This is a genomic window from Mesorhizobium sp. WSM1343, assembly GCF_055901535.1.
Map to the genome: position 1 here is coordinate 4,953,801 of NZ_CM148370.1, position 55,901 is coordinate 5,009,701.

55 protein-coding genes and 1 tRNA gene (2 of these 56 cut by a window edge) are annotated in these 55,901 nt (G+C 61.6%); 26 read left to right on the forward strand and 30 right to left on the reverse strand.

Annotation, left to right across the window (positions count from 1 at the left end):
- Nucleotides 1–907: the 5' portion of a dihydroorotase gene (locus AC0NIL_RS24375; RefSeq protein ID WP_063167701.1), read on the reverse strand. 425 nt of this gene lie to the left of the window's left edge; the window shows 907 of its 1,332 coding nt (coding positions 1–907); the start codon lies at nt 905–907; its stop codon lies beyond the left edge, outside the window.
- A 75-nt stretch (nt 908–982) separates the two neighbouring features.
- Between AC0NIL_RS24375 and ygfZ the strand changes: the two genes are divergently transcribed.
- From ygfZ to AC0NIL_RS24390, 3 genes are all read left to right on the forward strand, one after another.
- A complete protein-coding gene (ygfZ, locus tag AC0NIL_RS24380) occupies nt 983–1,843 on the forward strand; it encodes a CAF17-like 4Fe-4S cluster assembly/insertion protein YgfZ (RefSeq protein WP_473574122.1) in 861 nt (286 codons plus the stop codon).
- Complete coding sequence (locus AC0NIL_RS24385) at nt 1,843–2,478, forward strand: HD domain-containing protein (protein ID WP_013532569.1); 636 nt, start codon at nt 1,843–1,845, stop codon at nt 2,476–2,478. The genes ygfZ and AC0NIL_RS24385 overlap by 1 nt, the downstream gene beginning before the upstream one ends.
- Before the next feature lie 165 nt (nt 2,479–2,643).
- Nucleotides 2,644–4,785 carry a putative bifunctional diguanylate cyclase/phosphodiesterase gene (locus tag AC0NIL_RS24390; protein ID WP_473574121.1) on the forward strand — a complete coding sequence of 714 codons (2,142 nt, stop codon included), beginning with the start codon at nt 2,644–2,646 and terminating at the stop codon, nt 4,783–4,785.
- 11 nt (nt 4,786–4,796) lie between these two features.
- Here AC0NIL_RS24390 and AC0NIL_RS24395 read toward each other — a convergent pair whose 3' ends face one another.
- On the reverse strand, nt 4,797–5,687 hold the full coding sequence (locus tag AC0NIL_RS24395; protein WP_473574120.1) for a fatty acid desaturase family protein: 891 nt from the start codon (nt 5,685–5,687) through the stop codon (nt 4,797–4,799).
- Between the two features lie 112 nt (nt 5,688–5,799).
- On the opposite strand from AC0NIL_RS24395, the gene AC0NIL_RS24400 reads away from it, so the two are divergent.
- On the forward strand, nt 5,800–6,711 hold the full coding sequence (locus AC0NIL_RS24400) for a LysR substrate-binding domain-containing protein (RefSeq protein ID WP_473574119.1): 912 nt from the start codon (nt 5,800–5,802) through the stop codon (nt 6,709–6,711).
- A gap of 18 nt (nt 6,712–6,729) precedes the next feature.
- Here the strand turns inward: AC0NIL_RS24400 and AC0NIL_RS24405 are convergent, their stop codons facing one another.
- The 19 genes from AC0NIL_RS24405 to rpoZ form a co-directional block, all read right to left on the reverse strand.
- On the reverse strand, nt 6,730–6,990 hold the full coding sequence (locus AC0NIL_RS24405; RefSeq protein ID WP_473574118.1) for a DUF3303 domain-containing protein: 261 nt from the start codon (nt 6,988–6,990) through the stop codon (nt 6,730–6,732).
- 30 nt (nt 6,991–7,020) lie between these two features.
- Nucleotides 7,021–8,484 carry a RimK family protein gene (locus AC0NIL_RS24410; protein ID WP_473574117.1) on the reverse strand — a complete coding sequence of 488 codons (1,464 nt, stop codon included), beginning with the start codon at nt 8,482–8,484 and terminating at the stop codon, nt 7,021–7,023.
- Nucleotides 8,484–9,587 carry a peptidase C39 family protein gene (locus AC0NIL_RS24415; protein WP_127257394.1) on the reverse strand — a complete coding sequence of 368 codons (1,104 nt, stop codon included), beginning with the start codon at nt 9,585–9,587 and terminating at the stop codon, nt 8,484–8,486. Before AC0NIL_RS24415 ends, AC0NIL_RS24410 begins: the two co-directional genes overlap by 1 nt.
- A gap of 310 nt (nt 9,588–9,897) precedes the next feature.
- Nucleotides 9,898–10,689 (reverse strand): anti-sigma factor family protein, encoded by a 792-nt coding sequence (locus AC0NIL_RS24420; protein WP_473574116.1) that lies wholly within the window; start codon nt 10,687–10,689, stop codon nt 9,898–9,900.
- Nucleotides 10,686–11,204, reverse strand: a complete 519-nt coding sequence (locus AC0NIL_RS24425) for an RNA polymerase sigma factor (protein WP_013532577.1) — start codon at nt 11,202–11,204, stop codon at nt 10,686–10,688. The genes AC0NIL_RS24420 and AC0NIL_RS24425 overlap by 4 nt, the downstream gene beginning before the upstream one ends.
- A gap of 174 nt (nt 11,205–11,378) precedes the next feature.
- Nucleotides 11,379–14,129 carry a DUF2339 domain-containing protein gene (locus AC0NIL_RS24430; protein ID WP_473574115.1) on the reverse strand — a complete coding sequence of 917 codons (2,751 nt, stop codon included), beginning with the start codon at nt 14,127–14,129 and terminating at the stop codon, nt 11,379–11,381.
- An 82-nt stretch (nt 14,130–14,211) separates the two neighbouring features.
- Entirely contained in the window at nt 14,212–14,730 is a 519-nt protein-coding gene (locus AC0NIL_RS24435; protein ID WP_013532579.1) for a PaaI family thioesterase, read from the reverse strand.
- Nucleotides 14,727–15,503 carry a DNA repair protein RecO gene (gene recO / locus AC0NIL_RS24440; protein ID WP_473574114.1) on the reverse strand — a complete coding sequence of 259 codons (777 nt, stop codon included), beginning with the start codon at nt 15,501–15,503 and terminating at the stop codon, nt 14,727–14,729. The genes AC0NIL_RS24435 and recO overlap by 4 nt, the downstream gene beginning before the upstream one ends.
- Nucleotides 15,504–15,635: 132 nt before the next feature.
- Complete coding sequence (locus tag AC0NIL_RS24445; protein ID WP_473574113.1) at nt 15,636–16,781, reverse strand: porin; 1,146 nt, start codon at nt 16,779–16,781, stop codon at nt 15,636–15,638.
- 696 nt (nt 16,782–17,477) lie between these two features.
- Nucleotides 17,478–18,395, reverse strand: a complete 918-nt coding sequence (locus AC0NIL_RS24450) for an aminoglycoside phosphotransferase family protein (RefSeq protein WP_473574112.1) — start codon at nt 18,393–18,395, stop codon at nt 17,478–17,480.
- Between the two features lie 5 nt (nt 18,396–18,400).
- Nucleotides 18,401–19,327: a GTPase Era gene (gene era / locus AC0NIL_RS24455; protein ID WP_024503067.1), complete on the reverse strand. Its 927-nt coding sequence runs from the start codon at nt 19,325–19,327 to the stop codon at nt 18,401–18,403.
- Nucleotides 19,324–20,079, reverse strand: a complete 756-nt coding sequence (gene rnc, locus AC0NIL_RS24460) for a ribonuclease III (protein ID WP_013532584.1) — start codon at nt 20,077–20,079, stop codon at nt 19,324–19,326. Before rnc ends, era begins: the two co-directional genes overlap by 4 nt.
- Nucleotides 20,079–20,828, reverse strand: coding sequence for a signal peptidase I (lepB, locus tag AC0NIL_RS24465; protein ID WP_013532585.1), 750 nt, complete (start codon nt 20,826–20,828; stop codon nt 20,079–20,081). The genes rnc and lepB overlap by 1 nt, the downstream gene beginning before the upstream one ends.
- A gap of 78 nt (nt 20,829–20,906) precedes the next feature.
- Nucleotides 20,907–21,320, reverse strand: a complete 414-nt coding sequence (gene acpS / locus AC0NIL_RS24470) for a holo-ACP synthase (protein WP_473574111.1) — start codon at nt 21,318–21,320, stop codon at nt 20,907–20,909.
- Nucleotides 21,317–21,916: a DUF2062 domain-containing protein gene (locus AC0NIL_RS24475; protein ID WP_013532587.1), complete on the reverse strand. Its 600-nt coding sequence runs from the start codon at nt 21,914–21,916 to the stop codon at nt 21,317–21,319. The genes acpS and AC0NIL_RS24475 overlap by 4 nt, the downstream gene beginning before the upstream one ends.
- A gap of 252 nt (nt 21,917–22,168) precedes the next feature.
- Entirely contained in the window at nt 22,169–22,549 is a 381-nt protein-coding gene (locus tag AC0NIL_RS24480; protein WP_164753848.1) for a VOC family protein, read from the reverse strand.
- A 35-nt stretch (nt 22,550–22,584) separates the two neighbouring features.
- Nucleotides 22,585–23,163, reverse strand: coding sequence for an orotate phosphoribosyltransferase (gene pyrE / locus AC0NIL_RS24485; RefSeq protein ID WP_024503071.1), 579 nt, complete (start codon nt 23,161–23,163; stop codon nt 22,585–22,587).
- A 50-nt stretch (nt 23,164–23,213) separates the two neighbouring features.
- The gene (locus AC0NIL_RS24490; RefSeq protein ID WP_013532590.1) at nt 23,214–25,442 is read right to left on the reverse strand and encodes a RelA/SpoT family protein; all 2,229 of its coding nucleotides are present in this window, start codon (nt 25,440–25,442) and stop codon (nt 23,214–23,216) included.
- Between the two features lie 128 nt (nt 25,443–25,570).
- Nucleotides 25,571–25,972, reverse strand: a complete 402-nt coding sequence (rpoZ, locus tag AC0NIL_RS24495; protein ID WP_027162662.1) for a DNA-directed RNA polymerase subunit omega — start codon at nt 25,970–25,972, stop codon at nt 25,571–25,573.
- 323 nt (nt 25,973–26,295) lie between these two features.
- Here rpoZ and AC0NIL_RS24500 point away from each other — a divergent pair, with 323 nt between their 5' ends.
- Together AC0NIL_RS24500 and AC0NIL_RS24505 are read left to right on the forward strand one after the other, a co-directional pair.
- Entirely contained in the window at nt 26,296–26,877 is a 582-nt protein-coding gene (locus AC0NIL_RS24500) for a LabA-like NYN domain-containing protein (RefSeq protein WP_010915096.1), read from the forward strand.
- A gap of 11 nt (nt 26,878–26,888) precedes the next feature.
- Nucleotides 26,889–27,545, forward strand: a complete 657-nt coding sequence (locus tag AC0NIL_RS24505) for a uracil-DNA glycosylase (protein ID WP_473574110.1) — start codon at nt 26,889–26,891, stop codon at nt 27,543–27,545.
- 17 nt (nt 27,546–27,562) lie between these two features.
- Here the strand turns inward: AC0NIL_RS24505 and AC0NIL_RS24510 are convergent, their stop codons facing one another.
- Genes AC0NIL_RS24510 through dapA form a run of 3 tightly spaced genes read right to left on the reverse strand, consistent with a single transcriptional unit; the run spans nt 27,563 to nt 29,675 of the window.
- Entirely contained in the window at nt 27,563–28,273 is a 711-nt protein-coding gene (locus AC0NIL_RS24510; RefSeq protein ID WP_473574109.1) for a glycoside hydrolase family 25 protein, read from the reverse strand.
- 15 nt (nt 28,274–28,288) lie between these two features.
- A complete protein-coding gene (gene smpB / locus AC0NIL_RS24515) occupies nt 28,289–28,768 on the reverse strand; it encodes an SsrA-binding protein SmpB (RefSeq protein ID WP_013532594.1) in 480 nt (159 codons plus the stop codon).
- A gap of 25 nt (nt 28,769–28,793) precedes the next feature.
- Entirely contained in the window at nt 28,794–29,675 is an 882-nt protein-coding gene (dapA, locus tag AC0NIL_RS24520) for a 4-hydroxy-tetrahydrodipicolinate synthase (protein WP_013532595.1), read from the reverse strand.
- 247 nt (nt 29,676–29,922) lie between these two features.
- On the opposite strand from dapA, the gene AC0NIL_RS24525 reads away from it, so the two are divergent.
- On the forward strand, nt 29,923–31,974 hold the full coding sequence (locus AC0NIL_RS24525; protein WP_473574108.1) for a lytic transglycosylase domain-containing protein: 2,052 nt from the start codon (nt 29,923–29,925) through the stop codon (nt 31,972–31,974).
- Nucleotides 31,975–32,083: 109 nt separating this feature from the next.
- Nucleotides 32,084–32,983: an alpha/beta fold hydrolase gene (locus AC0NIL_RS24530; protein ID WP_275953630.1), complete on the forward strand. Its 900-nt coding sequence runs from the start codon at nt 32,084–32,086 to the stop codon at nt 32,981–32,983.
- A 59-nt stretch (nt 32,984–33,042) separates the two neighbouring features.
- Here AC0NIL_RS24530 and AC0NIL_RS24535 read toward each other — a convergent pair whose 3' ends face one another.
- Both AC0NIL_RS24535 and AC0NIL_RS24540 read right to left on the reverse strand, forming a co-directional pair.
- Nucleotides 33,043–34,137: a tyrosine-type recombinase/integrase gene (locus AC0NIL_RS24535; RefSeq protein ID WP_013532598.1), complete on the reverse strand. Its 1,095-nt coding sequence runs from the start codon at nt 34,135–34,137 to the stop codon at nt 33,043–33,045.
- A gap of 238 nt (nt 34,138–34,375) precedes the next feature.
- The gene (locus AC0NIL_RS24540) at nt 34,376–35,512 is read right to left on the reverse strand and encodes a porin (protein ID WP_013532599.1); all 1,137 of its coding nucleotides are present in this window, start codon (nt 35,510–35,512) and stop codon (nt 34,376–34,378) included.
- Between the two features lie 449 nt (nt 35,513–35,961).
- On the opposite strand from AC0NIL_RS24540, the gene AC0NIL_RS24545 reads away from it, so the two are divergent.
- From AC0NIL_RS24545 to AC0NIL_RS24555, 3 genes are all read left to right on the forward strand, one after another.
- A tRNA-Ser gene (locus AC0NIL_RS24545) sits at nt 35,962–36,052 on the forward strand.
- Nucleotides 36,053–36,144: 92 nt separating this feature from the next.
- A complete protein-coding gene (locus tag AC0NIL_RS24550; RefSeq protein ID WP_013532600.1) occupies nt 36,145–36,396 on the forward strand; it encodes a GIY-YIG nuclease family protein in 252 nt (83 codons plus the stop codon).
- Nucleotides 36,397–36,493: 97 nt separating this feature from the next.
- On the forward strand, nt 36,494–37,639 hold the full coding sequence (locus AC0NIL_RS24555) for a porin (RefSeq protein WP_013532601.1): 1,146 nt from the start codon (nt 36,494–36,496) through the stop codon (nt 37,637–37,639).
- Between the two features lie 377 nt (nt 37,640–38,016).
- Here the strand turns inward: AC0NIL_RS24555 and AC0NIL_RS24560 are convergent, their stop codons facing one another.
- On the reverse strand, nt 38,017–39,684 hold the full coding sequence (locus tag AC0NIL_RS24560) for a tetratricopeptide repeat-containing sulfotransferase family protein (protein ID WP_063171757.1): 1,668 nt from the start codon (nt 39,682–39,684) through the stop codon (nt 38,017–38,019).
- A gap of 117 nt (nt 39,685–39,801) precedes the next feature.
- Between AC0NIL_RS24560 and AC0NIL_RS24565 the strand changes: the two genes are divergently transcribed.
- On the forward strand, nt 39,802–40,914 hold the full coding sequence (locus AC0NIL_RS24565; protein WP_275953634.1) for a pyridoxal phosphate-dependent aminotransferase: 1,113 nt from the start codon (nt 39,802–39,804) through the stop codon (nt 40,912–40,914).
- A 35-nt stretch (nt 40,915–40,949) separates the two neighbouring features.
- On the opposite strand, the gene AC0NIL_RS24570 is transcribed toward AC0NIL_RS24565, so the two are convergent.
- Nucleotides 40,950–41,942, reverse strand: a complete 993-nt coding sequence (locus AC0NIL_RS24570) for a bifunctional helix-turn-helix transcriptional regulator/GNAT family N-acetyltransferase (protein WP_275953636.1) — start codon at nt 41,940–41,942, stop codon at nt 40,950–40,952.
- Nucleotides 41,943–42,117: 175 nt separating this feature from the next.
- Between AC0NIL_RS24570 and AC0NIL_RS24575 the strand changes: the two genes are divergently transcribed.
- From AC0NIL_RS24575 to AC0NIL_RS24615, 9 genes are all read left to right on the forward strand, one after another.
- Complete coding sequence (locus AC0NIL_RS24575) at nt 42,118–42,402, forward strand: acylphosphatase (RefSeq protein ID WP_275953638.1); 285 nt, start codon at nt 42,118–42,120, stop codon at nt 42,400–42,402.
- Nucleotides 42,403–42,473: 71 nt separating this feature from the next.
- Complete coding sequence (locus tag AC0NIL_RS24580) at nt 42,474–43,124, forward strand: TetR/AcrR family transcriptional regulator (RefSeq protein ID WP_473573878.1); 651 nt, start codon at nt 42,474–42,476, stop codon at nt 43,122–43,124.
- A gap of 65 nt (nt 43,125–43,189) precedes the next feature.
- The gene (locus AC0NIL_RS24585) at nt 43,190–44,353 is read left to right on the forward strand and encodes an isovaleryl-CoA dehydrogenase (protein WP_275953642.1); all 1,164 of its coding nucleotides are present in this window, start codon (nt 43,190–43,192) and stop codon (nt 44,351–44,353) included.
- A gap of 5 nt (nt 44,354–44,358) precedes the next feature.
- Nucleotides 44,359–45,012 (forward strand): hypothetical protein, encoded by a 654-nt coding sequence (locus AC0NIL_RS24590; protein WP_473573879.1) that lies wholly within the window; start codon nt 44,359–44,361, stop codon nt 45,010–45,012.
- 1 nt (nt 45,013) lies between these two features.
- Nucleotides 45,014–46,621, forward strand: coding sequence for a carboxyl transferase domain-containing protein (locus AC0NIL_RS24595; protein WP_275953646.1), 1,608 nt, complete (start codon nt 45,014–45,016; stop codon nt 46,619–46,621).
- A gap of 195 nt (nt 46,622–46,816) precedes the next feature.
- On the forward strand, nt 46,817–47,185 hold the full coding sequence (locus AC0NIL_RS24600) for a hypothetical protein (RefSeq protein ID WP_013532609.1): 369 nt from the start codon (nt 46,817–46,819) through the stop codon (nt 47,183–47,185).
- Between the two features lie 39 nt (nt 47,186–47,224).
- Nucleotides 47,225–47,596, forward strand: coding sequence for a hypothetical protein (locus tag AC0NIL_RS24605; protein WP_013532610.1), 372 nt, complete (start codon nt 47,225–47,227; stop codon nt 47,594–47,596).
- A 39-nt stretch (nt 47,597–47,635) separates the two neighbouring features.
- On the forward strand, nt 47,636–48,010 hold the full coding sequence (locus AC0NIL_RS24610) for a hypothetical protein (RefSeq protein WP_275953650.1): 375 nt from the start codon (nt 47,636–47,638) through the stop codon (nt 48,008–48,010).
- A gap of 163 nt (nt 48,011–48,173) precedes the next feature.
- Nucleotides 48,174–50,156, forward strand: coding sequence for an acetyl/propionyl/methylcrotonyl-CoA carboxylase subunit alpha (locus tag AC0NIL_RS24615; protein WP_473573880.1), 1,983 nt, complete (start codon nt 48,174–48,176; stop codon nt 50,154–50,156).
- A 77-nt stretch (nt 50,157–50,233) separates the two neighbouring features.
- Here AC0NIL_RS24615 and AC0NIL_RS24620 read toward each other — a convergent pair whose 3' ends face one another.
- Both AC0NIL_RS24620 and AC0NIL_RS24625 read right to left on the reverse strand, forming a co-directional pair.
- Nucleotides 50,234–51,355, reverse strand: a complete 1,122-nt coding sequence (locus tag AC0NIL_RS24620) for an ABC transporter substrate-binding protein (RefSeq protein ID WP_473573881.1) — start codon at nt 51,353–51,355, stop codon at nt 50,234–50,236.
- A gap of 391 nt (nt 51,356–51,746) precedes the next feature.
- A complete protein-coding gene (locus AC0NIL_RS24625) occupies nt 51,747–52,013 on the reverse strand; it encodes an SEL1-like repeat protein (protein ID WP_013532614.1) in 267 nt (88 codons plus the stop codon).
- 446 nt (nt 52,014–52,459) lie between these two features.
- Here AC0NIL_RS24625 and AC0NIL_RS24630 point away from each other — a divergent pair, with 446 nt between their 5' ends.
- The 5 genes from AC0NIL_RS24630 to AC0NIL_RS24650 form a co-directional block, all read left to right on the forward strand.
- A complete protein-coding gene (locus AC0NIL_RS24630; RefSeq protein ID WP_013532615.1) occupies nt 52,460–52,801 on the forward strand; it encodes a DUF2147 domain-containing protein in 342 nt (113 codons plus the stop codon).
- A 224-nt stretch (nt 52,802–53,025) separates the two neighbouring features.
- Nucleotides 53,026–53,184, forward strand: coding sequence for a hypothetical protein (locus AC0NIL_RS24635; protein ID WP_023812838.1), 159 nt, complete (start codon nt 53,026–53,028; stop codon nt 53,182–53,184).
- Between the two features lie 39 nt (nt 53,185–53,223).
- Complete coding sequence (locus tag AC0NIL_RS24640) at nt 53,224–53,418, forward strand: hypothetical protein (RefSeq protein ID WP_027162961.1); 195 nt, start codon at nt 53,224–53,226, stop codon at nt 53,416–53,418.
- Nucleotides 53,419–53,534: 116 nt separating this feature from the next.
- Nucleotides 53,535–54,998, forward strand: coding sequence for an AMP nucleosidase (locus AC0NIL_RS24645; RefSeq protein WP_473573882.1), 1,464 nt, complete (start codon nt 53,535–53,537; stop codon nt 54,996–54,998).
- Between the two features lie 71 nt (nt 54,999–55,069).
- Nucleotides 55,070–55,901, forward strand: the 5' portion of a protein-coding gene (locus AC0NIL_RS24650) for an endonuclease/exonuclease/phosphatase family protein (protein ID WP_473573883.1). 215 nt of this gene lie beyond the right edge of the window; only the first 832 of its 1,047 coding nucleotides appear in the window; its start codon is at nt 55,070–55,072; its stop codon lies off the right edge, out of view.

Genomic DNA, 55,901 nt, shown 5'->3' on the forward strand with positions numbered 1-55,901 from the left:
AGCCGAGCACATCGACGATGCCTTGCGCAATGCCATGCCAGACGCCATCGCGATGGCGCGCGGCACGCACCGGCGGGTTCATCTGGATCAGCGTGCCAAGCCTGAGATAGTCGTCGGCGCTCAGCGTCAAATGATGTGGCGTCGCCTCGCAGGTCGCGACATCCTTGTGTTGTTCGAGGAACACAATCTCCTCGGCGGTCGAGATGTGTAGAACATGGATGCGGGCACGGGCGTTTCGCGCAATGCGTACCAGCCGTTCGGTACAGCGCAAGGCGGCGATCTCGTCGCGCCAGACAGGGTGCGATGCCGGGTCGCCTTCGATGCGTTCGCCAAGGCGCTCGCGCAGCCGGAATTCGTCTTCCGAATGAAAGGCGGCGCGCCGGCGCGTGTTTCTCAGGATCGACGCCACGCCCTCGTCATCCTCGACCAGCAGGTCGCCAGTGGACGAGCCCATGAAAACCTTGATCCCGGCCGCACCCGGCAGCCGCTCAAGCTCGCCGACATCCCCGGCATTCTCGCGGGTGCCGCCGACCCAGAAGGCGAAATCGCAATGCATGCGCCCCGTGCCGCGCCGGACCTTGTCGGCAAGCGCTGCCTCGCTGGTGGTCAGCGGATTGGTGTTGGGCATCTCGAACACGGCGGTGACGCCGCCAAGCACGGCAGCGCGCGAACCCGTTTCCAAATCTTCCTTGTGCTCCAGTCCCGGCTCGCGAAAATGCACCTGGCTGTCGACGACACCCGGCAGGATATGCAGGCCGCGGCAGTCGATCGTCTCGCCGGCCGAGGCCTGGCGGAGATCGCCGATGGCAGCGATGCGCCCGTCCTTCACGCCGATGTCGCGAGCCCCTTCGCCGTCATGGTTGACCACTGTGCCGCCTGTCAGGATGAGGTCGTAGATCATGGCCATGCTCTCTTGCGGGGGGAGTGCCAGCGGCTTACGTAAAGGCCGACCATTTTGCAAGATCAGGTTGCTTTTCCGCCCATGCCCTGTGCCCAGCTCAAAGACCGCGCCCTCATTTCCGTATCAGGTCCGGATGCCGAGCATTTTTTGCAGAACATCCTGACCACCGATCTCGACATCCTGGCTCCCGGCGAAGCCAAACCCGGTGCGCTGCTGACGCCGCAAGGCAAGATCCTGTTCGATTTCCTGATCTCCCGCACCGGCGAGAATGCATTCCGGCTCGAATGCCGTGCCGACATATCGGACGATTTCGTACGCCGGCTGACGCTCTACAAACTGCGCGCCAAGGTCGAGATTGCCAAATCCGATCAGGCGTTTGTCACCGTCGCGTGGGGACATGAATCAACACCCTCACAATCTGATTCAACGGCGGCCGCCGACACACGCTTTCCGAAGGGTGCCGTCACGCGTTCCTATGGCGAAACGGATGAGCCCGGCGATCTTGCCGCGTGGCAAGCCTTCCGCATTGTCGGCGGCATTGCCGAAAGCGGCAGCGACTACCAACTCGGAGACGCCTTCCCCCACGATGTGCTGCTGGACGAAACCGGCGGCATCGGCTTCAAGAAGGGCTGCTATGTCGGCCAGGAGGTCGTCTCGCGCATGCAGCATCGCGGCACGGCCAGGCGGCGCGTGCTGATTGCATCGGCCGACAGGCCCCTGCCCGCGCCCGGCACCGAACTGACCGCCGCAGGCAGGCCGGTTGGCACGCTCGGCTCGACCGTAGACACGACCGGTCTGGCCATTGCGCGCATCGACCGGGTCAAGGCGGCGCTCGATGCCGGCCAGCCGATCATGGCCGGGGACGTTCCGTTAACGCTGGCCATTCCCGGTTGGGCAAAATTCGCCTTCCCGCAGGAAGCCGTCAGCGCGGAGGAGGCCTGATGGCGGCCGACCGCGTCGGCGCGCCGGCACGCGCCTGGCAGCGCATGCTGTCGGGCCGCCGGCTCGATTTGCTCGACCCCTCGCCGCTCGACATCGAGATTTCGGACATTGCGCACGGGCTCGCCCGCGTTGCCCGCTGGAACGGCCAGACCAGCGGCGAGCATGCGTTTTCGGTCGCCCAGCACTCGCTGCTGGTCGAAGCGCTGTTCTGCGACCTGGTGCCCGAGGCTTCGGCCGACGCCCGGCTGGCGGCCCTGCTGCACGACGCCCCCGAATATGTCATCGGCGACATGATCTCGCCGTTCAAATCGGTGATGGGCGGCAGCTACAAGGATTGTGAGTTACGGCTGCAGCGCGCCATCCATCTGCGCTTCTCGCTGCCTCCGGAACCAAGTGCTGCGCTGCGCAAGGAGATCAAGCGCGCCGACCAGATCGCCGCCTATTTCGAGGCAACGCTGCTCGCCGGCTTTTCGACCGCCGAGGCGACCGAGTTCTTCGGCCGTCCGCGCGGCTTCAATGCCGACCGCTTCGATTTCACGCCACGTTCGGTGACCTGGGCGCAGAACGCGTTTCTGAAACGGTTTTCGGCGATCGAGACGTCGCGGCATCAGGTTTCGGCGACCGCAATCGGCTAAAGCGCGTCGCGCTGAAACGGATTCACGCGACGCGCTTTAGGTCTTTGTCTTTATGCATGTCATTCCCCCAAAACCGAGGTCACTTTTGGGCGACATGCATTAAAACGCTAAATTAACCAGCGGCGACCACAGTAGCTTGTTCGATCACGGTCCGCAGGCGCGCTCATGCCCGTCGCTGATGCCAAGGATGGTTCGGCCGTCCCGAAACGGGAGGCCGAAGGCATGGACCGCTCCCGCCACATGGAAGACGAACTGCGGGAGCAGAACCAACGCTTTTCGGCTGCGGTCGAGAACATGTCGCACGGCCTGTGCATGTTCGACGCCGACGAGCGGATGATCATCTGCAACGGCAACTACCTACACATCTTTTGCCTCGACGCCAGGGTGATAAGGCCCGGCATCCGGTTCCTCGACATTCTGCGCCACAGCGTCGATATCGGCGTCGCCTCGCAAACCGCCGACGAACTCTACGCCATCCGCAAGCCCTATATCGATCAGGCAAAGCCCTCGACCTACGAAGAAACACTGTCGGACGGCCGCATCGTCAGCATCTCGCACCGCCCTCTGGCTCTGGGCGGCTGGGTTTCGATCTATGAAGACATCACCGAGCAGCGCCGCGCGCAAGAGGATCTCAAGGAGCAGCACCGCCGCTTCGACGCAGCGCTCGCCAACATGTCGCAAGGCTTGCTGATGTATGACGCCGACGGCAAGATGATCGTGCGCAACCGGCGTTTTCTGGAGCTCTACAAGGTCACCCCGGCGGACTTTCCGCTTGGAACGACGCACCGCGACGCGCTCGAACGGTTGCTGGAACTCGGCATCTATACGAAGATCGATGTCGACAGCGAAGTCGCCAAGACCGAAGCCTGTCTGGCGGCGGCAAAAATGCATTCGGCCTATCGGCATCTTACCGACGGCAGGACGGTTTTGGTCACACGTCGGCCGATGGATGGCGGCGGCTGGGTGGTGACCTTCGACGACGTCACCGAACGTCGCCGCACCGAAGAGCGCATGACCCATCTTGCGCATCACGACACGCTGACGGGATTGCCCAACCGCTCGATGTTTCGCGAACGGCTCGACCTTGCGCTGGAGGACACGGCGGCCACGCCGCTGGCGATCTTCTCGCTCGATCTCGATCGCTTCAAGGCAGTCAACGACACCTGGGGACATCCGGCCGGCGACTGGCTGCTGAAGAGCGTGGCCGAGCGGCTGCAGCGCTGCCTGCATAATGAAAACGACGTCGTTGCCCGCTTCGGTGGCGACGAGTTCGTCATCATCCAGGTCAATTTCAAGGGCATTGCCAGTGCTGAAAAACTCGCGAAGCGCATCGTCGAGACAATCGGAAAACCGTTCCGTGACAAGAGCCGCGAGATGCATATCGGCATCAGCCTGGGCATCGCGGTTTTCCCCGACGACGGCGGAGATGCCGACACGCTGCTGAGGAACGCCGATACAGCGCTTTACCGGGCGAAGAGCGAAGGCCGCAATCTGTATCGGTTCTTCGAACCCGGAATGGACGCAATGGTACAGGCACGGCGTGCGTTGGAGGTCGACCTCGGGACCGCACTGTCGCGCCAGGAATTCGACCTCGATTTCCAACCCATCATGAACATCGCCTCCGGCGAGATCGTCGGCGCGGAAGCCTTGATGCGCTGGCATTCCCCAGAACGTGGCATGGTGGCGCCGGACAGCTTCATTCCGGTCGCCGAAGAAACCGGATTGATCGTGCCGCTTGGAGAATGGGCGCTGAGGAAAGCCTGCACGGCGGCGGCACGGTGGCCCGCCGGCCTGCGCGTCGCGGTCAATGTCTCGGCCGTGCAACTTAAAAGCGGCAGCTTCGCCCGCAGCGTCATCTCGGCGCTGGCTTTCTCCGGCGTGCCAGCCGGTCGGTTGGAACTGGAGATCACCGAAACCGTGCTGATGGATGAAAGCGAGGTGGTGCTAAGGACGCTGCGGCAGTTGCGTGAACTCGGCATCCGCATCGCGCTGGACGATTTCGGCACCGGCTATTCGTCGCTCGGCTACCTCAGGCGTTTTCCTGTCGACAAGATCAAGATCGACCGTTCGTTCATCCACGATTTGGGCAATCGCGACACCGCGGCGATCGTTCGCACCGTCATCGGGCTGGGTGCCGAGCTTGGCATCACTGTCACCGCCGAGGGGGTCGAGACCGAGGTGCAACTCGACATCCTGCGCAGCAATGGCTGCACCGAGGCGCAGGGCTTTCTGATCGGCGCGCCGTCACAGGCGGCCGAGATCCACCGCCTGTTGAGATCCCGGGCGCCGCACAGCCAGACCGGCTAGGCCGGCCATCGTCAATGCAGCGTCTCGATGTACTTTTCGTGGAAGCTGACATAGCCGGGCTCGACCACCTTGAGATGCCGCTCGATCAGCGCATGAAACCGCGGCAGTTGATGAAACGGCACGCCGGGATAGGCATGATGCTCGGCATGGAACGGCATGTTCCACGCCAGCTTGCGGACCAGCCAGTTGGTCAATGTGGTCCTGGTGTTCTCCAGCATGTTGGCGACCAACGGACAACGACCGTGCTCGGCCAAGAGATAGAGGCGCAGAAACGGCTGCCCCAACAGAGCGGGCAAAATCCAGACATAGACAAGCACCGAGAGCCGGAAATAGACGGCCAGCAGAAGGAGCACGGCATAAAAGGCAATCATGGCGCGTGCCTCGATGCGCACCTTGTCATAGCCCTTTGGCGGAACGTAGCTTTCGCGACCACGATCCGCGGCGTTGGCATAAAGCGTCTTGATGTGGCCCCACCATAACGGGATGCCGGATATGTGGACGAGGTATTGCCGCCATGTCTCCGGCTTGGGGAACGCCAGTTCCGGGTCATTGTCGGGATCTTGCGTGTATCGATGGTGGGCAAAGTGGAAGTAGCGGAACCAGTCCGCCGGCAGCGCGATCGCCAGGCTGCACACCCGCGCCACGAGATCGTTCAGCCGTTGCGCCTCAAAGGCCGTGCGATGAACCGTCTCGTGCAGCAGCGTGAACAGGAACACGATGAGGAGACCTTGCGGCAGCATCAGCAGCGGCCAGAACGGCACTTTGGCGGCGATCAGCGATCCGAGGATCACGATCGCACCCCAATGAGCGGCAAGCTGAACGAGGCCCGCGGCATCAGACTTGGCGGTCAGCCGGTTGCGCTCCTCCTGCGTCAACGATGAAATTACGTCGCGATGATCCACGGGCTTTGATCCAGGCTGGGATTTGATAGAATCCACTGTAGCGCATGAAAAACCTTTCCAAAAATGACGATTTCTGCGATTTAGATAAGCTGAACTTATCTATTCGGTGATCATGGCCGTACTTCCCTCTCTCAAAGGACTTCAGGCTTTCGAGGCTGCGGCCCGTACAGGCAGCTTTGCGGGGGCGGCGGAAGAACTTTCTGTATCGGCCGCCGCCGTGAGCCAGCTCATCCGCACCGTCGAGGAGCAGATGGGCCGCAAGCTGTTCCATCGCGTCAATCGGCGCGCCGTCCTCACCGAGGCCGGCGTCGAGATGCTGCCCAGGCTGACCATGGCCTTCCAGGAGATCGGCAGCGTCGCGCGCCAGTCGGGCGGCGATGCGTTCCGCCCGCGCCTTGTGGTGTCGGTGCCGCCATCCATGGCCATGGGTTGGCTTTCGCAGCGTCTCGCCGGTTTTGTCTCGAGCCATGGCGCCGTCGACATATCGCTCAGAGGCGACGACGACCCGGTGCCGTTCGACCGTGAGCTGATCGACATCAGGCTCTCCTATGGGCCGCATTATCGCGAGCACCCCACCGAGGATATCGTCCAGGACGCGGTCTATCCCGTGTCTGCACCCGGGCTGGCCGGCACGATCAAACCCGAAGGCCTCGCCAGCCTGCCGCTCATCCACACCGGCTGGGGCCCAACTGGTGCGTCCTTTCCGTCCTGGCACAACTGGTTCCAGGCGGTCGGCATCGAACCCGGCCGGGCAGCGCAGCGCGGCCTCTCGGCCAACTCATCGCGCGCCGCACTCGACCTTGCCATTTCGGGATTGGGCTTGGCGCTGGCGCAAGGAATCTACTGTGCCGAGGCGCTGGAAGACGGCCGGCTTGTCAGGCCCCTCGCCCAGGCACTGGAGCTGCGCCAGCCCTATTGCCTGACGATCCCGGAGCGCAGCGCCAGGCGCGATGTCGTGGCGGCGTTTCGCCAGTGGCTGATCGACGAATGCCGGCGCGCGGTCGGCTCGCCGGCACTGCGTTGACGTGACACGCGGCGATGGTCAGAGGTGTCCGCTCAATGCCTCAGCCATGTCCTTGTTTGTCGCCACGGGAATGATCTCGAATTCCACCAGATCCGCCCATTCGATGACCCAACGCTGCAGCAGCGTGACGTCATCGGCCTCCACCAGCAGGAAGCAGCGGCTCATGTCCGCCGCGATCCAGCTGTGGCGCACGAGAAGCTCGTCCGGCTTCAGGCGGCCGCGGTCGCGAAAGCGGCGGTAGATCTCCTTGCGATCACAGCCTGTGAAATCCTCGATCACGATAAACTGCATGTTCTACCCCCGATCAAATCACCGCCCCGGCCGGTCCAGCCGCTCCAGAAACCACTGCGTCAGCCGCACCCAGACCTCGTCCTTCTCGCCGGAATCCTCCCAGCCATGGTCGAGGTTGGGATTATCATTCACCTCGATGACGAAGACGCCGTCCTTGGTCTCCTTGAGGTCTACTCCATAGAGCCCGTCGCCGATGCAGCGCGCCGCCTTCACTGCCGTCTCGACGACATGCGCCGGCGTTTCCTTCAGCGTGAAGGTCTTGATGCCGCCTTGGTCGGGCTTGCCGTTGGCCTTGTGGTTGACGATCTGCCAGTGCTTCTTGGCCATCAGATAATGCACGGCAAAAAGCGGCTGTCCGCCGAGCACGCCGACACGCCAGTCATATTCGGTCGGAATGAATTTCTGCGCGATCAGAAGGTCGGAATCCTCCAGCCATTCGGTGGCGAGCGTCTTCAGTTCCTCGAAATTGGCGCATTTTTTGACGCCGCGCGAGAACGACGAATCCGGGATCTTCAGCACCAGCGGAAAGCCCAACGTCTGCGCCGCCAGTTCGAGATCCGAGGTGCCCGCGATCATCACCGTCGGCGGCACCGGGATCTTGTTGTAGGCCATCAGCTCGTTGAGATAGACCTTGTTGGTGCAGCGGATCATCGACAGCGGATCGTCGATGACCGGCATGCCTTCCTGCTGGGCGCGGCGGGCGAAACGATAGGTGTGGTTGGAGATCGAGGTGGTCTCGCGGATGAACAGCGCGTCGTAATTGGCGAGCTTGGCCAGGTCCCGCTTGGTGATCGGCTCGATTTCGACGCCCATCTTCTCGGCGATCTTGGCCCAATGGCGCAGCGACGAGATCTGCGAAGGCGGCAGTTCCTCATGCGGGTCGACCAGCGTGGCGAAGGTGTAGCGCGCCGGCGTGCGGCCCTTGGTGTCGCGCCATTCCCGGTTGGTGTAGGTCTCCATGCACTGGATGAAGCTTTTTTCCTCGTCCTCGGTCATGCGCGCCAGCGGATGGAAACCGATCTTGCGGATCGAGGCCCATTCGGCGCTGTCCTTGATATGGACTTCGAGCGCCGGTGCGCGGAACCAGTCGAACAACAGCTTGGCGAAACGGTCCCAGATTTTCGACGGCCCGATGCCGAAGAAGATGCAGACCTTTTGCGGAAAGGCGCCGCCAAGATCCTTGCGGCATTTGTTGAGCGCCAGTTCCAGTTCCGGCAGCGCGTGCTCATAGAGCTTGCGTTCCGACAGGTCGATCATCGTCTCGACGGTCGGTATCACCTTGTGACCGCGCGAGCTTGCCAGCAGCGAGGCATAGTAGCCGCGGCTCTGGTAGGCGTAATTGTTCGACAGGTTGATGACCTTCGGCCGCTGGCCGCGAAACAATGAGGGATGCGCGAGATAGTCGCGATTGGTGATGATCTTGTGCGGTGTCGCCACCTGGTCGAGATCGCTCTGCCTGCCGGTAAGGATGACCCAGGTCATTATCTGTCACGCTTTCCCAGAGTGATGGCGGCACGCAGTCCATCGCGACCGAACTGCGCCATGTTCATGAAGATGCCGTAAGGCACGGGAATGTTGGCTGCATCAAGGATGGTCTCCTGCCTTTCATCCTCGACCCAAGGGTCGTGGATCAGGATATGGTCGCCGTCATCGCCGATCGCCAGCACCCAGTGCGGCACCTTCTTGCCGAACATCAGGAAGCCGCTGATCAGCACCAGCACCAGCTTTCCTCCAGCGATCGCAGCGCGGATATCGTCGATTGTGAATGCACGGTAATTCACCGGGATGCCGTAAAGTTCCGCGCGTCGGCGAAAGTCGACCTGGGCCAGTTCCATCACCCTGCGCTTGTCCTCACTGCGCACCGATTGCAGGAACAGCGCGCCATAGAAGGAAACGTAGATCTCCACCGCGAGCCCGCTTTCGTAGCCCGAGACAGCGAGGCCGAACGGTTCGCATCCACCGGGACCCGACATCATGAAGACGGTCGTCGCTTCACGCCACAGGCGGATTTCCATGACCGGATCCGGCACGAAGCCGCGATCGAAATTGGCCATCGCCATCATCAGGCAGCACGGGCCGCAGGTGAATTCGCAGGTCTGCGGGTAGAACGGCACCTTGGTGGCGATCGGAATGTCGCCACGCAAGGTCTTTTCGTAGCGAAGTGCCGTTTCGCCATCCTCATAGTAGCCGGGCTCGCGGCCGATCTTGCGATAACCGGCCCGTTCGTAGATGCGGATCGCGCGGCTGTTGTCCTCGCGAACTTCGAGACGCAGCATCATGCGGTCGTGCTCGAAGGCGGCATCTTCGGCGGATCCGAGTAGCATGCGGCCGACACCCAGCCCGCCGAAAAACGGACTGGTCGCAATCGAGTAGAGGCGCGCCACGCCGCTGCCCTTGCGAAACAGCACGATCGCATAGCCGGCCACGCGGCCGTCGACTTCGGCGACCAGCGTCTCGGCGGTTTCACGCTCGATGAACAGTCGGAAGGAGCGGCGGGAAATACGGTCGCTTGAGAAAACAGCCTTCTCGATGGCGGCGAGATCATCGACGTCAGACGCGCGGGCCGTGCGGATCTCGGCAGGCATGCGGCTTCAGAAGACCTCGATTGGTGGTGGAAATGGCCCTACTCGAACACGTCCTTGACGCCAACCAGGGCGTTGGGAAAACCGGCGTCCACCTGGGCGCACGAAGTCCGCTCCACCACCTTGAATCTTCGCCTCGTGTTTCCAAAAACCGTTTCCGATTTCCGGGGCGATGCGACGGCATTCATCAAGCGCTATCGCACCTCGATTAGGGCCGAATTGTGACAAATCCGACGCCGGGCCGGCGGGTGTGAAAGGTCCTTCGGCCGGATCGGCATTCGCGGATCGATGGCACCGGCAAAAGCGATGCCGTTCAGCTTGCCAGCCCGTTTACAAGTTGCGTGTAGGCGCTCCTCGCGACCTCGGCCAACCGCTCGCGCGGCAAGGAGCCGACCACCGCACAGCCATAGCCCTTGTCCAGCCAGTAGACGGCCTCGGGTCCGTCTTGCGCGGCGGCGTAGGTGCCCTTGGCATTCTCCGTCGATTCCGTGGTGACGAACAGCGAGATACGCTGCCCATTGCCGTCCTCGTAAAGCAGCATGGCGGCCTTGCTCTCGCCTGCCGGCAACAGCCGGCCGCCGACCAGCTGGAATCCGTCGGCGGTCAGGTCCGGCGCCACCAGCTTCAGCCCTACCCGGTTGGACAGCCAGGTCTGCAGATGGTCCTTGTCGCTGGCCGGCACCTCGACGGCATGCCGCTTTTCGGCGGCATAGATGACATGGGCCGCGATCGCCTGCTCGGCCAGCCGATCTTCCGCCGGGTCCTCCTGGCCGATGCCGTCGATGCCGGCAAAGTAGCCACCAAGTCCGCCGGTGACCAGAAGCACGGCGGCAGCAGCGGCAAGCCACCAGCGTGAGCGTGGCACAGATGCCTTGACCGGCACCTCGCCAAGCACGACCTTGCGCAACCGCGCAGGCACGGCTTCGTCCAGCACGCCGGCGAAGGCGACCTGCAGCGCCGCCCGGTCGGCGGTGAAGCGGGCGCTCTTGGCCTTCATCTCGGGATTGGAGTCGAGCCAGGCATCGTAGGCCGAGCGCTCATCGCTGGGCAGCTCGCCATCGAGCGCCATGTGGATGTCACGTTCGGAAAAGTCGCGGCGGATCATTTCTCGACGATCCTTATCGCGCGGCGGCGCGCCGTGTCGTCCAGCAACCCGCGCAATTCCTCACGCCCGCGCGCAATGCGCGACATCAGCGTGCCGGCAGGCACGCCCAGAATGTTGGCGGCTTCGGCATAGGAAAAACCTTCGATGGCAACCATGACAAGGGCCGCGCGACGGTCGGGGCTGATCGCCTGCAATGCGTCGATGATCTCGCGCGAGGCAATGCTCTCCACCTGCTCAGCCGGCTGGGCAACGGCCTCGCCCGCCTCCAGCGGCAGCATCGCCGCCTCGCCGCGACGGTTCACCTTGCGCATCTGATCGATGAACAAATGATGCATGATCGTAAACAGCCACCTCCGGGGGCTTTCTCCTGTCTGCCAATTGTCGAGCCGCACAAGCGCCCGCTCGAGGCAATCCTGGACAAGGTCGTCGGCAGCGTCGCGGTCGCGCAAAAGCGAGCGTGCGTAACGGCGCAGGCGCGGTATTTCGCCAAGGATTGCTGCCTTCTTCTCGTCCATGACCGCTGGTTTCGGGGTCGCCCTTGTTGATACCGATTGAACGCGCCTTCCGGGCGCGGCGCAAGCGGCCAGCGCGAAGCGGTCTCCCACCCCGGTCACCCAAGCAATGAGATAACGAGCCCATTGGCCGATTTATTCCCGGCCGGGGTGAAATCTTATTGTTCTTGCTTGCCTTTATCCGTTTTCCTTCGCCGCCCGTGTCAAAAGCCGCTGATAGAACAGGCCGATACCGATCAGAACCGCGCCGAGGCCGATGAAGGATAGCGCCCGGAGTACGCCTTCCAACTCCGACATGTCGAAGATGAAGACTTTCAGCACGGCGATCGCGATCAGCGCGGCCGAAGCGATGCGCAGCACCTGCGATTTCAGCCAGACGCCGGCTGTGAGCAGCGCAACGCCAATCACCAGCCAAAGCGCCGAATAGGTATAGGTTTCCAGTTGGCCGAGGCCGCTCCACAAGCCGATGAACTCGCCCTTGAACAGGCGCCTTACCGACAGCGTGGCATAGGCGAAGGCAAGTGCGGCAGCCACCACGGCCAGCATCTGCGCATACCATTTTGGCCGCTTGTCCCTGGCGTAGAGCGCCAGTCCCCCGGCGGCGACCGCCGGCAGGAGATAGGCGAGGAACAACAGGTTGAACATCGGGATGCGGCCGGTCGATTCGTCTGTGAAAAGCGGGTTCAGCACCACGAAGTGCCGGATGACGATGAAGCCGACGGAGATTACGCCGACGGCCATCGAACCATAGCGCAGCACCGAGCTTGGCGAGCGCATGTCGATAGCGACCAGGATTGCGCCGGCACCGATGGCGATCAGGGTGTAGATCGACTGTTCGGCGAGCGTCATGGCACCCGTGTCGATGACGCCGCCATGCATGGCGTGGCGCACCAGCATGGCGAGCGTGAGCAGCGCAAACAGTGCCGCTGCCGCCTCCATGGCAAGGCGCGGCCGGCCATTCGTGGTGCGCGCAAGCTGCCAGGCGGCGAAGCCGAAGGCCAGTGCCGGCACGCCGTAGCCCGGTAACAGCCAGTTGAACACCGGGGTCGTCGACAGGAACCCGGCGCCGACAATGGTCGGGTCGAAGGCGACGCGGCCAAGCACCGCGATCACCGCACCGACCGAAATCCAGCCGAGCACCGGATAGGAGCGCCAGCGCGTGGCCAGCGCCGGCACGACGGCCGCCGCACCGAGCAGGATGGTGGTCCAGCCGGAATCGAAAGCCATATGCATGAGCAGGAGCCCGGCGATGGCCGCGCCGCCCAGGGCAAACGACACCGGGACACCCCCCTTGAGCGGCGGCTCCTCGGCCCGCGCGATCCACTCGCCGCCGGCAGCGAAAACGACGACCAGCAGTGCCGCTGCGACAGCGTAGACAAGGTCACGGTCGAGATTGCCGAAAGTGAACCAGAGCGCCAGCAGGACGACCAGCGGAACGATGACGCCCCACGCTGCCCATGAGGCCGCGCGGATTTGCATCCCGGCGGCAAACCTGCGCGCCGCCCAGAAGCCGGCGCCGATGAAGACCAGGCCGAGTGCGATGCCGATGCGCAAGGTCAGCGCATTGGACGTGGCCACAGGCAGTTCATCACCGCCCAGGGCGCCGCCCGAAAAATCGGAAGCGATCGAGGTTGGCGGGATGATGCCGAGATAGATCAGCACCGTGACCAGTCCCGCGGCATAGAGGAGCGGCAGCGCCAGCGGACGATAAAGCGCGACGACCACCATCGCGGCGATCACCACGGCGCCCGGCAAGGCGTAGCCGGCGGCAGCGAAGGCCGGGTCGACCGACAGGCCCAGCGCCGAGAATGCGACGAACAGGCCGGGCACGATGGACGGCCAGTCGAAAGCCCTGGCTGGTCCGGTTTCGTCGTCACGGCGAGCGAGCCAGACAAGGGCGAGCACGGCCAGCGTGACGGCGTCGATGAACAGGATGGCAGAGAGGTTCGCCCCCGGCGCATCGGTCATATAGAGGATGGTCCAGACACCGGTGCCGAAAAAGGCGGCCGCCATCAGTAATTTCCAGTCGCGCATGCGGGCGATGACCCCGGTCGCTGCGAGCACGATCGCGAGATAGCCGAACAGCGCCCAGGGACTGGGTGCCTGCGAGGCGACCAGCACTGGCGTCACCATGGCGCCGACAAGGCCGATGCCGGCCAGCGTCTGGCCATGGACAAGGGCTGCCGCGATCGTCGCCACGCCGATGACGCCGAGCAGCGTGAAGGCGAGTGCCGGGCCGATGAAGCCGTAGATGCCATGCGCGGCATAGACGGTGCCGAACAGGATGAAGGCACCGGCTGCCGTCAGGATCGCTGGAATATAAGCGCCGGCGGCCCCTTGCACCGGCACCTTGAAGCCGGTGCGACGGATGAATTCGCCGCCGGCGACCAGCACAAGGCCGAGCACGCCGGCCATGGCCAACCGCACGCCGGGGCCGAAAATGCCGGCTTCGATGGTGTAGCGGATCAGGAACAGGCCGCCCAGCGCCAGCGCGATGCCGCCAACCCAGACCGCCCAGCGGGTACCGAGCGCGGTTTCGACGTCGGATTGGCGGGCAGCTTTCGCCGCTCCGGGAAGCTCCGCGGGTTCCACCGCCTTCGGTGCCGGTTCTGGAGCGGTCCACGGCCTGGAGACGATCTCGCCGGTCGAGTCTTCCGTTTCCGTGGCTGGCGCCGGTGCGGCGACCGGCTCGCTTGTCGCTGGAGAGGGAATGTCGGCCGCTGCCGCAACGGCTGGAATCACATCGGCGGGTGCGTTGTCGGCCACCGCCTGTTCGGACGGCTTGGCCGCCGGCGGCACGGCTCCCGAAAGCACAAGGCTGCGCAGCGCGCCAAGCTCGCGCTCGACAAGGCCGATGCGGCTCTGCTGGCGCGAAATGATGACGAACAGGGCGATGATGGCGACAAGGCCGATCAGGCTTTCAAACATGGCGGTTCCCCCAAACCAGGCCAGTTTTCACTGACATCCGTCGTACTGACATGCAAATGCGGCGGCCAAACGGCCAGAAAACTCAGCGCGCCGCCAGATTGGCGGCCGGAAAGATCGAGCATGTTTCGGTGCCGAAAGCCAGCAGCTTGCCGCCACCATCCTTCAGCGTCGCTTCCGACACCGCCAACGTGCGGCCCTTGTGAACAACCCTGCCCTCGCACACCACCTCGCCGGTCTTCGGCGTGATGGGCCGCGTCAAATTCACCTTGAACTCCGCCGTGGTATAGGCCTCGCCCTTTTCGAGCAGCGTCTGCACGGCGCAGGCCAGTGCCGAATCGAGCAGCGTCGCCGCCCAGCCGCCATGCACGCTGCCCAGCGGATTGAGATGGCGCTCGCTCGGCATGCCACGAAAGACAGCACGCCCTTCCGAGACTTCGGTGAGCGTGAAATTCAGTTGAAAGGAAATCGGCGGCGCCGGATACTTACCGTCGACGATGCGCTGCAGCAATTCCAAACCGGTGTATTTCAGGATGTCGGCATGCGGAATGGTGCCGAGGCCGAGCGGTGAGACCCGGCCAGGATAAAGTTCGACCTCGCTCATGTGATGATTTCTCTGGCTGGGGCCCCGCCAGCTATGGCCCTGCCGCGCGCGTGATGTTTGCGCAAGGCGGCGAGGAAGCCGGTACGAGCGTCCGGCGGCTCGATGCCGCGCGGCTCATAGACGTGGCGGGTGAAAAAGAAGCCGGTCAGGCGGAAGGCGTCGTCGACATCAGCCGGATCGGCGCGCAGGCCGGAGCCGCGCTGCAGGAAGGCCGGCAGAGCCAGCATCTTGTCGCGCCACGGCAAACCGGCTTCGCGCGATACCGCGCGTCCCGACTTCGGCGAAACATAGGCCAGGTCCTGTCGCGTGCCGGTGGCGGCGCATTGGCTGAGATCGAGGCCGAAGCCGAGTTCGTCCAGCACCAGAAGCTCGAAGCGCGCCACCAGTTCGCCGGCAACATCGGCATCGTCGAGATGGACGATCATTACGGCAAGCGTTTCGTAGAGACCTTCATGCGCATCGCGCTCGGGCAGCAGGCGCAGATGCGCGGCCATGGTCTGCAAGCCGTAGACGGCGACGGGGCTGTCCATCAACCGGGCCGCGTTCATCTCGATCGCCTCGGCCTGGAACGTGCCGAGATGTTCATCAAGGCGCGCACGCCACAGCAGGTCGACACGGTTGCCGGGCTGGAGCACGGGCTGCTGCTTGCGCGAACGGCCGCCGCGAACAAGGCCAAGATGCCGGCCATGCGCGCGCGTCATCACCTCGAGAATGGCGCTGGTTTCGCCATGCTTGCGGGTGCCGAGAATGATTCCCTCGTCGCGCCATTCCATTTCAGGAGCTTTTCACCGATCGGGTGGCGAAATCAAGGTATGGGCTTGGCTCCTGGGTAACTCTCACACCAATGCATAAAAAACCGCCCGCAGCGATGTGCTGCGGGCGGGCTGGTGAGGTCAGTCGATCTGCTAGAAATTGCGCTGGAAGCGGACGATGCCGCCGACGCTGCTCTTCTTGTCGGCCTTGGTCCAGTTGTTGAAGTCGAAGTCGTCGAATTTTCCTGCATTGAGGTAATCGACTTCAGTCGTGACCGTAAAGCCGGGCACAATGGTATAGGCAACGTTGGCAGCGACGCCGAGGTTCTTCCAGTCGTCATAGGAAATCTGGGCGTTGAACGAGGTCTTCTCGTTGAACTTGTAGGTGCCGCCACCCCAGACTGCCCAGTTACCGCCCCACGGCTTGTATTGGGTACGGCCTGTGCCGAAGTCGTTGATGTTGTCGTTGGTGCCGTAGCCGCCCATGACGAACAGCGTCAGTTCCTTGCTGACGTTGACGTCCAAACGGACCTTGCCGGCCACTTCCTCATAGTTGCTGTCATAGGCCACGACGCCAGTGATCGCACCCCAGTCGCCCTTGTACTTCAAGCCGCCGACGACATGCGGAACATAGCTGTCGATGGTGTTGACGGCGGTGCCTTCCTCAAGCGAGACCACGCCCGTGAAGCCGCTGCCAGCGTCGAAGTAATAGCTGATGAGATTGGTATCCTTGACACCATACGGGATGAGCGTGTCCTGGATGACATTGCCGGCATAACCGATGAACTGGTCGTATACCGTTTCATCCTTACCGACGCGCAGGCCACCGAGCTGGATCCAGGCGAAATTGAGGGTGGTGGTCTTGTTGCCGGCCTGCCAGCCGTTGTTGGCCGGGGTCTGGTCGGTATAGTCGCCGGAGGAGTTGCCGAACTGGAAGCGAGTTTCGGTGAAGGTTTTCAGCGTGCCGAGCTCGGTTTCCTGGCCGGTATAAGTCCTCAGCGTGAAACGCATGTTCTTATACCAGGTGTCGTTCGTTCCGCCGTCCATGTGATCGGGAACGTTGTTGGCGCCATCGAGCGAGCCGGAATCGCCGACGCCCATATCGTAGCGGAGATAACCGCCGATGCGCAGGCAGGTCTCGGTGCCCGGAATATAGAAGTAGCCGGCGCCGTAGACGTCGCAAATCTTGACGTATTCGGCCGGTTCCGGTTCGGCGACGACGACAGCGTCGGCGGCGCGCGCGCCGCTGGCCGCGATCAGGGCCGCGGCTGAGCCGAGAAGGAGGCTCTTGATGTTCATTTTCTGACCTCTCCAGTCATAGTTTTAAATGGCTTCGGATTTGTGGCTGGCGGCAATGTTTTCCCGCCTCACCCCCACAACGAAAAAGGCTCACACCGCTCGCCCTTTTCAGCGGCGAACATACCCATCGATCATCTGCCTTCAATGACCATTTCCGAAATAATGCCAATTCCGTGAACAGATTAATTCTGTGTTGCACAAATAACACTTGTCGTTATGGCGAATGGCACAAGTGGCACAACGTCACATATTGAATATATATACGGGATACTTTCGCGGCTAAATATAATTACAACGTTTTATATTTCTAAGAAGACCGCACAATGTGGAATATCTACCTGGTTTTCGCCGACATCGACCTGAATCTTGCCGGCCCCTCTATCGCCAGGTGACGCCCATTCGCCAATCCCACTCTGATGCCGAGGCGAAAAGCGGGATGACGCTTCCAAGCCTGTCTGCTTCTTCCAAGACGATCGAAACCCTGGAGCGCTGTGGCGTCCCCGATTGTGACAGCAGCCAAACGTTCAAAACGATTCCTCCGTGACGCCTCTCAGTCGACCTTGGCGACACGGGCGACGTGGTCGTCCGCCTCGATCAGGCGGATTGGCACTCCCGGGAAGCATGGCGTCGGTCGGAATGTCCCTGGTCGCGCCATGCGACGGCGGATGTTTGGCGACGGGACTGGGTTTTGGTTGGCTAGAGCGGCTTATCGTTCGGCGCTTCACGCTCGCGCGCGCGGTCGGCAAGGACTTCATCTATTACGTGACAGGATTTCTCAACCTCAACAGGGTTGGTGTCGATCTGTCCAGCGACCGTGATCAGCGCCTTCCAAAGCGTCCAGCCACGACCGCGCGCCCACATCGCCCCGTCGGCCGGAAGGCCGGCACGAAACGCCTCCCGGCTTTTGCCTTCAAACAGCGTCCACGCAATCGCCAGATCGCAGGCGGGATCGCCGACGCCGGAGGTTCCGAAGTCGATCACCGCGCTCAATCGGCCTTGCCTGACCAACAGGTTTCCCCAGCTGACGTCACCGTGGAACCAGACCGGCGCACCGTGCCATTGTGCGGCAAGTGCTGCCTCCCACACCGCACTGGCTGCGGCCGTGTCGATCTTGTCTTCGAGGGCGGCAATCGCTTGCCGGGCCTCGCCATCGTAGACGCTGAGTGCTCCACCGCGAAAGAAATTGTGCTGTCCCGGCGCCGGTCCACCGGTGGCATCGATACGCTGAAGGGCGACCAGGAACGCGGCCAGGTCGGTCGCAAATTGCGGCAGGCTGGCAATCCGCTCGCGCTCTGCCGTCTCGCCTTCGATCCAGCGGTAGACGGACCAGTGCCAGGGATAGCTTTCGGCCGGAACTCCCATCGCCAGCGGCACCGGGATCGGCAGCGGCAGCAGAGGTGCGAGCCTCGGCAGCCAGCGATGCTCCTTTTCCACCTGCAGGGAATAGGCCGCGGCGCTTGGCAGTCGCACGGTCATCTCGCCGCCCAGATGAAAGGTCCTGTTGTCCCATCCGCCTGATGCAACCGGCCTGACCGGAAGATCCTTCCACTTGGGAAATTGCGTGGCGATCAATCGGCTGACAAGCGTTATGTCGATGTTCGGCTTGCTGACCATCGAGCCTAGCGCGGAAACTCGAGCCCCATTTCGCGGTAGCGCTCGGGGTCGTCGCCCCAGTTCTCGCGCACCTTGACGAACAGGAACAGGTGCACCTTCTGTTCGAGGATGCCTGCTATCTCCATGCGCGCCGCCTGGCCGATGGCGCGGATGGTCTCGCCCTTGTGGCCGAGAACGATCTTCTTCTGGCTGTCGCGCTCGACATAGATGGTCTGGTCGATGCGCACCGAGCCGTCCGGCTTCTCTTCCCATTTCTCGGTCTCGATATGCGAGGAATAGGGCAATTCCTGATGCAGCCTGAGATAAAGCTTCTCGCGCGTGATCTCGGCCGCGAGCTGGCGCATCGGCAGGTCCGAGATCTGGTCTTCCGGATAGTACCAGGGACCGACCGGCAGAGACTCGGCCAGATAATCGAGCACGTCCTTGCAGCCGGAACCGGTCAGCGCCGACACCATGAAGGTGCGCTTGAACGGCACCCTTTCGTTCGCTGCCGCCGACAGAGCCAGCAGCGCTTCGTGCTTGACGCGGTCGACCTTGTTGAGGATCAGCACCATCGGCTGGCGCACATCCTTCAGCCGTTCGAGGATGGCGTCGGCGTCGCCCCTGATGCCGCGCTCGGCGTCGATCAGAAGCAGTACGATATCGGCGTCCTTGGCCCCACCCCAGGCGGTGGTCACCATCGCCGTGTCGAGCCTCCGCTTCGGCTTGAAGATGCCGGGCGTGTCGACGAAAACGATTTGCGCATTGTCATGCGTGGCGATGCCGCGCACGATGGCGCGGGTCGTCTGCACCTTGTGGGTGACGATCGACACCTTGGCGCCGACCAATTGGTTGACCAAGGTCGACTTGCCCGCATTGGGCGCGCCGATCAGCGCGACAAAGCCGGAATGCGTGGCGGCGGCTGTGGTCGCCGGCTCTTCGGTAGCGGTCATGCCGCGCTCCCTTCACTGGAGGGCCGCGAGCCCCCCGATTTTTGGGCCGATGCGGCGGCCCAAACGCCTTCGCGCACAAGAAATGCCGAAGCCGCCGCTTCTTCGGCCGCCCTGCGCGAGCCGCCGGTGCCGCTTATCGGCGCAAAGCCGCGGACCTGCAAGGATACAGTGAAGACCGGCTGATGGTCGGGTCCCTCGCGCTTGTCGATCACATATTCGGGTCTGATATCGCTGGTCTTGGCAATCCATTCCTGCAGATCGGATTTCGGATTGAGCGGCTTTGCGATCACCGTATGCGAGCGCGGTTCCCAATAGCGCAGGACGAACCGCCGCGCGGCCTCGATGCCACCGTCGACGTAAACCGCCGCAATCAGCGCTTCGACCGCATCCGCCAGATAGTTTCCGCCCGAGCCGCGCGACCGCATCTTCAAGGCAGAATCGGCGCGGACCAGATCCTCCAGCTGCATTTCGATGCCGATTTCGGAGCAGGTCCGCGCATCGACCAGCGCATTGAAGCGCGGCGCGATTTCACCTTCCGGCGCATCGGGAAATTTTTCGAAAAGCATATCGGCGACGACAAGCCCGAGCACGCGGTCGCCAAGAAATTCAAGACGCTGGTTGTTGGTGGCCGCCTTGACCGCACTGGAATGCGTCAAGGCGGTCTCGAGCAAACGGATATCCTTGAAGACGTAACCGGTCTTGGCCTTCACCAAACCGGCCAGTGTTTCGCCTGTCGGGCGCTTCAAAGCCATCAATTGACGAAGTGGAACAGGCGCGAAGCGCGCATCAGCGACGGCCATTTCCAGATTTCGAGAGGGCTCGCCTTGCCGGCGATCGAGAAGAAGACAAGATTGGCGCGGCCAACCAGATTTTCCGCGGGAACGTAGCCGACGGTGAAACGGCTGTCGGCGGAATTGTCCCGGTTGTCGCCCATCATGAAATAGTGGCCGGGCGGCACGTCGAATTCGCGGGTGTTGTCGCCGATCGAGTTCGAATTCAGGTCAAGCGTGTCGTAGCTGACGCCGTTGGGCAGGGTTTCGCGATAGACATCGATCGGGCGCGATTCCTCGGTGATGTCGGGATTGTCGATCTGGCCTGTTTTCACGCGCGGCACGCCGACACCGTTGATGAAAAGCTGGCCGTCCTTGACCTGGATCTTGTCACCCGGCAGGCCGACAACGCGCTTGATGTAGTCGACGGACGGATCAGGCGGGAACTTGAAAACCGCCACGTCGCCGCGCTTCGGCTCGGAGCCCCAGATGCGGCCCGAAAAAATATCGGGTCCGAAAGGCAGCGAATAGCGCGAATAGCCATAGGACCATTTGGTGACGAACAGATAGTCGCCTTCCAAAAGCGTCGGCCGCATCGATCCCGATGGGATCGAAAAAGGCTGGAACAGCAGCGTGCGGATGACCAGGGCGAGCAAAAGCGCCTGGACGATGACGCTGACGGTCTCGCCAAGCCCGCCGGATTTCTTCTCGGATTTTTCAGCCACGCTCATGTCGTCCTCGATTGTGCGTTGGATGGTATAGAGTCTCGGCGCGCGCTGGGCAACGTCAATGCCGGTCGTCAGAGGCAATCAATGTGGCGCTTCTTCGACGGGCAGCGCCTCGATGATCACAAAGGCTTGAGCGAGCGGGAAATCATCCGTGATGGTGAGGTGGATTGCCGCCCGATGGCCCTTTGGCAGGATTTTGTCCAGCCTGGCCTGCGCTCCTCCCGTCAGCGCCATGGTCGGCGCGCCACTGGGCAGGTTGACGACACCCATGTCGCGCCAGAACACGCCCTGCGCCAGTCCGGTGCCCAGCGCCTTGGCGCAGGCCTCCTTGGCGGCGAAACGCTTGGCATAGGAGGCCGCGCGGGCGCGTCGATTGTCCGAACGCGCCTGTTCGATGTCGGTGTAGATTCTCTTGACGAAGCGCTGGCCGTGACGCTCCAGCGATTTCTCGATGCGTCTGATGTCGATCAGGTCGCTGCCGATGCCGATGATCATCGCGCAGTGGAACCGATGCTTGCGCCGGGATGGGACGATTGCGCATGCCGGCTTGCGCGCTCGGCCAGGCGTTTGCGCCGCTGTTCGCGGAAAGCGTTCATACCCCAGCGCGTGATGGCGTAGAACAGCAGCCCGAAGATCAAGCCGAGCGGAACCGCACCGATCAGCATCGGTTCAAGGACCGGTTTCCACAATTGCGCGAAGGAGAGGTTGTGCAACATCTCGCCCAGATGCGCCGGCGGCCCATGTGTCGGCAAACGGTCATGCAGGATGAGCTTGCCCGTTTCCCACGACGCGCCCCATAGCAACGGGAAGGTGAGCGGGTTGCCGAAAAAAACCGCGCCAAGCGCCGCCGCCACCAGATTGCCGGCGATCACCCAGCACAGGATGGCAGCGATGATGAAATGGAAACCGACGGGGAAGAATGAAGCGAAGACACCGGCCGCAACGCCGGCCGCCACCGCATGCGGTGTCGCCTTCAGCCGCAGGATGCGCTTGGAAAAATACTGGAGCGAGCGCGAAAACGAGCGGCGCGGCCAAAGATAGGTACGCACCCGCTCATAAAGGCCATCAGGCTTGCGGCGTCGAAATAGCACTCTGTTCCCGTTCCACAGCGCCCGCAACGGCACCTTCAGCCGGGCGTGGCAGCCACATCTTGCGCTTGACGATCACCCTATGGCAATCGGCAGCTTATATAACAACGCGCTGGCGCAAGAACAACCAAACACCTTTTGTGCCGCGCTTGTCGCCGCCCTTCGGGGCCGCAGGTCTTGCTTCGAACATTGGACAATCGCGGCAAATTTAAGGAACGGCAGTCGCATCGCCGAAAGGCACAGCGCCGCCAGCGGCTACGGCAGGTATTCGCTGACCTCGACCAGATTGCCGTCCGGGTCGCGGAAATAGACCGACATCATCGGACCTCGGGCCCCGATACGTTCAACCGGGCCGAGTTCCACCACCACACCATTGGCCGCGAGCCGCGCACGGACCTCATCCAGTGGCCGCTCGGTGATCAGGCAGAAATCACCTGATCCTGATGTCGGCGACTTCGCCTTTGGCTCGAAAGTCCGGCCGACCTCATGCACATTGATCTTATGGCTACCGAAAGCCAGTGCCGTCGGTCGATCGGCCGCGTCGATGCGCTCAAAACCCAGCACGCGCTGGTAAAACTCACAGGTCACTTCCAGCGAAGCGACCGTCAGCACGAAATGATCGATGCCGGCGATCATTTCCAATTTGTCTTCACGCATGTCGGCATGCCCCGTCAGATGTTGCGGCTGCCGGGCTTGATCGCCGGGATGGCGGCAAGCTCCGGCGGCAGCCGGTCGGCCGGATAGGCCGGGACCTCATACTCGGCAAGCGCGATGAGCGGCACGCCGACATCAGTCTTGCCGGCCGAACGGTCGATGATGCAGGCCGCGGCAACCACCTCGGCGCCAAGATCGCGCAGGCACTCGATGGTCTCTCGGATCGACAGGCCGGTGGTGACGATGTCCTCGACGATGACGACACGCGACCCCCTGGCGATCTCGAAGCGGCGCAAGCGGAACTCGCCCCCTTCCCGCTCGACCCAGATCGCCGGCACGCCGAGATGACGTGAGGTCTCATAGGCCGGGATCAGCCCGCCGATCGCCGGGCCGACGACATAGTCGATCTTGCCGGGCACGCCTGCGCGGATCTTCTCCGCCAGCGCCTTGCACAGAAGCTCGGTCTTGTCGGCATGCATGAACACGCGCGCCTTCTGCAGGAAGACCGGACTGCGCAGGCCCGAGGTCAAAATGAAATGCCCTTCCAGAACAGCACCCGCCTCGCGGAAAATGCCCAGCACTTCATCGGTGTTCATGTCTGCCTCTTTTTGATTGACCATGGTTTTGTCCGAAACCGGAGCATGGTCTAGCCATTGACGCGTCTTGCGTCGCTGACGCTCGAATTGTCCTTGAGCTGCGATAGCAGCCGGTTGAGGTGCTTGAGATCCCAGACTTCGAGATCGATCAGCATTTCGGTGAAGTCGGGCGCAGTGCGCACCATCGACAGCGTATGGATGTTGGCGTCGTTCGAGGCAACCACCTGCGCTATATCGGCGAGTGACCCCGGCGCGTTGATGGCGGTGACCGATACGCGCGCCGGAAAGCGTTCCTTGGTGCGCTCATCGATGTCCCAGCGCACGTCGATCCAGCGCTCGGGCTGGTCATCGAACGCCTGCAGCGCTGGCGACTGGATCGGATAGATAGTGATGCCGGTGCCCGGCTGGACGATGCCGACGATGCGATCGCCAGGCACTGCCCCTTCCGGCGCGAAGCGCACCGGCAGATCGCCGCGCACGCCGCGGATCGGCACGGCTCCATCGCGCGGCTGGTCCTTGTCCTTGCGCGCGGCACGACCCGGAATCTGGAACAGCATGCCGGCGGCATTGCGGATCTTCGACCAGCCCTCCTCGCGCGGCTTGGGAACGGCCGTGGTGACGCGCTCGTCCTTGTAGTCAGGGAATACCGCCTTCATGACATCAGTGGAGGCGAGCTCGCCACGCCCGACAGAGGCCAGCACATCCTCGATGTCCTTGCGCGCCAGCCTGTGCAGCACCTGCTTCAGGCTCTCCTTGGTGAAGGTCTTGCCGGCACGCTCGAAGGCGCGTTCCAGGATGCGGATGCCGAGACCTGAATATTGCTTGCGGATGGCGTTCTTGGTGGCACGGCGGATGGCCGAGCGCGCCTTGCCGGTGACGACGACCGATTCCCACGCCGCCGGCGGCACCTGCGCCTTGGAGCGGATGATCTCGACCTCGTCGCCGTTCTTCAGTTCCGTCATCAGCGGCATGATGCGGCCGTTGACCTTGGCACCGACGCAGGTGTCGCCGACATCGGTGTGCACCGCATAGGCGAAGTCGATCGGTGTCGCGCCGCGCGGCAGCGCAATCAACATGCCTTTCGGGGTGAAGCAGAACACCTGGTCCTGGAACAGTTCCAGCTTGGTATTTTCGAGGAAATCCTCAGGGTTGTCGCCTTCGGCAAGCTGCTCGATGGTGCGGCGCAGCCAGGCGTAGGCGTTGGTTTCCTTTGAAATCGCGTGGGCGGCGCCATTCGTCTTGCCGCCGGTATCCTTGTAGATCGAATGGGCGGCGACGCCGTATTCGGCGATCTTGTTCATCTCTCGGGTGCGGATCTGCAGCTCGACACGCTGGCGCGACGGGCCGACAATGGTGGTGTGGATCGAGCGGTAGTCGTTCTGTTTCGGCGTCGAGATGTAGTCCTTGAAGCGACCCGGCACCATCGACCACGCGGTGTGGATGGCGCCAAGCGCCCGGTAGCAGTCCTCGACCGTGTCGACGACGACGCGAAAGCCGAAGATGTCAGAGAGCTGCTCGAAGGACAGCGCCTTGGCCTCCATCTTGCGGAACACCGACCACGGCTTCTTCTGCCGGCTCTTCACGCTGGCGTTGATCGCATGCTTCTCGAACAGCGTGGACAGTGCCTTTTCGATGTCCGTCAGCACGCCCTTGTTGCGTTCGAAGATTTCGGCAAGCCGTGCGGTGACGGCGCGATAGGCTTCAGGATTAATGAAGCGGAAGGCGATCTCCTCCAGCTCTTCACGCATGCCTTGCATGCCCATGCGCCCAGCCAGCGGCGCGTAGATATCCATTGTCTCCTCGGCGATGCGGAGGCGCTTGGCCTCCGGCATGTGGTCGAGGGTGCGCATATTGTGCAAACGATCGGCGAGCTTGACCAGCAGCACGCGGACATCTTCCGAAATCGCCAGCAGAAGCTTTCTCAGGTTTTCCGCCTGCTCGGCCTTCTTCGAGACCAGATCGAGCTTCTTCAACTTGGTCAGGCCCTCGACCAGCTTGCCCATTTCGGGGCCGAACAGATCGTCGATCTCGGCCCGCGTGGCGGTCGTGTCCTCGATGGTGTCGTGCAGCAGGGCGACCGCGATTGTCGCCTCGTCCATATGCATTTCGGTGAGGATGGCGGCGACTTCGAGCGGATGCGAGAAATACGGATCGCCGGAAGCGCGCTTCTGGTGGCCATGCTTCTGCATGGCATAGACATAGGCCTTGTTGAGCAACGCCTCGTTGACGTCAGGCTTGTAGCGCTGGACGCGCTCGACAAGCTCATACTGACGCATCATGGGCGGAATCTCGCGGTGCTGAAATGATTGATGCGCCGCACTAGCGTACGGCGCATCCCATAGATAGCCACGAAACTGACTGGACGGAAGTGCCGGAAACGTATTCCAGGCAGGTCCAGAACGCTGGCTTAGTAGTCGTCGCTCTTTTCCGGCGGCACCAGGCCCTCGATGCCGGCCAGGAGGTCTTCCTCGGTCATCCGGTCGAAGGTGATGTTCTCCTCGGCGTCGTCGGCGTCGGCGGCGGCAACGGCGGTGCCGGTCTGATCGGCAATCGCCTCGCCATCGGCCTCGGGCTCGTCGACCTCGACATGCTTCTGCAGCGAATGGATCAGATCTTCCTTGAGGTCGTCGGGCGACAGCGTCTCATCGGCGATCTCGCGCAGCGCCACAACCGGATTCTTGTCGTTGTCACGCGGCACTGTGATCGGCGCGCCCTGGCTGATCTGCCGGGCACGATGGCCGGCAAGGAGCACCAGCTCGAAGCGGTTGTCGACCTTGTCGATGCAATCTTCAACGGTTACGCGGGCCATGGATTGCCCCTTTCATGCGATGGATTTGATGGAAAACAGGCGCGGTCCATAACCCGAACGCCGTCAAAATACAAGCATCATGGCAATGGCTGGGTTGCATGGCGTCCAAACCTTGGTTCAAACACCCGATTTGGCAAAACCAGTCTGTGCTATGTGTTCGGTGTCCCGATCACAATTGCTTGCAGTGCCGCACGCGCCCTTGGATTGCCGCGAAACTGGCGCTATCTCGGATGGCATAGAGGTCAGCCGGTTTATTATGAGCCTGACCGAACGCTATCGCATTTGGTTTAGACGGGTGTTTATTTCGAGAAGGAATATTTTCCATGTTCGACCCTCGTGAAAAAATCGCCCTATTCATCGACGGCGCCAATCTCTACGCGACGTCGCGCGCGCTCGGCTTCGACATCGACTACCGCAAGCTTCTGTCGAGCTTCCAGAAGCGCGGCTATCTGCTGCGCGCCTATTATTACACGGCGCTGGTCGAGGATCAGGAATACTCCTCGATCCGTCCGCTGATCGACTGGCTCGACTATAATGGCTTCAAGGTGGTCACCAAGCCGGCCAAGGAATTCACCGACTCGACCGGCCGCCGCAAGATCAAGGGCAATATGGACATCGAGCTCACCGTCGATGCGCTGGAACTCGCCGATGTCGTCGACCACTACGTCATCTTTTCCGGCGACGGCGATTTCCGCACATTGGTCGAGGCATTGCAGCGGCGTGGCCGCAAGGTATCGATCGTCTCGACCATGGCCTCGCAGCCGCCGATGATCTCCGACGATCTGCGCCGCCAGGCCGACCATTTCATCGACCTGACGACGCTGAAGAACGAGGTTGGCCGTGACCCGTCCGAGCGGCCGGTGCGCAGGCCCGAGCCGGCCGAAGTCGACGAGGACGATTATTGAGGCCGGTCGCCTTGACCGTGCTTTCCGCCTCCGAACCCGGCCGCGATTGCCCGCTCTGCCCCAGGCTGCATGACTTCATCGCCGAGTGGCGGCAGCGCGAGCCGTCCTGGTTCAATGCACCGGTGCCGACTTTTTTACCACCCGAGGGTGACGCGGCGGTTCAGTTGCTGATCGTCGGGCTGGCGCCTGGCCTGCGCGGTGCCAATCGAACGGGCCGCCCGTTCACCGGCGACTATGCCGGCGACCTGCTCTACTCGACGATGATTTCGCACGGTTTTGCGCGCGGAGAGTTCAAGGCGCGGCCAGATGACGGATTGGAGCTGGTCGGCACCGCGATCACCAACGCGGTGCGCTGCGTGCCGCCGGAGAACAAGCCGGTGGGCGCTGAGATTGCCACCTGCCGGACATTCCTGGTGCCGACGATCGCCAGGTTCCCGAACCTGCGCGCCGTGCTGGCACTGGGATCGATCGCGCATCAGTCGACGGTGCGGGCGCTGGGCGGGCGTGTCGCCGCCTATCCGTTCAAGCATGGCGGGCAGCTGCCGACCGGCAGCATCACGCTGTTTTCGAGCTATCATTGCTCGCGCTACAACACCAACACCGGTGTGCTGACCGAAGCGATGTTCGTTAGCGTTTTCAGCCAGATAGCGGCGTTCCTGCAAAAATAGAGTCGGGCGCCAGCGGATCAGCTTGATGGCGCAAACAGTGCAGCCAGCACCGCCGGCCCACCCTTCAGCACGTTCATATCGACATCGCCATCGATGCCGTCGACGCGACCCCTGTTGTGGTACTGCCAGTAGACCCAGTCGTCGCGGTCCGGCTCCAGGAGCAACGAGCGGAGCCAGAGCGGACGGGCAGCAATGCGCCCTGCATAGGTCTGCGCTGCCTCATCGGTCAGATAGACGATCGCAGGCTTGCCGAACGTCGCCTCGACTGGAGCGAGGAACGCGGCCAGTTCGGCGTTCAATTGTTCGGGCGTCGGCCGCTGCGGGCAGTTGCCGCCGAATTCGATGTCGACGACCGGCGGCAGCAGCGGCTGGTCGTGCGGCACAACCGAGATGAAATTCTTCGCCTGGTCGGCGCCAGGTCGGCAAAAGGTGAAAAAGTGATAGGCGCCAACGGCGAGACCGGCGGCGCGGGCCTCTTCCAGATTCCTGGCGAAGGCATCGTCGACATGATCGCCGCCTTCGGTCGCCTTGATGACTGCGAAGGCGACATCGTCGGCGGCGACACGCGGCCAGTCGATCCGGCCCTGATGATGGGAAACGTCGATGCCCCTGAGCGGATATTTGTCGCGGTCCGGCGAGAATGCCCTGAAATAGATGTAGCCGCCTGCTGCGACGAAACATACCAAGACCAGACTGGCCAGACCAAAGAGGACAATCCGGTTCTTCAAGCGAATGGCCCCAGCCTACCCACGCTCTTTTAACAGCCGGCCCTTCTCGCGCGACCAATCGCGCTGCTTCTCGCTCTCGCGCTTGTCGTGCAGTTTCTTGCCGCGGCCGACAGCGAGCAGCAGCTTGGCGCGGCCCTGGTCGTTGAAATAGATCTTTAGCGGCACAAGCGTCATGCCTTCGCGGTCGACGCTTTGCGACAGTTTCGCCATTTCGCGCTTGTTGAGCAGCAGCTTGCGGCGCCGCCTGGGCTCGTGGTTGAAGCGGTTGGCCTGCAGATATTCCGGCAGATAGGAATTGATCAGCCAGATCTCGCCGCCTTCGACCGAGGCATAGCTGTCCTGGATATTGGCCTGGCCCTGGCGCAGCGACTTGACCTCGGTGCCGGTCAGCACCAGACCGGCCTCGACCGTGTCGAGCACCTCATAGGAAAACCGCGCCTTGCGGTTTTCCGAAACGGTCTTGTTGTTGGGATCGGCTTTTCTGACTTGATTCATGATGCGGAGAGGTGGCGCCTCATCCCTAATTAATCAAGCCGGCGTGCTTCATAGCCGCATCGATCTTGTCGGCAGTCGACTGTTCGATCGTCACCAACGGCGAGCGCAGCACGTTTTCGACCTTGCCTAGCTTCGACAGCGCGTATTTGGCGCCGGAAACGCCAGGCTCGATGAAGATCGCCTTGTGCAGCGGCAGCAGGCGATCCTGCAGATCCAGCGCCTTGGCGCTGTCGCCGGCAAGCGTTGCCTCCTGGAATTCGGCGCACAGCCGCGGCGCGACGTTCGACGTCACCGAAATACAGCCGACGCCGCCATGCGCGTTGAATCCAAGCGCCGAAGCATCTTCGCCCGAAAGCTGGATGAAATCCTTGCCGCACGTGGCACGCTGCTCGGAAACCCGTTCGACCTTGCCGGTGGCATCCTTGACACCGACGATGTTCTTGAAGTCGTGCACGAGCCGGCCCATCGTGTCCGGCATCATGTCGATGACCGAGCGCGGCGGGATGTTGTAGATGATGATCGGCAGCTTGGTCGCCCTGGCGACCGCCGCGAAGTGCTCATACAGGCCGCGCTGCGTCGGCCTGTTATAATAAGGCGTGACGACCAGGGCGGCATCGGCGCCGGCCTTCTCGGCATACTGCACGAGCCCGACGGCTTCCTCGGTGTTGTTGGAACCAGCGCCGGCGACGACCGGAACTCGTCCCTTGGCCACCTCGATGCACACCTTGACGACCTGGCGGTGCTCGTCATGCGACAGTGTCGGCGACTCGCCGGTGGTGCCGACCGGCACCAGGCCCGTCGTGCCCTCCGCGAGTTGCCATTCGACGAATGCGCGAAAGGCTTTCTCGTCGAAACGCCCGCTCTTTTCGAACGGTGTCACGAGCGCAGTAAGCGAGCCTCTCAGCATATCGTCCAACTCCTTGGCACTTCTGGTGTTTTGTGTCGGTGTTTGTGGTCGCGCCTTCTAACCGAAAGCGAAGCGGCGCACCATAGTCTCGACATGGTTGCGCGGCAAGCATTGCCATGGTGCCAGCAAGCGCAATTCGAACGGCCTCGCTAACTCTTTGTTTACGGGCTCTTCACGACCTAAGTTTAGGCTTCGAGGCATCTTCGCCAGCTTGTGGAATGCCAGGACAAGGAAAGATTTAGGGATCATGCCGGGCGGTCGGCCTCACCTTCTCGCGCTGCTTGGCGCCGCGCTCGCGCTGATGCCGGGCATGGCGATCAGCGGCAGCGTGGACGCACGGGTCACCTCAGCCATTCCGATTCCAGGCGCGGCAATTGCGCTGCCAGACCTGCAGGACAGAACGCGACAGGCGCCCTTGCCCGACGTCGCCCCTCTGAAAAGCGGACTGGATGCGTTGGCGCAGGGTGATAGTCCCCGCGCTCGTGGCGTGCGCGATGCCCTTCCGGCGCAGTCGCTCGACCAGCATATCCTTGCCTGGGCGATCGCGCTTTATGGCGGCGACAAGGTTCCGAGCGACGATATCACTGCTGCGGCCAAGATGCTGCCCAACTGGCCGGGGACCGTAGCCCTTCGCAAGAACAGCGAGCGCGCGCTCTATCGAGAGAACCCTGCCCCCGACATCGTCATCAGGGCGTTCGATGGCAGCCAGCCGCAGACATTCGAAGGCGTGATGGTTCTCGCCCGCGCCTATGTGGCGTCCAGCAATACCAAGGCGGCGCGTTCCGTGCTGTCGCCCTTCTGGCGCACCGCGATCCTGGAGGCCAAGGACGAGGCGGCGCTGATCAAGGAATTCGGCAGCCTGATCCCGGCCGCGGACCACCGCTTTCGCATGGAGCGCATGTTCTATGCCGACCGCGCGAATTCCGCGCTGCGCGTCGCCGGCCTCGCCGGCGCCCAGCAGCTCGCCGATGCATGGGCGGCGGCCGACAAAGGCGACAAGAACGCGCCCAAGCTGCTGAAGGCCGTGCCGGCAATGCAACGTTCGGCCGGCTACTTCTTCGCGCAGGCCGAATATTTGCACAAGCAGGAGGATTTTGCCGGCGCTGCAGCCATTGTGATGCAGGCACCGACCGATCGCGAAGCTCTGGTCGATCCGGATGCCTGGTGGGTCGAGCGCCGGGTGCTGTCGCGTGAACTGGTCGACCAGGGCGACATGAAGGCCGCGTACAAGATCGTCGCTACACACGCTGCCGAAAGTGCCACCAACGCGGCCGACGCCGAATTCCATGCCGGCTGGTACGCGTTGCGCGGCCTGAACGACCCCAAGCTTGCCGCAACGCATTTCGCTCGCATCGCCGACCTTGCCCAAGGGCCGATGACGCTGTCGCGCGCGTATTACTGGCTCGGCCGTGCCGCCGAAGTCGGCGGCCCGGGCAACGCCAAGGATTATTTTGCGCGCGCCGCTGCCTACGGCACGACATTCTACGGCCAGCTTGCCGCCGAACGTGTCGGCCGGCAGGCGCTCAACATCGTCTATCCCTCGCCAAGCGCAGCCGACCGGCAGAACTTTGCCGGCCGCGAGGCCGTCAGCGCCATCAAGCGGCTGCAGGAGGCGGGCTACGACCGCTATGCCGAGACGCTCTATCGCGACCTTGCCGGCCAGTTGACCAGTCCAGGCGAACTGGCGCTGCTCGCTGTCCTTGCCGAAAAGCAAGGGAACCATTTTATGGCGCTGAAAATCGGCAAGATCGCCGGGGCGCGCGGCATCGATGTCGGCGCACTGTCGCATCCGCTCGGCGTCATTCCCGCTTCGGCTGACATTTCCGGCTCAGGCAAGGCGCTGGCTTATGCGATCGCCCGCCAGGAAAGCGAATTCAACATCGGCGCCGTGTCGAGCGCCGGCGCGCGCGGGCTGCTGCAGCTGATGCCGGGAACCGCAAGGCAATTGGCGAAGAAGGCCGGGCTGCAGTTTTCGCAAACACGGCTGACCACCGATGCCGGCTACAACGCGACGCTTGGTTCGGCCTTCCTCGGCGAACAGCTCGACCGCTTCAACGGCTCTTACGTGCTGACCTTCGCCGGCTACAATGCTGGCCCCAACCGGGCCAGCCAGTGGGTGGCCAGATATGGCGACCCGCGCGGCAAGGACATCGACGCGGTCGTCGACTGGATCGAGCGGATTCCCTACACGGAAACAAGAAGTTACGTTCAGCGAGTGATGGAGAATTACGAGGTCTACAAGATGCGTATTTCCGGCAAATACGACATTGTCGGGGATCTGGTGAACGGGCGGAGTTGAGCCTTTCTGTCCTTCTCCACTTGTGGGAGAAGGCAAGAGCGCCTTTTATTGACCATCCCTGCCCTCGCCTGTAGCTGTCCAGATTGATACAGCGAGGTCGCACATTCCGATGGCAAGCGAGCAACTTTTTTCCGACTTCTTCTACAGCGCACCGGACGGGTTAAAACTCCATGCGCGCGTCTATGGCGAGGCCAATTCCGGACCCTGGCCGGTTGTCTGCCTGCCTGGCCTGACCCGCAATGCCAGGGATTTTCACGAGCTGGCGCTCTATCTGTCGACGCATGCGGCAACTCCACGAAAGGTCATCGCCTTCGACTACCGCGGGCGCGGGCAGTCAGCTTATGATCCCGACGTCAAAAATTACAATGTCGGCGTGGAGGCCGGCGACATTCTCGCCGGGCTGGCGGCGCTGAACATCGGAGAAGCGGCCTTCATCGGCACCTCGCGCGGGGGATTGATCATCCATGTGCTCGGGACGATGCGGCCATCCGTCCTGAAAGCCATTGTTTTCAACGACATCGGACCGGTGATCGAGACGGCCGGACTTGCCCATATCCAGTCTTATCTCGAGCGCGACCCGGCACCGAAAACACGCACACAGACGACCGCCGCCCAGCGCAGTGTGCATGGCGAAGACTTCTCCGCCCTTGCCGGCGCCGATTGGGATCGGATGGTATGGGCTCTCTACCGCGAAACGGATGGTGGACTGGTGCCGGATTTCGATCCGAAGCTGGTGGATACCGTTGCCAGTCTCGATCTGACGCAGAAGCTGCCTGATCTATGGCCTCAATTCGAGGCGTTGGCCGCCATCCCGTTGCTCGCCATACGTGGTGCCAATTCGAGATTGCTGTCGATAGACACGCTCAAGCAGATGAAAGAGCGCCATTTCATGATGGAGACGATCACCGTCGAGGGCCAGGGCCATGCGCCGTTCCTCGAGACCGGCAGCCTACCGGGCGACATAGGCACTTTTCTCGATCAAGCCGAGCGGAAGAATATCCTGAAGTAAATCCCATGACCGATCAAGGTCACGGGATAGCTAAGATAGTATAGGCAAGTTTCTTCAGCCTACTTGGCTTTTGAACTTTTCCGAGTCGCTTTCGGGGACTCCTTAGCGGCGGCGGCTGCCCCGTCCCTCTTTTTCCGCTCTGCCGTCGGCGACGAAGGCGTCGTCACGGGCGAAGAAAACATGGGGCCTTCAGCGCAATTGCCGCCCGGCTGAGTCGATCGAGGCGTTTCCAGCACGATGACACAGCCATCGAGATCGTTGGTGGCCAGATGCGCGTAGCGCATCGTCATCGACAGCGTTTGGTGGCCGAGCCACATCTGCACGCGCCTGATGTCGATGCCGCCCTGGACAAGACGCGAGGCGCAGGTATGGCGCAATATGTGCGGCACCACCTGATCGTCGGCGCCGAGGCCGACTTCGGCCTTCGCGTCGTTCCAGATGGCACGGAACTGTGCCTGGCTGAGCTTGGTGAACGGTCCTTTGGGCCGACGACCCTCGGTGGGAGGCAGCTTGATGACCTCCTTGACCCGCTCGGTCATTGGAATGGTGCGGCTGCGGCCGGATTTGGTGATCCAGAACGAGACGCGATGCTCCTGGATATCGTTCCAGATCAGCCCGAGCGCCTCGCCGAGACGGCATCCGGTGTCGACCAGGAAGACGGAAAGCCTGTAGGCATCCTCGCTGCGGCTCTTGATGGCGGCGAACAGGCGCGCCTCTTCGTCCCTTTCGAGGAAGCGAATCCGACCGGCCCGCTCCTTCTGGCGGCGGAACTCGGGCAGGCTGTGGATATCTCCCATCTTGTGAGCCTTGCGCAGCAGTTTGCTGAGGGCAGCCATCTTTCGATTGATGGTTGCGTTGCTGTTGCCGCGCTGGCGCAGGGTGCCGATAAGGTTGTCCAGGGTACTTTGGTCAAAGGCGCTGAAACGCTCACCAAGGAGAATCTCGTCTATTTCGCCGATGAACGAGCTGACATTATACTTATGCCGCCCATCATCCCATAATATGTCCCGATATGCTGAAAAAAGATCTCCGACCCGATGCGATTTTACTTCTCTAATCTTGTTGTAGGTGTATCGAATCTTCGGACTTTGAGAAGAAAACATCGAAAAATGATCAGAGGACTCGCCCTCTTGAATCGCTTCGTTCGTCATCATTTGCCACACCCCCGAGTGGGATAGGTCAGCCCTACCCGCTTGGAAGCGTCCTTTCAAGAGATTTTAATCACGCAGTTGTGATTTCATCCGCCCATCAGCGGATCCCACGAAACCACCCCACGGATTTATTCAGCTACCGTTACCCCCATCCTTCCGTTTGCCTTGATCCAGTCACGAAACAAAAACAGCCCGGGCGTTTGCGCGCCCGGGCTGGATTTCACCTGTAAGGAACCAGCCCTTAGAACGAGCGCTGGAAGCGGAGGATACCGCCGATGTTGCTCTTCTTGTCGGCATGGGTCCAGTTGGACACGGTGTCGTTGCCGACATTAAGGTAATCGACTTCGGCCGTAACCGTGAAGCCAGGAACGACGTCGTAGGCGATGTTCGCCGCGATGCCGAGGTTCTTGCCCTCGTCATATGACACCTGAGCGTTGAACGAGGTCTTCTCGTTGAACTTGTAGGTGCCACCGCCCCACAGTGCCCAATTGCCGCTCCACTGCTTGTACATGCCGCGACCACCAGCAGGGAAATTCAAGCTTGCGTCGGTGTAGTTGTCGTCGGTGCCGTAACCGCCCATGATGAACAGCGTCAGCTCGTTCGTCGCGTTCACGTCCAAGCGAACCTTGGTGGCGACTTCTTCGTAGTTGCTGTCATACGAAACAACGCCGGTGATTGCACCCCAGCCCTGCGTCCACTTCACACCGCCGACGACATGCGGAACATAGCTGTCGATCGTGTAGGCGCCATAGCCTTCTTCGAGTGAAACCACAGCCGAGAAGCCGTTGCCAGCATCGAAGTAATACTGGATGACGTTGGTGTCGAAGCCGCCATAGGGAACCAGCGTATCCTGGATGACGTTGCCGGCGTAGCCGACGAACGTATCGAAGGCCGATTCGTCCTTACCGACGCGCAGGCCACCGAGCTGGATCCAGGCGAAGTTCAGCGAAACAGGCTCGTTGCCAGCAGCATTGATGAACGGGCTCGTATCGCGTTGGGTGTTGCTGAAATTGAAGCGGGTCTCGGTGTAGGTCTTCAAGGTGCCGAGTTCGGTTTCCTGACCGGTCCAGGTCTTCAGCGTGAAGCGGGCTCTCTTGCGCCAGGTGTCGTTGCTCTCACCGATGTCCTGATGATCTGCGCTTCTTGCACCATCGAACGAGCCGACGTCGCCGCCACCGATGTCATAACGGATATAGCCGCCGATGCGCAGGCAGGTCTCGGTGCCGGGGATGTAGAAGTAGCCAGCGCCGTAGACGTCGCAAATCTTGACGTATTCAGCGGGTTCCGGCTCGGCGACGACGACGGCGTCGGCGGCGCGCGCACCGGAAACTGCGATCAGGGCCGCAGCGGAGCCGAGGAGAAGGCTCTTAATGTTCATTTTCTGACCTCCAGTCAAAAGTTAAAAAACGGGTCTGGGTATTCTTTGCTGAAGGACAGCGTTCCCTGCCCCATCCCCACTACCGAAAAAGATGCGCACCGCGCCGCTCCTTCGAAATCGACATTACCCATGAGGCGGCGAGGTTCAACCACGATCGTACCGGTGAAAGGGCTGCCTGGCTGCTATCCCCCGGCGTTGTTGCACAAATGACACGATTTGGCCTCACTCAGAAAGCTCTCGTTAACCATCAGGCCGCCGCACTCCCTTGTTTGCCGGCGAATCCGGCGATGGGCCGACGGAATCATGGCGAATTCCCGAGTCGCTAGCCAGGAAACAACCGCAGAACCGCCACATCCATGGGGGTCGCGGTTCGGCGCCTTCTTATTTTTGCATATAATGATGCGGGCTTGTTGATTGTGCCGGCGCTTTTCTTTATCCAGCGGCGCAACGGAGAGGTGGCCGAGTGGTCGAAGGCGCTCCCCTGCTAAGGGAGTAGAGGTCAAAAGCTTCTCGTGGGTTCGAATCCCATCCTCTCCGCCACCCTACGCCCTGCGGGCTTCGGGTGGCAGGCCACCCGGAACCGCATCGGCGTGGGAGTGTCGCCCGAAGCTACGAAGTAGCGTACGGGGACCATGTGGTACGTGTATTTCCTGCAGCTTCATAATGGCGATGTCTATGTCGGGTCGACAAACGACCTTCGACGCCGGTTCGAATCGCATCAATCAGGCTATGTGACTTCGACCAGAGCCTATCTGCCTGTAGCCCTGAAGACCTATATCGCGGTCGAAACCGAGACCAACGCACGGCAGTTCGAGCGATATTTCAAGACCGGATCGGGCAAGGCTTTCGCCAGTAAACGGCTTTGGCGGACAGAGCCCCGCTGAAGGCCTTTTTATCTATCCATCTGAAATATAAAGAAAAAAATACATGAGAGCTGGGTTTTACCGACCTCCGTTCTCGATTCTGACTGGAGGTCAGAAAATGAACATTAAGAGCCTTCTCCTCGGCTCCGCTGCGGCCCTGATCGCAGTTTCCGGTGCGCGCGCCGCCGACGCCGTCGTCGTCGCCGAGCCGGAACCCGCTGAATACGTCAAGATTTGCGACGTCTACGGCGCTGGCTACTTCTACATCCCCGGCACCGAGACCTGCCTGCGCGTCGGCGGCTATGTCCGTTATGACATCGGCGGTGGCGACCTCGGTTCGTTCGATGGTGCAAAAGCCGCGGATCACCAGGATGGTGATGACCACAATACCTGGCTGAAGAATACCCGCTTCACGCTGAAGACCTGGACAGGCCAGGAAACCGAACTCGGCACCTTGAAGACCTACACCGAGACCCGCTTCAACTTCGGCGACGACAACGCCTTCGAGGACGTCAACGCCGCCCACAACCGGGACGTCTCGCTGAACTTCGCCTGGATCCAGCTCGGCGGCCTGCGCGTCGGTAAGGACGAATCGGCCTTCGATACGTTCGTCGGCTACGCCGGCAACGTCATCAACGACACGCTCGTTCCCTACGGCGATTTCGACACCAACGTCGTCCAGTACTACTTCGACGCCGGCAACGGCTTCTCGGCAGTGGTCTCGCTGGAAGAAGGTAACGCCAATGACACGATCGACAGCTATGTTCCGCATGTCGTCGGCGGCGTGAAGTACACGCAGGGCTGGGGCGCCATCACCGGTGTCGTCGCCTATGACAGCAATTACGAAGAAGTGGCCGGCAAGGTTCGCCTGGATGTGAACGTCTCCAACGAACTCTCGCTGTTCATCATGGGCGGCTACGGTTCGGACGACAATCTCAACGATAACCTCAGCAATCATGTCGACGCCAACGGTCGCGGCTTCTACAAGATGTGGGGTGGCAATTGGGCAGTGTGGGGCGGTGGCACCTACAAATTCAACGAAAAAACCTCGTTCAACGCTCAGGTGTCTGCTGACGATTGGAAGAACGTCGGCGTTGCCGCGAACATCGCTTACGACGTTGTGCCGGGCTTCACGGTCACGGCCGAAGTCGACTACCTCCATGCAGGCCGATTTGGCGATGTCAACTATGTTAACCCATCGTTCACACCGGCCGACAAGAAGAACAGCATCGGCGGCCTCCTCCGCTTCCAGCGCTCGTTCTAATATATTTCGACTTGTCGAAATCGAAAACCCGGCGGGCAACCGCTGGGTTTTTTACGCCGGGTTCCGAGAGACTCGTCAAATGCAGTTGAGCCGCCCCGAGACCGAGCCCCTGCACTTCTTGAAGGTTTGCGAGCGACAATAGCCAGCCGACGAAGCCGAGCCCCGGCAGCTCCGGCAGTCCGGCAGTGCGTGAGTTTTCGCGCCAAGCACTTCGAGCGTGTCGACCAGCAGAATCAATTGACCAACCGAGCGATTGTGTTGGGATCATCGGGTGCGGAATCACGCGCATCCGTAAGCTTCTTCAGCTCTATTTCTCAGCAGTGCCAACCAAATCGAGGAGACGTGCGCGCATGAGCGGAACGCAGGACTGGTCTGAGTTACGTGTCCGCCAAGTCGCCCAAAGCATCGATGAGTGGCTGGATCTCGCCTTCATAATTCTTCCAGCGCTTGACCGACGATTTGTAGATCGGTTGGCGAACCTGCCAGCGACTGGGTGTGTTGACCGAACCATCCCTGTCGAAAAAGCGCAGGCAGGCGTCATCCCAGGGCAGCCCAAGGTAATCGATGAGGCGGCGTGACTGCGCTTCCTGATCGTCGACCAGCGTCTCGTACTGATTTTCGAAGATCAGGTTCGGGAAAACCTCGTTCCAATGCTGCATCAGGCGGTCATATTCTCGATAGTACAGGCCGAGTGTCTTCAGGTCGGTGTTGTAGCTGTGCCCCTCGCCGAATTTCTGGACAAAACAAGAGACGCAATTGTCGATGGCGTCACGACGGCAATGAATGATTCGCGCGTTGGGAAAGAGAACGGCGATAAGACCGATCAGCTCAAAATTATGAGGCATCTTATCCACGATCCGAAGCGCGGCAGGCGCTCGCTCCCTCAGATAGGTCAGGTGCTCTTCGGCCAGTGTTCCGGACAGGTGTTCTGTGATCGACGCCATCGCATGGTTTAGCCTCCCGGCCGATGACTTTCTGAGGTCGATCGCATTCGCGACTCTTCTGAGTTTGCTTAGTTCCCCTGCGCCATGGACATCGGGATGACTTGCGCAAATTTGTTCCGTGAGTGTCGTTCCCGAGCGCGGCATGCCGACCACGAACACAGGAACTTCCGAAGGATTTCCGTAACCCGACCTGGCAGCCAGCATCTCAGGCGTGAAGGTCTCAATCAGTGAATCTACCCACCGACGGTATTGGTCGATATCGAAGTAGCGGCCCGAGGCCTGTTTGGCCTTGTTGAAATGGCCGAATGCATCCTTATAGCGCTTGAGGTCGTTCAGCACCTTGCCGGCCGCCAGATGGAGCTTCTCTACGCCGTCCAGATCAAGCTTGGGATTGCCGAGTTCACCAACGATGGATTGTAGTTCCTTTGGCTCTTCGGTGAACTTTTGCGTCTGTACAAGGTCGTTGTAGGCAGTCGGCATTGCGATGCGACGTTCGATTGCTTCTTTAAGAAAGGCGGCGGCCTCGTCCATGCGCCCCAGGCTGCTGAGCGCGCTGGCCAGTCCTATCCGCACTTTGGGATGATCGCGGTTGATCTTCAGCGCCTTCTCATAGAGCGGCAAAGCCATGTCGGGTTTATCAAACTGGATATAAGCGTCCCCCAATGCACAAAGCGCTTCGATGAGACCTGGCTGCAACTCCAAGGCATACTGCATATGCTCGATTGCCGGTGAATATTCACTGACCTTCACATAGGCCGAAGCCAAACCAAGGTGGTAGTAGGGGTTTTTTGGTTCCTCGCCGACCGCTCGTGCGAAATATCGCAAGGCCGCCTCATCGTCGTAGCCCAGGCACACGGTCCCCAAAATATACAGGGCGAGCGGATGGTTAGGCGTGCGCGCCAGCACCCGAAGGCATAGGTCCTGAGCCTCGTTAAGCCGCTTGGCCTGCTGAAACTGATACGCCTGCTCCAGCAACGCATCGTCTGCCTGCGCAGGCGAAAGCGAATTTGCGTTGCGCAGATTTGGCTGCGGGAATTTGGGTTTCGGCCCGGTTTGGACCTTGAGGTGTTTGGACCAGGCCGGCGGCAGACGATTGTTCATGATGTCTCGCTAGCAAAAGCGGCCGAAAGAATCCAGCGTTACGGATCTGCCCAGCGGCAACTTGCACCGACCCATCCGGCGCGCTAGCAAGAAGGCCCTTTCAAGCGAGCTTCCACCATGCACCAGCGCCCTCCCCTCATGCCGCTCATCGCAGCGCTTCCCTCGACGGTGCCGTTTGTCGGCCCCGAAGCGCAGGAGCGCGAGCGTGGCCGCGCTTTTCGCGCCCGCATCGGCGCCAATGAGAGCAGCTTTGGTCCCTCGCCGCGCGTCATCGCCCGCATGGCCGAGATCGCCGGCGACATGTGGATGTATTGCGATCCCGACAATCACGATCTGAAGGTGGCGGTAGCCGCGCATCACGGCGTAAAAGCAGAGAACGTCGTTGTCGGCGAAGGCATAGATGGCCTGCTCGCTCTGGTGGCACGCATGTATGTTGCACCCGGCGATGCTGTGGTCACATCGCTCGGCGCTTATCCGACCTTCAACTTCCACATCGCCGGTGTCGGCGGACGACTGGTGACGGTCCCTTACGAGAACGACCGGGAAAGCCTGGATGGCCTGCTGGCTGCGGTGCGCAGGGACAAGGCCCCGCTGGTCTATCTCTCCAACCCCGACAATCCGATGGGCAGTTGGTGGGAGGCGAGCGAGATCATCCGCTTCATCGAGGCGCTGCCGGAAACCACCATGCTGGTGCTCGACGAGGCCTATGGCGAACTCGGGCCGGCCTCGGCGCTGCCGCCGATCGATATCTCCAGGCCAAACGTCATCCGCATGCGAACCTTCTCGAAGGCGTACGGGCTGGCGGGCATACGCTGCGGCTATGCGATCGCCGAGGCCCAGGTGATCCGCGACTTCGAGAAGATCCGCAACCATTACGGCGTCAGCCGCATGGCGCAGATCGCCGGCGTCGAGGCGCTCGCCGATCAGCACTATCTGCAAAGCGTGGTGGCGCGGGTCGCGGCCGGCCGCCGACGCATCGCCGGTATTGCCGAGGCGAACGGGCTGAAGCCACTGGCATCGGCGACCAATTTCGTCACCATCGATTGCTGCGGCGACGGCGCCTTCGCGCTGAAAGTTCTGCAAGGCCTGCTGTCACGCGACGTCTTCATCCGCAAGCCGATGGTGCCACGGCTCGACCGCTGCATCCGCGTCAGCGTCGGCCTCGATCACGAGCTTGACATTTTTGCCGAGGAACTCCCCGGTGCTTTGGCGGCGGCTCGGGGCAATTAGGATACCGCTGGCGCGCAGCCGGCAGCAAAAGCCGCCTACAAATCCATTTCCCAGGTCTGGCCGGTCAGATCCTTGCCGAAGCTGCGGTGGTGCTCCTGCGAGACCAGCCTGAAGCCGGCACGTTCGTAGATCGCGCGCGCCGCAACGAGGATGTCGTTGGTCCACAGAACCAGCTTGGCGTAGCCGCAAGCCCGGGCCTGGTTCACGCATTCCGCCACCAGTCGTTTGCCGATGCCGAAGCCGCGCGCCGACGCCTCGACATGCAGCATTCTCAGCTTGGCCACCTTATCATCCTGATGAACCAGGAACACCGCGCCGACCGGCTGACCACCGCGCTCGGCGATCCAGCAGAAATCGCGGCCGGGCACGAAATTGCGAATGAAATCGGCGCCGATCTCGGCGAGCATGGCCTCGAACTCGATCGTCCAGCCATATTCCTCGGCATAAAGTTGGGCCTGGCGCTGCACGACCCAGCCGACATCGCCGACGCGGTGCGGCCGCAACGTCACCTCGCCGCTTTCACGGGTGGGATCACCCAGCAATTCCCCCGCCTTGCGCAAGGCGCTGCGCAGTTCATGCAACCTGTCGTCGGGTACGCTTTCGATCAGCCGCGCCGTATCCCGATCGGCCGCCGCCTGCAGCCTGGCAAGCGCTGCCTCGCCCCTTGCGGTCAGCGAGAGGACCCTTCGGCGCCGGTCAGCCGGGTCCGTTCTGGCCTCGGTCAGCCCCTGGCCCGCGAACTTGCGCAGGATCCGCGTCAGATAGGCGGCATCGACACGCAACTGTCTCGATATTTCGGAGGCCGCCGGGCCATTCTCCAGCCGAAAAGCCCCAGCCAGGAAACCTCGCTCGCCGGCGATTTCGGCGGAAGCCGGGTTGCTGCGGTGACCCAGTTCGAACAGCACGCGCGCCTCGGTCAAAGTGAATGCACTTTGTGTCAGCGTCTCGTCGAGAAGGCCGACAGTGCGCGTGTAGAAGCGATTGAAGCGCCGGACATCGGCCACCAATGCGTTGCGTTCGTCCAACATTTGCGGCCAGCTCCTAATAAAGCAGTTCCATTTTCCTAAATTAGTGGACTGAGTCAATTAAATTCAAGGCCAGAAGGCCAGCTAAAGCCGGAAGGCCCAGCTATTGCGTCCGCGCGCAGGTTGCATTCCTCGGGCCGTGCGCCAGATTCAAAACGAGACAGGCTTGGAGAGATTCGTGGCTGGTCATCGCAGGAAAGTGCACGCACGCGTCTACGGTAACGTGCAAGGTGTCGGCTTCAGAGCCTGGGCCCGGGATGAGGCCACGAGCCTTGGTCTTGCGGGCTGGGTTTGCAATGAAGCGGACGGGTCCGTAACGGCCGAGATCGCAGGCCTCGATGAGGCGGTCTCGACAATGATCGAGCGCCTCTGGAAAGGGCCGGCCGGGGCTTTGGTTTCCAAGGTCGACGTCGAGGAGTTGGAGGCAGACAACGCCTCTGTTGGGTTCAGAATCGTGGCATGAAGGCGGATCTGGATTGAGCGCCTTGAATTAATTAAACGTTCGTTTTATTATTGCTCCGCAGAGGAGCTGACATGGCACGCACCGCCGGGTCTGATGGCGAAAAGACCGAAGCGACCATTCGTGAGGCGGCGGTCAATCTGATCGCGCGTTTTGGCTACGAGGCGATGTCGATGCGGCAGCTCGCCGCCGAGGTCGGCGTACAGGCGGCCGCGCTCTACCGCTACTTTCCGACCAAGGAAGAGCTTCTGTTTACGCTGATGCGCGAGCACATGGAAGGTTTGACCGAAGCGTGGGAAACAGCTCGCCCGGTTAGTGCGGATCCCGTGCAGCGGCTTTCGGCCTATGTCGAAAACCACATCACTTTCCACATCGAGCGTCGGCACGCCACGCATGTGTCGAACATGGAGTTGCGCAGCCTGTCGCCGGAAAGGCTGACGCAGATCCTGCGCATGCGCACGGCCTACGAGAAGGAGTTGCGCACCATTTTACGCGACGGCGCCGAGACGGGCGCCTTCAGCATCGACGACACCGGTCTGACGGCCATGGCGCTGATCCAGATGATGACCGGCGTCATCGTCTGGTTTCGGCCGGGCGAACGGCTGTCGATCGGCGAAGTGACCACGAGATATCTTTCAATGACAATGCGGCTCGTCGGCGCGAAGATCGACGCCTACAGCGCCGCGCGTCCCTTCGGACGCGCAAAGGACGCTGCAGCCTTTTGATTCGCGCATGATCCCTTTCCGAAAATCAAAGTCGATTTTCGGGGTCATGCGCAGGGAGGAGAAAAATGTACACCAACACGCTCAGCTTCGGGCATGACGAAGAGATCGAGGCGCTGCGCGACATGGTGCGGCGCTTTGCCCAGGACCGGATCGCGCCGATCGCCGCCGACATCGATCGCTCGAACGAATTCCCGGCGCATCTGTGGGGCGAATTCGGTGCGCTCGGCCTGCTCGGCATCACCGCCGACCCCGATTTCGGCGGCAGCGGCATGGGCTATCTCGCCCATGTGATCGCCGTCGAGGAGATTTCGCGCGCTTCGGCCTCGGTCGGCCTCTCCTACGGTGCCCATTCCAACCTCTGCGTCAACCAGATCAACCGCTGGGCGACGCCGGCGCAGAAGGAAAAATACCTGCCGCCACTGTGCTCGGGCGAGCGAGTCGGCGCGCTGGCGATGTCGGAATCCGGCGCCGGCTCGGACGTCGTCTCGCTGAAGCTGCGCGCCGAAAAGCGCAATGACCGCTACGTGCTCAACGGCACCAAGATGTGGATCACCAACGGGCCGGACGCCGAGACGCTGGTGGTCTATGCCAAGACGGATCCGGACCAGAAATCGCGCGGCATCACCGCCTTCATCGTCGAGAAGGCTTTTGCCGGATTTTCCGTGGCGCAAAAGCTCGACAAGCTCGGCATGCGCGGCTCCAACACCGGCGAGCTGGTGTTTAGGGATGTCGAGGTGCCCTTCGACAACGTGCTGCATGAGGAAGGGCGCGGCGTCGAAGTGCTGATGTCTGGCCTAGACTATGAGCGCACGGTGCTTGCCGGCGGCCCGATCGGCCTGATGGCGGCGTGCCTCGACGTGGCAATCCCCTATGTGCATGAGCGCAAGCAGTTCGGACAGGCGATCGGCGAGTTCCAACTGGTGCAGGGCAAGCTGGCCGACATGTACACGACGCTGAATGCCGCGCGCGCCTATGTCTATGCCGTCGCCGCCGCCTGCGATCGTGGCCAGACGACGCGCAAGGATGCCGCCGGCTGCGTGCTGTTTGCCGCCGAGAAGGCGACGCTGATGGCGCTCGACGCCATCCAGCTGCTTGGCGGAAATGGCTACATCAACGACTACCCGACCGGCCGCCTGCTGCGCGACGCCAAGCTCTACGAGATCGGCGCCGGCACCAGCGAAATCCGCCGCTGGCTGATCGGCCGCGAGATCATGGCGGAGGGGGTGTAGGGGCTGTGGAAAACAATGCGCAGACGATTTTTCAAATCTTAGGAACGGCAGGAACACTTGCTGCCGCGATTGCGGCGTGGCTGACAGCTCGTGAAATGCGACGGCAAAGCAAAAACTCGGTTAGGCCCTATCCTGTCTTGATAGGACACAGATTCGAGCGGCGAATCCCTGCTGAAGAAAACTCAAGCGAAACGTTTCTTGCCTTAGAGAACGTCGGACAAGGGCCGATGCTAAATGTCACCATTAGCTGGGAAATAAATAATTTACTTAGGTCTTTTCCAAATAGTTTTAAGCTACACAAATCTGGAAAATCCGTCGAATACGCGAATAACGCCTATTCAGCCTATTATGTGTTGGGCGACGCGCTAAATTTCAGAAAATCTCACATCACTTCCGGAATAAACACTGATGTCCACGTACCTACTGTCGTTATGTCAATAATTGATGAAAATATGAATGACCATTTCGGTAATAATAGTTTTAACGATTTTAATATTCCATACATATTTGCGAAGCTCGAATATAATGATATATTCGAAAATAAATACATTTTTTACTACAAATTATATGCCGACATTATCATGTATAGTAAAAACGAAGAAATTTCTAACTACGACGCAGAATGGAAGACGCTACAGTCTCAGCATTTGGAATTCTGAAATGCCCGCTCTTACCTCTCAGATCTCCCCCTCCTCCGAAACCTTCCGTGCCAATGCCGAGCGCATGCGGGCGCTGGTCGCCGACATTGCGGAGAAGGCTGCCACCGTCGAGCTCGGCGGTTCGGAGGAAGCGCGTGAGCGCCATATCTCGCGCGGCAAGCTTCTGCCGCGCGAGCGCCTTGCGCAATTGCTGGATGTCGGCTCACCCTTCCTCGAGATCGGCCAGTTCGCGGCATGGTCGATGTATGGCGAGGAGATCTCTTCGGCCGGCATGATCGCCGGCATCGGCCGCGTCGAAGGCACCGAGGTGATGGTCGTCGTCAACGACGCCACCGTGAAGGGCGGCACCTATTATCCGCTGACCGTGAAGAAGCATTTGCGGGCGCAGGAGATAGCGCTGCAGAACAATCTTCCCTGCATCTACCTCGTCGACAGCGGCGGCGCCAATCTGCCCAACCAGGACGAGGTGTTTCCCGACCGCGAGCATTTCGGCCGCATCTTCTACAACCAGGCCAACATGTCGGCATCAGGCATTCCGCAGATCGCCTGCGTCATGGGTTCGTGCACGGCGGGCGGCGCCTATGTGCCGGCGATGTCCGACGAGACGATCATGGTGCGCAATCAGGCAACCATCTTCCTCGGCGGCCCGCCGCTGGTGAAGGCGGCGACGGGCGAGGATGTCAGTGCCGAGGATCTCGGCGGTGCGGATGTGCACACCAGGCTTTCCGGTGTTGCCGACCACTATGCGCTGGACGACGACCATGCCCTCGCCATCTGCCGGCGCATCGTCAAGAACCTGAATCGGAACAAGACTGTAAGCCTGAACTCTAGGAGAGCGATTCCGCCGCTTCATCCGGCGGATGAACTTTATGGCATCGTGCCGACCGACCTGCGCCAGCCCTATGACGCGCGCGAGGTCATCGCGCGCGTCGTCGACGGTTCCGAATTCGACGAGTTCAAGCAGAATTACGGCACCACGCTGATCACCGGCTTTGCCCATCTCCATGGCATGCCGGTCGGCATCATCGCCAACAACGGCGTGCTGTTTTCCGAAAGCGCGCTGAAGGGCGCGCACTTCATCGAACTGTGCTGCCAGCGCAAAATTCCATTGGTCTTCCTGCAGAACATCACCGGCTTCATGGTCGGTCGAAAATATGAAGCAGGCGGCATCGCCAAGGATGGCGCCAAGCTGGTGATGGCGGTTGCCACCGCCAGGGTGCCGAAGGTGACTGTCATCATCGGCGGTTCGTTCGGCGCCGGCAATTACGGCATGTGCGGCCGCGCCTATTCACCGCGCTTCCTGTGGATGTGGCCGAACGCCCGCATCTCGGTGATGGGCGGCGAACAGGCGGCAACGGTGCTTGCCATGGTCAAACGCGAAGGCATCGAGCGCAAGGGCGGAGAATGGAGCGCCGAGGAAGAGGCGAAATTCAAGAAGCCTATCCTGATGAAATACGAGCATGAGGGCCATCCGCTCTATTCGTCCGCACGCCTCTGGGACGATGGCATCATCGACCCTGCGAAGACGCGCGACGTGCTGGCGCTCAGCCTGTCGGCCGCGCTCAACGCCGAAATCGAGGACACGCGCTTTGGCGTGTTTCGGATGTGAGAATGGACGGTCAACTTCGACAGCCAAACGGCGGAACTATACCGGCAGGCCGTTGCTGCCGTGTGAAAAGGCTGAACTGTATGGACCAAGCGATTGGTCAGTATAGGCGGCTTCGAATCTCAAACAGTGAACTGGCGGGGGGACAAAATATTCGCTACTGTTTATCCAGCATGGGGCAATGGGGACGGGCTGGAAATGAAACTGAAATATTGCCAGGGAACGGCTGCTTCGATACTTTCCGCATTTCTAATATTAACGGCGACCGGCATCAGCTCGGCGGAATCGCTCGCAGGACGCAAGGGAGACGTGCGTTTTCCGCCGACCTTGGGTTCGGGCGAATGCAACGTTGCCTACAAGGGTTACGTCGCGGCGAGCGGCCATTCGGCCTACGCCACAACCTTTTATTCGCGCGTTGTCGACCTCTACATCATCTGCGGGACGAAGCTCAACGCGCCGTCCCAGAAGGCGGCGGAAGAGACGGCGCTACGCAATTGCCAGGCCGGGTTGACACGGTGGAAGCTCAAGACCGCGAGTGGCGGCTGCGCAATCTCGTCATCGAAATAAGCAACCGGCCGAGACTTTTTTGCGAATGGGGGAAGCAGAATGAAATCCGGGACCTGCAAACGAGCAGCCACCCCTATAGTGGCAGGCTTGCTGATGGTGGCGGCCTCCACCGCTGCCATGGCCGGATCGCTGGCAGGCAGCAAGGGCGACGTGCGCTACCCGGTGACCATTCCTATAGGAACCACCGGGGGCTGCGGGAAGGCCTATGCAGCGTATCTCGCAGCCGCAGGCCATTCGGCTTTCGCGGCGACGCCAATCGTTCCGGCGACCGAGTACTTCGTTTGCGGCGTGAAGCTGAATGCATCGTCACAAAAGGCGGCGGCGGAACTGGCACTGAAATCCTGTCAGGCCAGCAAAAGCAAATACAAGGTTACTGTCGCCGGCGCCTGCAGCATCGCCGCGTCCAAATAGACCGGAAAGCGCCCGGTTTTTCTCCTTGGGGAAGACAAAATGAAATCCACGAATTCCAAGCGAACAGCCATGGCGATATTGGCTGTATTGCTGGTGTTCGCAGCATCCGGAGCGGGCATGGCCGGCTCACTGGCGGGAAGCGAGGGAGACAAGCGTTTCCCGCCGTACCTGCCGCGAAATCCCAAGGATCCCTGCACCAAGGCCTACAAGGCCTATGTCGCGGCCGGTGGCCATTCAGCGTACGCAACCACTCCCTACGCACGGATAATGTCGTCGTACATAGTTTGCGGCGGCCACCTCAACGCACCATCTCAAAAGACGGCCGAAGAGTTGGCGATGAAATCCTGTCAGTCCACCCGCGGCCACTACAAAGTCACGACCGGCGGCGGTTGCGAGATCGCGGCCTCGAAGTAGGTACAGCCGACCGCAAGGTAGAGCACTTCCCTGGTAAGGGAGAGGTCTACTCCGAGGGCTTAAAAGGCTCGCGGGACAGCACCCCCCTCTGTCCTGCCGGACAGAGGGGGGTGTTCAAGCGCCATGCTTCCCATGGACTTCGAACCTTACATGCGGAGGCTCCATGTTCGCCAAGATCCTGATCGCCAACCGCGGCGAGATCGCTTGCCGTGTCATCCGTACGGCTCGGAAGCTGGGCGTGCGTACCGTCGCCATCTATTCGGATGCCGACGCAAAATCCCTGCATGTCGAGATGGCCGACGAGGCGGTGCATATCGGCGCCTCGCCCGTCGGCGAAAGCTATCTGCGCGGCGACAAGATCATCGCGGCGGCCCTGGCAACGGGTGCGCAAGCCATTCATCCCGGCTACGGCTTCCTGTCGGAAAATCCCGATTTCGTCGACCAGGTGACAGCGGCGGGGCTCATTTTCATCGGCCCATCCGCGGCCTCTATCCGTGCCATGGGGCTGAAGGACGCCGCCAAGCGGCTGATGGAAAAGGCCGGCGTGCCGGTCGTGCCGGGCTATCATGGCGAGGCGCAGGAGATCGTGCTGCTTGCCTCCAAGGCGCGCGAGATCGGCTATCCCGTACTGATCAAGGCGCGCGCCGGCGGCGGCGGCAAGGGCATGCGCCGGGTCGAGCATCCCGATGAGTTTTCCGAGGCGTTGTCCAGCGCACGGCGCGAGGCGAAAGCCGCGTTCGGCGACGACCGTGTGCTGGTCGAAAAATATGTCGACAAGCCGCGCCATATCGAAGTGCAGGTCTTCGGCGACAATTTGGGCAATGTCGTGCATCTCTACGAGCGCGACTGCTCGGCGCAGCGCCGCCACCAGAAGGTGATCGAGGAATCGCCGGCGCCCGGCATGACGCCCGCTTTGCGCAAGGCGATGACGGAGGCGGCGGTGAAGGCCGCCAAGGCGATCAATTATTCAGGCGCCGGCACCATCGAGTTCATCGTCGATGCCTCGCAGGGCCTGAAGGCCGACCGCTTCTGGTTCATGGAGATGAACACCCGTCTGCAGGTCGAGCACCCGGTCACCGAAATGGTCACCGGCACCGACCTGGTCGAGTGGCAGTTGCGGGTCGCGTCAGGCGAAAAGCTGCCCAAGACGCAAAGCGAGATCGCGCTCGTCGGCCATGCCTTCGAGGCGCGCATCTATGCCGAGGACGCGGCAAAAGGGTTCCTGCCGGCGACCGGTACGCTGCATCATCTGAAATTTCCGGATGCGGCCCCGCAAGGCGCCACGATGCGCATCGAGACTGGCGTGCGAGCGGGTGACGCCATCTCGCCCTATTACGACCCGATGATTGCCAAGCTGGTCGTCCACGCAACGGACAGGCAGGCGGCTCTGGAGGCGCTTGGCGCGGCGCTATCCCGGACCGAGATCGCCGGCTCGACCGTCAACACCGCCTTTCTTGCCGCTCTCGCCGCCGATCCGGATTTCGCCGCAGGCGACGTCGACACCAGCCTGATCGCCAGGCACCAGACGGCGCTGACCGAGGTCGCGCCGCCGACCGGCGAAACCATCGCTGCCGCGGCCGTTGCGGCCTCCGGCGCCGGAGCATCGCCGTCACCCAACGATCCGTGGTCGTCGCTTGCCGGTTATGCGCATTTCCACAGCGTGGCGCGACGCACACGATTGAAGTTTGGCGAAGACGAAATCGTGGCGAAAGTTTCGGTGCGGCATGACGGGCGGTTCCAGGTGACGCTGGACAAGCCCTATGACGACACCAATTCGCGTGATTTTCGCTCAACACCACGCCTCGCCCGCTGGCCAGGCCACATCACCGTGTTCGAAGGCGCCGTCGGCTACACCTTTACGGTGCCGGACCCGCTGGCACGGGCCGACGAGGCAGCGGCGGGTTCAGGCAGCCTGCGCGCGCCGATGCCGGGACTGGTCAAGCTGGTACGCGTGGGAAAGGGCGATGCCGTGATCAAGGGCCAACCGCTGCTGATCCTGGAGGCGATGAAGATGGAACACACCATCGCCGCGCCGCATGACGGCGTGATCGCCGAGATTGCCACCGAGGGCGCGCAGGTGACCGACGGGACAGTGCTGGTGCGATTCTTCGAGGAACAAGCTATCTCGACCGCTGTAGCCAGCTGACGGTTTGAAGGTAAACAACAAAATGGCCGGGACGAACCCGGCCATTTCTCTATGCTATTCAGTCGCCGGGCCGGCGATTACTGCGCGATCGGCGCATATTTTCCGTCATGCCACTGGTTGATGTCGTAGCTGGCATTCTTGAGATCGCCCTTCTCGTCGAAGGTGACATTACCGACAACGGTGCTGATCGGCGTGCCGTTCTTCAGCGCCTCAGCAACCTTGGCCGGATCGTCGCTGCCGGCACGCTTGATGCCTTCGGCGAATGCCTGGATGGTGGCGTATGAGAACAGCGTGAAGCCCTCCGGCACGAAACCGCCGGCCTTGATTTTCTCGACGGCTGCCTTGGCTTCCGGCTTTGCCTGCGGATCCGACGGGAAGACGAACATGGTGCCCTCGCCGGCCGGGCCAGCGACCTGCCAGAATTCCGGCGAGGCGATGGAGTCCGGCATTATCAGCTGGAACTTCAGGTTCTGTTCCGCCGACTGACGCAGGATCAGGCCAGCTTCAGGATGGTAGCCGCCGAAATAGACGACGTCGGCTTTCAAGTCCTTGAGCTTGGTGACGAGAGCCGAATAGTCCTTCTCGCCAGCGTTGATGCCGTCATAGTAGACCTCCTTGAGGCCGCCGGCATTCATCGTTGCCCTGACGGCGTCAGCCACGCCCTGTCCGTAGGCGCTCTTGTCGTGCAGGACGACGACATTCTTGCCGGCGAACTTCTTGGCGATCCATGGGCCGATGAAGGCGCCCTGCGCATCGTCACGCGTATAAAGGCGCATGATCGTCGGCCAGCCGGCCTTGGCGGCCGCGTCGGTCAGCACCGGGTTGGAAGAAGCCGGGCTCATCATCAGCGCGCCGGCTTCGGCATAGACGGCCGAGGCCGGAATGCTCGAACCCGAGCAGGCATGGCCGTCGATGAACTTGACGCCATCGGCGACGACGCGGTTGGCAACCGACACCGCCTGCTTGGGATCGCACTGGTCGTCTTCGATATCAAGCTTGATCATCGACCCGTTGACGCCGCCAGCGGCGTTGATCGCATCGGCAGCGGCCTGTGCGCCCTGCTTGAACTGATCGCCGATGGTGGCGAGCTGTCCGGTCATCGGGCCGATCACCGCAAAGGTGATATCGTCGGCGAATGCGACCGGCGTGCTCATCATCAGGCCGAATATGGCCGCGTGCAAAATACTCAATTTTTTCATGATGGTAGAACTCCTCCACTCACGCGCGGCCGCCCCGGCCACGCTTCTTCCAGAGAGGCGGGACAATTTCATCCTTCATTCGGCCTGTCTAGGCGCATTGGCGCCGCTCGATTGGGCCTGCAAGACGTCATCCACGCAAAAAGCCACGCCAGCCTTGTTCCGGCTGGTCGTGGCTTTTTGCCCGTCGAGCAATCTCCAGGCGCCCCGCCCCTAAAAATCCCGCTCAGCTTCCCTGTGTCGCGCACGACTGGGCCTTGCGGCCTGCCGCGTTCTTTCTCTTGCCCTCGTGACCGTCTTGCGCGGCCTTCAATTTCGCCGGGTCCGGCCGTCTGTGCGGCCTTGATCCCGGAGCTTCCCTGTCTTCGATAGGCCTGTCTGCGATTGGCAGATTTCAGTGCATGGTCATCCATTCGCGGGCTTCGCGAAGCGCCGTGGCGATCTCGACCTTCGACATGGCCGCCGACAGTTCCGAGCGCAGTTCCGCGGCGCGGGCCGAGCCCTTGATGGCGGCGATGTTGAACCATTTGTGGGCGGCAACGACATCGGTCTCGCAATCGCGTCCGGTCGCATACATCATGCCCAGTTCGAAAAGGATGTCGGCCTGGGCAGTTGCCCCCATGGCGCCGAAACCTGCTTCAAGCATTTCAAAACGTGCCATTTCAATCCCCTGTTTCCGGCCCCTGTCAGGCTCCCGAGAGCTGCCTTCTTTCGTCCTTGGCGGCTGCTCTTCCGATGCTTTCGAGAATGCCGTGCAGGCTTGAATCCGTCGTTAAATGGCGTGCTTAATTTGAGGAAAACAAAGCTAAAACAAGAGGTAAACGCGGAAATTCGTTAAGGATACAAAGCCAGCAATTCAGCCTGCTTGCGTCAAATTTGACGAAAATTTCCCGATGCCAATTCAAGACTTCGCTAACCACAGGAGACAAAGGCGATGCGCCGATCGTTTCATTTCCTTGGCCAGGAGGCGCATTCGGGGCCCTTCAAAATCCGAAAGTCTTCCGTTGCGGCACCGCTTTTGTTTTGCCGGGAGCTGGATTAGCTTACGTTTGCGTAAGCGGCAGACCGAGGCGGAGCATCCGGCCGGACATCTAAAGGGAGGAAGACATGTTTCGAAGAGTGAGCCTGGCCCTTGCGGCCACATTGATCATGGCCGGTGCGGCCTGGGCCGATCCGATCGAGGGCAATTGGAAGACGCAGGCCGGCGACACCGCAGCCATCGCTGGCGGCGGCTCGTTTTCCATCACGCTCAAGTCCGGCAAATATGCCGGCAAGACCATCGGCTCGCTCAAGGCGACGGGCGACAACAAATATGCCGGCAACATCACCGATCCGGCAAACGACAAGACCTATTCGGGCAAGGCGACATTGTCGGGCACCTCTCTCAAGATGAGCGGCTGCGTGCTCGGCGGGCTGATCTGCAAGAGCCAGACCTGGCACAAGCTCTGATCGAGCGCATCTTTCCGACCTGATGACGGGGCCCCGACGGGCCCCGTTTTCGTTTTGTCGACACATCCTGCGCCGGTGATGCTCGATGGAGGCCGGCGGCTATCCAACCGACGCCGGCGCCGTCGAAACCCCGTCAATCATCTTGAACCGCAGATGAACGCCGCCATCAGAGCCGGTTCAGTTGCATCAGGGCATTCTCCGGCGTGTTGAAGGAGACCGACCCAATGCTTGCTCGCCGCTTCACCATCGTCTGCCTGCTGGTGAGCCTGTTTGGAATGTTCTTCGCCATCCTCGTCGCTGAAGCGGGCCGTCCGGCCCGCGCCTGGGACGAAGCCAGTTCCAGAACCTGCCGCCTCGCCTGCCCCACCCATCTTCGCAACTGAACAAAGAAACCAAGACCTCGAAAAGAAAAGCTGAACGCCATGAACCGCATCGCCGCCAACGCTCTCAAGACCCTTCGGCTTCTGCCGCGGGCGGCGCTTATCCTGACGGTTCTGGCCGCTCCGGTCCTGGCCGTGCCGATGATGCGCGCCGACACCGGCTCGACGATCGACGCACCGGCCCTGAAGAAGTCCGGCGTCGGCTTTGTGCTTCTGGTCAGCCTGCAGCGCGGTTGAAGAAAAACGGCGCTTTGACCGCCTTCGGTCGCGACACCCCTCCCAAGTGCCGATCCAAGTCTCTATATTGAGCCATGGAAAAGCGAATCTACCCACAAGCCATCGAATCTGTCGTCATGCCGGAGCCTTTTGGCCGGCAAAGCTTTGATAGCGCCGAGAAGGCCGTCAAGGCACTGCAGGCGCTTTACGACCGCAACACCAGGTTCCTGCGCGACTCCTTCGCAGAGCTGGCGGCGGCAGGCGGCGACAATGGCAAGCGCTACCGGGCCTTCTATCCGGAGATCGGCGTCACCACCAACTCATTCACCCAGATCGACTCGCGTCAGGCCTATGGGCATATGCCGACGCCTGGGCATTTTTCCACCACCATCACCCAGCCGGGCCTGTTCGAAAGCTACCTCGTCGAGCAGTTGCGCCTGATCATGCGCAATCATGGGGTTGCGGTCACGGTGTCGGAATCGACCACACCCATCCCGCTGCATTTCGCCTTCCTTGAAGGCACCCATGTCGACGGCGCGGCGGCAGAGCGTATCAAGCGGCCGATCCGCGACCTGTTCGACGTGCCCGATCTCGATGGCACCGACGACCAGATCGCCAACGGCACCTTCGAAGTCGCCTTCGGCGAGCCGAGGCCTCTGGCGCCTTTCACGGCGCAGCGCATCGACTATTCGCTGCACCGGCTGTCGCACTATACGGCGACCACGCCGCAGCATTTCCAGAACTTCGTGCTGTTCACCAACTATCAGTTCTACATCGACGAATTCGTCGCCCGCGCCCGCGACCTGATGGCCAATGGCGGCGGCGGATACACGGAGTTCGTCGAGCCGGGCAATGTCATCACCAAGAGTGGGCAGAGCGCGCCCAGCGAAGGCGTTGCACCGCCGCGCCTGCCGCAGATGCCGGCCTATCACCTGAAGAAATCGGGACATGGCGGCATCACCATGGTCAATATCGGCGTCGGGCCTTCCAACGCCAAGACCATCACCGACCATATTGCGGTGCTGAGGCCGCATGCCTGGGTGATGCTCGGTCACTGCGCCGGCCTGCGCAACACCCAGGCGCTGGGCGACTATGTGCTGGCGCATGCCTATGTGCGCGAGGACCACGTGCTGGACGACGATCTTCCGGTCTGGGTGCCAATCCCGCCGCTGGCCGAGATCCAGGTGGCGTTGCAGGAAGCCGTCGCCGAAGTCACCGGCCTTTCGGGCTACGACCTGAAGCGCATCATGCGCACCGGCACCGTCGCCACCATCGACAATCGCAACTGGGAACTGCGCGACCAGCGTGGGCCGGTACAGCGTCTGTCGCAATCTCGCGCCATCGCACTCGACATGGAATCGGCGACCATCGCCGCCAATGGCTTCCGCTTCCGTGTTCCCTACGGCACGCTGCTGTGCGTTTCGGACAAACCGCTGCATGGCGAGTTGAAGCTGCCCGGCATGGCGACCGAATTCTACAAGCGCCAGGTGGCGCAGCACCTGACCATCGGCATCAGGGCTATGGAGAAGCTCGCGGAAATGCCGATGGAGCGGTTGCATTCGCGCAAGCTCAGAAGTTTTTCGGAAACGGCGTTCCAGTAGGCCGGTTCCACGCATCGCATGGGCGTTTCGCCATCTTGATTGAGCCGCATTTCTGCCGATAAGCAAGCGGCATGGAGAAAGCGGGCTTCGGGACATTGCTGATTTCGGTTGCATTCCTGGCAATGCTGGCCTGTTCGATCGCGCTGGTGGCCGGGTTTTTCGGAACGCTGCATCCCGCCTTCGATTCCTTCTCGCATTTCCGCGTCCATCTTGCCGTGCTGATGGCGCTTTGCGCACTGCCGCTGCTGGCCACGACATTTCGACTGCAAGCGGCCGTGGCACTGCTTTTTGCCGTGGCGGCCTTCGCCACCACTTCCGGCTCGCTGTCCTTCTCCCGCCTGTGGCCGGTTCAGGCGGCCTATGAAGCCAAGAACAAAGACCGCGCGATCTACAAGCTGCTGCAGATGAACCTGCGCTACGACAATCCAACGCCGAAGAAGGTGCTGTCGCTGATCGGCCGGACCAATCCCGACGTGATCACCCTCGACGAGGTGTCGGCGATGTGGGCGACCGAGCTTGGCTATATCAGCAGCGCATATCCATACCGGATCCTCTGTCCTTACCCTAACAAGATATTCGGCGTCGCGCTGCTCTCGCGGCGGCCCTTTGCCGCCGGCACCGAGGCGCGTTGCGAAAGGCGTGGTGCCATGGCGACAGCGACCGTCGACTTCGGCGGCATCGACGTCGATGTCGCCGCGATCCATCTCAGCTGGCCCTGGCCACGCGAGCAGTACTGGCAGATCGGCGAGTTGACAGAGCCGCTTTCCGCGCTCGGCGAGACGGCCATCATGGCGGGCGACTGCAATGCCGCCCCATGGAGTGCCGCAGTGCGGCGGGTCGCGGCGCTTGGCGGGCTGACCGTCATGCCTTCCGCCGGCCCGACCTGGATCCACATCAGGCTGC

Bases quoted from the DNA above. Each gene is read 5' to 3' on its own strand.
- ygfZ (WP_473574122.1), top strand. From the start codon at position 983: ATGCCCTGTGCCCAGCTCAAAGACCGCGCCCTCATTTCCGTATCAGGT.
- AC0NIL_RS24385 (WP_013532569.1), top strand. From the start codon at position 1,843: ATGGCGGCCGACCGCGTCGGCGCGCCGGCACGCGCCTGGCAGCGCATG.
- AC0NIL_RS24390 (WP_473574121.1), top strand. From the start codon at position 2,644: ATGCCCGTCGCTGATGCCAAGGATGGTTCGGCCGTCCCGAAACGGGAG.
- AC0NIL_RS24400 (WP_473574119.1), top strand. From the start codon at position 5,800: ATGGCCGTACTTCCCTCTCTCAAAGGACTTCAGGCTTTCGAGGCTGCG.
- AC0NIL_RS24410 (WP_473574117.1), bottom strand. From the start codon at position 8,484: ATGACCTGGGTCATCCTTACCGGCAGGCAGAGCGATCTCGACCAGGTG.
- AC0NIL_RS24415 (WP_127257394.1), bottom strand. From the start codon at position 9,587: ATGCCTGCCGAGATCCGCACGGCCCGCGCGTCTGACGTCGATGATCTC.
- AC0NIL_RS24420 (WP_473574116.1), bottom strand. From the start codon at position 10,689: ATGATCCGCCGCGACTTTTCCGAACGTGACATCCACATGGCGCTCGAT.
- AC0NIL_RS24425 (WP_013532577.1), bottom strand. From the start codon at position 11,204: ATGGACGAGAAGAAGGCAGCAATCCTTGGCGAAATACCGCGCCTGCGC.
- AC0NIL_RS24430 (WP_473574115.1), bottom strand. From the start codon at position 14,129: ATGTTTGAAAGCCTGATCGGCCTTGTCGCCATCATCGCCCTGTTCGTC.
- AC0NIL_RS24435 (WP_013532579.1), bottom strand. From the start codon at position 14,730: ATGAGCGAGGTCGAACTTTATCCTGGCCGGGTCTCACCGCTCGGCCTC.
- recO (WP_473574114.1), bottom strand. From the start codon at position 15,503: ATGGAATGGCGCGACGAGGGAATCATTCTCGGCACCCGCAAGCATGGC.
- AC0NIL_RS24445 (WP_473574113.1), bottom strand. From the start codon at position 16,781: ATGAACATCAAGAGCCTCCTTCTCGGCTCAGCCGCGGCCCTGATCGCG.
- AC0NIL_RS24450 (WP_473574112.1), bottom strand. From the start codon at position 18,395: ATGGTCAGCAAGCCGAACATCGACATAACGCTTGTCAGCCGATTGATC.
- era (WP_024503067.1), bottom strand. From the start codon at position 19,327: ATGACCGCTACCGAAGAGCCGGCGACCACAGCCGCCGCCACGCATTCC.
- rnc (WP_013532584.1), bottom strand. From the start codon at position 20,079: ATGGCTTTGAAGCGCCCGACAGGCGAAACACTGGCCGGTTTGGTGAAG.
- lepB (WP_013532585.1), bottom strand. From the start codon at position 20,828: ATGAGCGTGGCTGAAAAATCCGAGAAGAAATCCGGCGGGCTTGGCGAG.
- acpS (WP_473574111.1), bottom strand. From the start codon at position 21,320: ATGATCATCGGCATCGGCAGCGACCTGATCGACATCAGACGCATCGAG.
- AC0NIL_RS24480 (WP_164753848.1), bottom strand. From the start codon at position 22,549: ATGATCGCCGGCATCGATCATTTCGTGCTGACGGTCGCTTCGCTGGAA.
- pyrE (WP_024503071.1), bottom strand. From the start codon at position 23,163: ATGAACACCGATGAAGTGCTGGGCATTTTCCGCGAGGCGGGTGCTGTT.
- AC0NIL_RS24490 (WP_013532590.1), bottom strand. From the start codon at position 25,442: ATGATGCGTCAGTATGAGCTTGTCGAGCGCGTCCAGCGCTACAAGCCT.
- rpoZ (WP_027162662.1), bottom strand. From the start codon at position 25,972: ATGGCCCGCGTAACCGTTGAAGATTGCATCGACAAGGTCGACAACCGC.
- AC0NIL_RS24500 (WP_010915096.1), top strand. From the start codon at position 26,296: ATGTTCGACCCTCGTGAAAAAATCGCCCTATTCATCGACGGCGCCAAT.
- smpB (WP_013532594.1), bottom strand. From the start codon at position 28,768: ATGAATCAAGTCAGAAAAGCCGATCCCAACAACAAGACCGTTTCGGAA.
- dapA (WP_013532595.1), bottom strand. From the start codon at position 29,675: ATGCTGAGAGGCTCGCTTACTGCGCTCGTGACACCGTTCGAAAAGAGC.
- AC0NIL_RS24525 (WP_473574108.1), top strand. From the start codon at position 29,923: ATGCCGGGCGGTCGGCCTCACCTTCTCGCGCTGCTTGGCGCCGCGCTC.
- AC0NIL_RS24530 (WP_275953630.1), top strand. From the start codon at position 32,084: ATGGCAAGCGAGCAACTTTTTTCCGACTTCTTCTACAGCGCACCGGAC.
- AC0NIL_RS24535 (WP_013532598.1), bottom strand. From the start codon at position 34,137: ATGATGACGAACGAAGCGATTCAAGAGGGCGAGTCCTCTGATCATTTT.
- AC0NIL_RS24540 (WP_013532599.1), bottom strand. From the start codon at position 35,512: ATGAACATTAAGAGCCTTCTCCTCGGCTCCGCTGCGGCCCTGATCGCA.
- AC0NIL_RS24550 (WP_013532600.1), top strand. From the start codon at position 36,145: ATGTGGTACGTGTATTTCCTGCAGCTTCATAATGGCGATGTCTATGTC.
- AC0NIL_RS24555 (WP_013532601.1), top strand. From the start codon at position 36,494: ATGAACATTAAGAGCCTTCTCCTCGGCTCCGCTGCGGCCCTGATCGCA.
- AC0NIL_RS24560 (WP_063171757.1), bottom strand. From the start codon at position 39,684: ATGAACAATCGTCTGCCGCCGGCCTGGTCCAAACACCTCAAGGTCCAA.
- AC0NIL_RS24565 (WP_275953634.1), top strand. From the start codon at position 39,802: ATGCACCAGCGCCCTCCCCTCATGCCGCTCATCGCAGCGCTTCCCTCG.
- AC0NIL_RS24570 (WP_275953636.1), bottom strand. From the start codon at position 41,942: ATGTTGGACGAACGCAACGCATTGGTGGCCGATGTCCGGCGCTTCAAT.
- AC0NIL_RS24580 (WP_473573878.1), top strand. From the start codon at position 42,474: ATGGCACGCACCGCCGGGTCTGATGGCGAAAAGACCGAAGCGACCATT.
- AC0NIL_RS24585 (WP_275953642.1), top strand. From the start codon at position 43,190: ATGTACACCAACACGCTCAGCTTCGGGCATGACGAAGAGATCGAGGCG.
- AC0NIL_RS24595 (WP_275953646.1), top strand. From the start codon at position 45,014: ATGCCCGCTCTTACCTCTCAGATCTCCCCCTCCTCCGAAACCTTCCGT.
- AC0NIL_RS24600 (WP_013532609.1), top strand. From the start codon at position 46,817: ATGAAACTGAAATATTGCCAGGGAACGGCTGCTTCGATACTTTCCGCA.
- AC0NIL_RS24605 (WP_013532610.1), top strand. From the start codon at position 47,225: ATGAAATCCGGGACCTGCAAACGAGCAGCCACCCCTATAGTGGCAGGC.
- AC0NIL_RS24610 (WP_275953650.1), top strand. From the start codon at position 47,636: ATGAAATCCACGAATTCCAAGCGAACAGCCATGGCGATATTGGCTGTA.
- AC0NIL_RS24615 (WP_473573880.1), top strand. From the start codon at position 48,174: ATGTTCGCCAAGATCCTGATCGCCAACCGCGGCGAGATCGCTTGCCGT.
- AC0NIL_RS24620 (WP_473573881.1), bottom strand. From the start codon at position 51,355: ATGAAAAAATTGAGTATTTTGCACGCGGCCATATTCGGCCTGATGATG.
- AC0NIL_RS24625 (WP_013532614.1), bottom strand. From the start codon at position 52,013: ATGGCACGTTTTGAAATGCTTGAAGCAGGTTTCGGCGCCATGGGGGCA.
- AC0NIL_RS24630 (WP_013532615.1), top strand. From the start codon at position 52,460: ATGTTTCGAAGAGTGAGCCTGGCCCTTGCGGCCACATTGATCATGGCC.
- AC0NIL_RS24635 (WP_023812838.1), top strand. From the start codon at position 53,026: ATGCTTGCTCGCCGCTTCACCATCGTCTGCCTGCTGGTGAGCCTGTTT.
- AC0NIL_RS24640 (WP_027162961.1), top strand. From the start codon at position 53,224: ATGAACCGCATCGCCGCCAACGCTCTCAAGACCCTTCGGCTTCTGCCG.
- AC0NIL_RS24645 (WP_473573882.1), top strand. From the start codon at position 53,535: ATGCCGGAGCCTTTTGGCCGGCAAAGCTTTGATAGCGCCGAGAAGGCC.